This is a genomic window from Vibrio bivalvicida, from assembly GCF_001399455.2.
Classification (GTDB): domain Bacteria; phylum Pseudomonadota; class Gammaproteobacteria; order Enterobacterales; family Vibrionaceae; genus Vibrio; species Vibrio bivalvicida.
Genome location: NZ_LLEI02000043.1, coordinates 1 through 57,671, shown reverse-complemented (window position 1 = coordinate 57,671; position 57,671 = coordinate 1). Strand labels below are relative to the sequence as shown.

Here is a 57,671-nt window from a genome sequence, read left to right as displayed (position 1 = left end):
TGTTCAACCTCTAAGTACCAGACTTGGTGAATAAGCCACTCGTAATCGGCTAAGTGCTGCTTCCAAGCGATCATGGTTGTCCTTGCTTACCGGGAAATAAGCAATAAGTGTGACTCAATTGCTCAGTGTGTGCTACGCATTTATCAAAACTCCATTTTTAAATTGAACTTACTTACTGTACGCTTATACAGTCATTTTAAAGCAAGGGTGAGCTCAGTAATGCGCGTTGATTATCAAAAGCGACTGATTCCAGTGATTCGTTATCTGGAAAAGAACTTCAACCAACCACTAAATTTGCCAGAAGTCGCAGCCCTAGCGAATCTGTCTCCTTATCACTTCCATCGCACCTTCAAAGCCGTGCAAGGAGAAACCCTCGCTGATTTTGTCAGACGTTTGCGGTTGCAGTCAGCAGCCGACGATTTGTTTAAATCAAAACAACCCGTGTTAAACATTGCATTGGAGTACGGTTTTTCCTCTTCACAGAGCCTAGCTAAAGCGTTTCAGCAACATTATGGGGTAACGCCAAGCGCTTTTCGTGATTGCGAAAACTACCAGCAATTTTCTGAATTATCGCGAAACAGCAAGATTGGACACACGCTGCGCAAGAATGGAAACGCAGACAAACCTAGCGATTCATATACTGGCTCTGAACTAACAACGTGGAGCAACAAAATGGAAACGCAAAACTTTACAGCGACAAAACTGGCTTATGTACGAGTGACAGGCCCTTACGGTGAAGGCTACAAAGAAGCAGCAGATCGACTCTACCAATGGGCAGGAATGAAAGGGTTAGCGGAGAATACTTGTATCTTCATCTATCACGACAACCCTGAGGTTACTCCAAGTGACAAATGTCGTACCGATATCTGTTTGATGGTGCCTGAGGAAACAGACGTAATCAATGGCATAGAACTACAAGATTTTCCCGGTGGCGAATACGCAGTGATGCGCCAGAACATCACACAGCACAGCCAATATGCGCTCGCTTGGGATGATTTGATGAGTAAAGTGATCGAAACAGGGCTAGAAAACGATGACAGACCTTGCTTCGAGCTCTACCACAGCTACGACCCACAAACCCAGCATGCTGACGTCAGTTTTTGTACTGCGATTAAGTAACTGAAGACTGTAGTGATCAGTCCCCCCAATAGTGACTAACTATCGGGGGGAATATTAACTCCGATTACAATAATCTAGGCTGTTTCGGCTCACAACCTTATTGTTGTCCGCTAGGATGATTGAAGCTCCCGAAGCAATGGAAAAGCGGCTTTGGAGTGCTGACCTGTGACGACAAATCCAACCAACTGGTTTTCATCGTTATAAGCTTTAGCTTTAATTCCATCAGCCAGAAACTCTGCTTCCCAACGACAGGCTGTATCGACATCGCGCCCAGCAAGCTGAATAGGATAACTAGGCGTTTTTACCTTGGTCATGATATGTGGCAACACTAAACTGCCTTCACCCGTGGTCAACTGCTTTGCCAAAACATTCGCTGCCAGTATAGCAGGCTGAAGATACGCGAGTATGCGTCCTTCGATCTCAGCGCAATCGCCAATTGCATACACATCCTTTGCACTTGTTGCCATTGCAGAATCCACCACAATGCCACGATTCGTTTTGAGCCCCGCTTGTTCGGCTAACGCTATGTTAGGTAGAATACCTGCCGCCGCTATCACTTCATCCACTTCAATGTATCTTGGCGCTGAAGTCTGAAGCAGTAAGCCATCGTCCACCTTTGACACTTTTGCGATGCTAGAACTCGTCTCAACGCCAATCCCTGAATCAATCAGTTCACGTTCTAGCTCAATGGAGACGAACGGCGGGATCAGATTGCCAAGCAAGTAAGGTGCAGGTTCTATGATTGTCACCTGTTTGCCTGCAATACGCAGATCGAGTGCTAACTCAACCCCGATTAAACCTCCGCCTACTACAGCGATTCGCTGAGCAGCATCGACCTGCGATTTGCATTTCTTGAACTCTTTCAGGCTATTGAGAGTTAATACATCGTCACGTTGCAATCCCTTGGTAGGGGGAATGAAGGTACTCGCACCAGTAGCCAAGACCAACTTCGAATAGAGATACCTATTTCCTTCGGCATAAACACTATGCTCTTCAACATCAATGTGATTGACCAAGGTGTTGGTACGGATGGTCACATTGTATTGTTCTGCCAGTGCCTGTGCTGTATTCAGCACCAACTCATCAGGCTGTTGCTCTTTACTAAACACATGAGACAGGCTTGGCTTGTTGTACTCAATCCCTTCATCGGCAGTGATTAACTCGATGGCAATCTGCTCATCCGTTTTTCGCAGCATCTTGATTGTTTGCAGGGCAGCGAAACCGCCGCCCACAATAATGATTGGATTCATCACTTCACCTCGACGAAGACTTCTTTGCCTAACTGACACTCAGGGCATAGGAACCAGTCTGGTAGATCTTCGAATGAAGTACCCGGGTCAATATCTTGATTCGGTTCACCGAGTTGTGGGTCATAAATCCACTCACAAACAGTACAACGCCAGCATGTGCAGTTTGAGTCATGTTCATCTCTGGCATCAGTGGCTTGAGTTTGCACTTCTTGAGCGACTTGAGGTTCATCTTCCAATCTCTCAACTGTACGCTCTACTTGTTTAGGTTGGTTTAAATTTTCACTTCCAACACGCCATACATGTGCCAATGTAGAACCATAATCCATACACTCGCGTAGTGCACCAGTATCCGGTTTCCAGTGAATGTGTTGCGGTTGGCTAACGTCAAAGCCAGCCTCACGTAGTCGGGTATCAATACGTTTAACCGCGCCACCAGTCCAACCTGAGGAGCCAAACGCAGCCGCTTTCTTACCAGAGAAACGTAGTCCGTGAATCTCTTCTAACAGAGCTGCGATTTGCGGCATCATCACGTTGTTCATCGTTGACGAACCGACCAGCACACCTTTTGAACGAAAAACGTTGGCGAGAATTTCATTCTTATCATGGATAGAGATGTTAAAGACTTTAATCGCGGTCTCAGGGCTACCTTTACGAATACCTTTCGCAATCGCATCAGCCATCATGCGCGTGTTGTTAGACATAGTGTCGTACACGATGGTAATGCGGTCTTCCTTATAGGATTGTGCCCACTCATAATATTGCTCAACAATCTGTGTCGCATTCTCTCGCCAAATACAGCCATGTGACGTCGCAATCACATCAATAGGAACACCAAGGCTCAACACTTCCTCTATCTTGGCTTTAACCAATGGGGCAAATGGGGTCAGAATGTTAGAGAAATAACGCAGGCATTGTTCGTGTAGCTCAACTTGGTCAAGCTGATCATTAAATAGGTTCTCATCACAGTAATGCTGACCAAATGCATCATTACTGAATAGAACATTATCTTCAGTTAAGTAGCTCGCCATAGAATCCGGCCAATGCAGCATTTTCATTTCAACGAAAACGAGTGACTTACCGTTACCCACATCGAGAGTGTCACCCGTTTTAACCGTTCTAAAGTTCCAGTTTGGGTTATGGTGATGACCGACAATTGAAGTTACGCCCGCTTCAGTACAGTAAATTGGCGTATTTGGAATCTTAGCCATAAGTGCGGATAGCGCACCTGCATGGTCCTCTTCGGCATGTTGACAAATAATGTAGTCTATTTCGTTAAGGTCGATTTCCATTTCCAAGTTTGCAATGAATTGCTCACTAAAGCGGTGATCCACCGTATCAACCAAGACAGTCTTCTCTTCACGAATCAAGTACGAGTTATAACTCGTTCCTTTGTTCAAATGGTATTCCTTACCATGAAAATGTTCTGTTTCCCAATCATGGATACCGACCCAGTGGACATTTGATTTAACGTGAATAGTCATAATGTATATACCTTGTGCTAGTTACTAACCTCTCTATTGCACTCCTTGTGCCAAATTATTAAATAATTGTATTTAAAGGAATTTATCAAAATTCATTCATCGAAAACAAGTCAATATGACACCATATACGAATTGTCTTATTGACACTAAAAGTTAAAATGACTCTATATATTTTTCAATGTAAATTAAGTGTTATTAGAATATGAATAAATGTTGCTTAATGATGATTTTGAAACACTTCGCCCCCCACTAGAGCGTTCTAGTCATCACCAACGTATCGACTAAATCCGTATCAATTCACCTTATTCATCATTTTTATCAATAACATAGAGGAGCCACTCTGTGATCTTCCTTCGTATTTTTGAACCACTAACAACTCAATCAATATAAAGTGCGAGTTAATTCACGGTTTATCTGAGAGGTAATTTTACACTGCAAAAAATCCGTCGACTTAGATCGACACATAACAACACTAGGATCCCCTAATGAAGAAGAACATCATTGCCCTCGCCCTAGGTAGCGTTATCGCTTTAACTGCTGCGCCTTACTCTTTTGCCGCTAACGACTCTACAGTACAAGCCACAACGGATTACGCCCAACTCGTCACCAAAAGACAGGTGGTTGATCAGCTTCTGAGCGATGCTGTAAAAGCATTTAAATCACCGGCTCGAATCTCTCATGCTGGGTTCACTGCGAAAATGCCAAGCAATATGGAGATCGTTACCGATCGCTTACTAGAGGCATACGAGCTAGAACCATACCGAACTGATCTTCTTATCTCTGCGGCTAACGCTCAGATTTATAACAAGAATGTTGATCTTGCGATTGAGCTATTTGAGCAAGCGCTGACTGTGGCACCGGATGATGTCGATCTACATGCCTACCTCGCTGTATGGCAACGCTTTAAAGGCAACCAAGCTGAATCAAGCAAACACATGGATGCTTTATCTAAACTCAATGCAGGTAAAGCGGCTGACATGAAGCGAATTTTCTCGACAGTGGATCGCGTGCTAGAGACGCCACTAAAAGAGAAAGCAGCGAAAGGTAAGTTAGAAGATAAGGGAGCGATTGTTACTCTGGGTTACGCATTAAACCCAGATGGCTCAATGCACCAGATCTTAGTTGAGCGTCTTGAAACCACTTTGGCAATGGCAAAAGCGAACCCAGATGCGCTTATCGTGCTAACGGGTGGCGTACCAAAAAACCACAAAACCGAAGGCAAGTTGATGGCTGACTGGCTGATCGCGAAAGGCGTCAGCAAAGACAGAATCATTGAAGAAAACTACGCCACCAGCACCGTTGGCAACGCACTATTTAGTAGCTATGCCCTTGCCCGCCACAACATCAAACATGCAACCATCATTAGCTCTGCAAGCCATGTTCGTCGTGGTCAGACACTGTTTGAAATTGCAAGCTGGCAAACAGGCCCACAAGGCATCACGTTCGATACAGTCAGCTACCCAGATAAGCCGCTAAAAGAACTCACCAAAGCGAGCGACAGTGAGCTACTAGGAATCTACCGCGATGCCCTTCGAACCTACGGCATGTGGAGCTACCGCTCATACCCGTTAGAGTCTCGCTAAGATAACAAACAAGAAGGTCGCGTGATGCGACCTTTTTATTTTCTGGATCAGGGTTCGGTGAGAACTGTTGGTTTCTATTGAGGTGAAGGCAACATTGACTGTGCTAATGACTTTGGGTACTAGAGTTATTTTTGGACAAAGATGAGTCAGTTACTTAGCCAAGTTGCATTAGATGAGGTATTGCAAACCTTGTTGCTCTCTAAAACTAACGGTTTTCGCTTAACTAAAGGTTGATTGTTCTCAAAGCAATATTTAGGGCACCTAATTTCCTTGATCTGGGTTACACATGATACTCACCAATCTGCACATCTATATTTACAGTGCATTGTAAGAAAATGATACAATTCCTCATCTTACATATATTGATAGGGTGACAGAGTGCCAGAGTGGATTCTAAAGCTTGTAACAGCAGTAACTTCGGTTAAGACAGCCTTAAAGCTATTTGTGTTTGTGCTGCTTCTAGTATTCTTTTGGAGCTTCACAAGTGCTTTCATGGCTTCGAAGAGGCTACCAAATGAATACATCCCCTACATACTTATGCTGACCGCTTACAGCCTTTCCCACTTATCCATAGAGCTTTTGTATTGGCTGAAATCTTGGAACAAGCGTAGACAAGACAAAAATGAAGAGTCACTTCAACAAAAGCAAGCACTAGAGGCTGCAAGGAAAAAGGTAAAGTCTAAGGTATCGGCATTTAGACGAGAAGTTGAATCAACGCTACCTCACCTCGATAGAACAGAGTTTTCACTATTAAAAAGAATGCTATCCGAAAGCGTATCTTTAGAGCGAAATAGAGACCCTGCTCTTCACTTTCATAACATTGGTTACATCAGAGCCATAGGGCGCAAGAGCTTCTCTGAAAACGTCTACGAGTTGCATCCAATTGTTCGAGATTGTTTAACGAACTACCTCGCAGAAGAACGTAAAAAGACCTTGATAGCCTTTTCTAACGACTTAAAAGATGAAGAAAAAGAGTTTTTGCGAATCTTCTTTGAACAGGAAATCCCTTTTGGAGTACCAGAGCAAGAAGAGAAGATGCCTTCTAACGTGTTTAACGCAAAATACAATATGGTGAGGAGTGAAATTATCACCGAAGAAGGTTACTCGTTTACCTTACCCGAAGATACGAAAGAGAGACTTATCGAAGATAATCACTTTGAAGTGTGCTATCGAAACCTTGCTGAACTGGATGGGCATTACATTCTAGCAGTCCAAGCTAGAGGTTCAGGAGCTATAGGTTCAATGAGAAGGTAGAACCAATGTCAGATAACAAAAAACTATCTCAAACAAAGCTATTCAAAGCAGCAATAGGAGTACCGATTTTAGGCTCATTTGCATTGGGTTACGTGCTCCACACCTATGAAGATGCACCCAAGCTACTAGCTGACTTCTGGACGACCTTCAAAATACCTATGACTATCGCCTCTTTGAGCATTCCTTTAGTTGCTTGGGTTACTGCTAACCACCGTTCAGAGCAGACTATGAAGGGTTTAGAGCTACAAAAGGACAAGCGTCTTTATGAAATGTATTACGAGCAACAAAAGCATTTTGAAAAAGTCATGGGAAGACGGGTAAAGAATGCGAAGTTCAAGTATATAACAGAGGAAGATTTACCTGTAATTTTCTCAGAATTGTACGAGTTCAACCGCATTCAAGAAAAAGGCGAAGTCACCTTAAAGCCGACTGCTGTAACGGAAGTGAATAGGTTTGTTATTCAGACAGGTGAAATCCTTTATAGCTTTTACGAGCATTTCTCGGAGCACAAAGAAAAGAACCCCGACCAAAAACGAGCTCTAGATGGTTTCATTCACCAGTTGTATACACATCTCCAAAACAACCTGCATAAGCTTAGTGATGACATAGGGGTTAGGTTCATAGACTTGTCAGATTCTAGTGTAGAGATATTCAGCAGAGCCTATTCAGAAGTCATTCATCTAGCGTATTACATGGGTGACGACTTTAAAGAGGTATGGGATGTGTCACCAGAAGAAGATGGAAATTCTAGAGACCAGAACATATTAAATACCTTTAGTGCTATCGAAGAGGTTATACGTGGTCATATGGGTGTAGTTGGTGAGGCAAGCTTTAGCAACCTAGAACATGACGTAGCATCTAGAGAAGTCATCAAGATGGCTAATGCGTCACCTTTACAGAACCTAGTAAAAAATTCGTGTCAGAAGTTATTGGAAGACCTAACCAATCGCTTTGAATTTGAAGATATAGCCGTAATTGAAGGTAAATACGAAAAATTCCAGTTCCCTACGAGGGAAGAACTACCAACACTTAAACTATGGTTCGATGAAATCTCAGATAGTGAGGGTGATTTAGTGCTAACTACCCCAGACAGCGAGCATAGAGCTAGATTCACTATCCTAGATGAAAAGGTTGAAGTTGATGGAAAAGAACAGACTAAATACACCATTGATGACGATATGGGTGAGAAGTTCATAAAGCTATCTTTACAATCTCTTAGTTCTGTTTTTTGTAGTTCGGCAGACTAACTTTGACAAAACCTACAAACTTGTAGATGTTCTAGGGTTAGAAAAAGTAAGTTATTGCACCACTTTATCTGCACTATTAATAGATTTAACTAAAACGTTTTGGGGCAAAAGTGTTTCAGCCAAAAGTGGCTGAAACTAATAAAGGCTATTTAAATAATGCCTCAAAAGATTGCTCTCTTTTAATTGAAGCCAAGCTAGAAGATAAAGAGGCAAGCATTGCCTCATGTACAAAATTGCCCATGCTTATGCGTTTTACACCTAGTTTTTTAAGTTCTGAAAAACTAGGTAATCCCGGAAGGCACATTACATTTATCGGCAGTGAGGTGCTATCGACAACTGATTTGATATCATCTTTTTTATTGATACATGGTAGGAAAATGCCATCAGCGCCCGCCTGTTGGTATCGATTAATTCTCTCGATGCTAGTTACAAGAGGCTCTTCAACATTAAGTAGGAACGCGTCACTTCTGACATTAATAAAAATTTCAAGGCCTGCTTCGCGAATACATTCTCTAACTTTTTCTAAAGTTTTGCTGAACAGAGCGCTGTCACACAAGCACCTTTCACCGTCTACCACGACACTGTCTTCTATGTTGACTCCAACAACACCAATTTTAACTAACTCAATCATATTCTTTGCTATGATTTCGGGTGTCTCTCCGTAGCCGGACTCAAGATCTACGGTCAAAGGCAGTTCTGTTGACTTCACAATTGCTTTTACAATCGACAAAAGGTCTTCGAAACGGATATTTTCTCCATCTTCCTTTCCAAGATTTTTAGCAATAGCTGCGCTAGAAGTACCAATAACAGAAAACCCGACACTTTCGGCGATTTTCGCGCTTGGTACATCCCATACATTACCAATAACTAGTGGTTCTTCCATTTCATGCATATTCTTGAACATACCTTTTACTCCAGTTTGCTTTTATATTAAATACTTTCAACTAGATACTAACAACAGAAGATAAATAAGATGCGCCATTTTCGGAACTGAATAATAGATATTTGCAAGGCCTATATTCATTTGGCTCTCTGCTGCATTAGATCAAATAGGTCAATAGCCAACGTAATGGCATCTGTCCTTCTATCTAAAGACACCTAGCACAAATCTCGCAATTGATAACTGTTTATTCTCTGTACTATTGTACATTCGCAAGGCAAAAAATTTTTAGTTCATGTCGAAAATGGCAAAGCGAAAACGTCCTTGAGTAGGAAACAACAAACCAGAAGGAAATCCAAGATGAAATATATGCTTTTGCTTTATGCCGCACCAGATAAAGAGCCAGTATTTGGCACGCCTGAATTTGACAAGATGATGGCAGATTTTGCCCTTACCTCTGAGACATTCGAAAAAGATGGCGTGCTTGTTGGTGGCGAGGGATTGGAGGGGGTAGAAACGGCAACTTCACTGAGAATCCACTCCGGTAAGGTGGAAACCATGGACGGTCCCTTTGCAGAAACACGCGAAAACTTGGGGGGATACTACATCGTTGACGTGCCCGACTTGGACGCCGCATTGAAATGTGCAGCAATCATTCCCGTGGCTAAGTTCGGCACCATCGAGGTCCGCCCTTTGCTGAATTACAACGAAGCTGATTAACGTATGAATAACGCCTCTTCAAAAGCGATCCCGGTCAGTCGTATTATTCATGATCTCTTGCATCAAGACAGAGGGCTGCTTTTGGCGGGGCTTATTTCGCGCCTTAATGATTTTCAGTTAGCCGAGGATGCCCTACAGGAAGCAACAATATCGGCCTTGAAACACTGGACTCGGTCCGGGCCACCTCATAACCCTATGGCTTGGCTAATGAGAGTCGGCTTAAATAAGGGAATTGACCAGATTCGTCGGGTGCAACGAGAGCAACGTAAGACGGTGGATCTAGCTGACCATTTTACCGCAGACTTAGAGTATGACGTTCATGAAACCATTCCGGATGAGCGTTTACGGCTCATCTTTACCTGCTGTCATCCAGCCTTGGAAGAAAAATCGCGTATCGCGTTGACCCTACGTACGGTCTGCAATTTAACGACCAAGGAAATCGCCGCCGCTTTCCTAGATAACGAAAAAGCCATGGGACAACGACTGTATCGCGCGAAAACATCGATTAAAGCCAAAGGCATTCCGTTCTCTACCCCAGAAACAGACAAATGGGGTGACAGATTGGAAACGGTGCTTAAAACCATCTATTTGATATTCACCACTGGCTATGTAACAGAAGACGAGAGCCCACGTTCCCTATGCCAAGAGGGCATCTTTTTGGCCAGACTTCTGATGACACTGCGACCCAATGAACCAGAAGTAGAAGGTATACTGGCATTAATGTTATTTACCGATGCGAGAAGCGCGGCTCGAATCAATGTTAGTGGTGCCATAGTGCCAGTTGAAGAACAAGACAGCACATTATGGCAGCAAATCAATATTGATGAAGCTCAATGCATCCTTTCCAAGGCTATCGAAAAAAGGCGACCTGGCCCTTTTCAGATCAAGGCAGCAATTGCAGACTGTCATATGATGAAACCCAAGCCCGATTGGATTCAGATGTCTTTGCTTTATCAATCACTATGGCGCTTCGAACCTACTCCAGTTGTCACCTTGAACTGGGCAGTAGTGCTTGCAGAAACAGAACGCGCAGAACTTGCGCTCAAGAAGTTGGACGAGTTAAAAGAAGACCTTAAAGATTACCAACCTTGGTACGCGGCACGTGCGCATATTCTCAGCAAATTAGGGCAAAAAACAGAAGCTAGCATTTTTTATAAACTGGCAATTGAGAAGGCGCCAAGTACCGCGACGCGTGTTTTTTTGCAGTTGAGATTACGAGAATTAACACATTGATTTGGTCTTGCTTAACATGGCTTTGGACAGCGATGAGTCAGTTACAACTATAGTCATAAATTAGCAAAAGCTAAATTAATGCTAGTATGGAGAACTCAGATAGGCAAAATGCAAGACCTAGCCCCGATATTCGCATTCAGATATTAAAACTCCCAGGATTAAATCAATAACGCTCTCGGGCAGTAATATATAAACAGAACCTGATTCCCGTTTAGAAAAAAGTCACCCCCGGAAACTCAACAATAGGCATTGCATTAAATTGCATAGAATTATTTGAACACAATCTATTTACTGTTAGTATCTCGATCTCAGCAAATTATGAATTCACTTCAAACTATAAAACACATTTTCGACTATTTTTTGGACTAGGGCATATGAATATAAGAAGGCGAGATTTCCTTAAATCCGGCCTGATAGGCGGTTCAGGCTTACTTGTAAGCACCTCTCTTCCGGCTCTGCCGAAATTCTCACTGACTGAGAAAACAGGTGTAATGACGGTATCTTTCTCTGGTACAGCCTGTACCCGTGACGAAGGGGAAGTATCACGTGAAGCAAGTGATAAGAATATATACCTTCCTTCAACAGGCTATATACCTGTCAGAATCATAAACGAGCTGAAAGGTGTTGGAATAACAGTAAGGGGAGCCGGTGAGAATGACTGGGCACACACCAGAGACACCAGTGAGCCATTAATGGTCAACGGACCGCTCAATGCACCAGATGACCTGCTGTCAGATATTTCTAACTATATAAGCGGAAATCAGTACAGAAAATATAAAGAATCTCTTATGGGCTGGACTATGCCAGCTTTAGCACTACACGGCGCAAACCTAGCGGCCGCAACTAAAGCGAACGTAATTAATTTCATTGGCCATAGCCGGGGAGCTTGCGAAGCCATCATGGCGGCTTGGTTCTTGTATGCGTATGGCGATGAAAAGACACGTACCACCCCAGTAAATATTTTTGCCATTGATCCTGTTCCAGGGCCTGGTACATGGTGGAGTATCCTCACTCAACTGCCACCGAATGTTGTCAACTACGTGGGCGTTTATTCCTGGGATCAGTCATACAACTTAAATGTACAGGATCATGCTTTCCAGGCACTGGTGCCGCGGCCAAACGGAAGAATGAGAAACGAAAACAATGAAATAGTTATCCATAACCAGTCTTGGTGGGACTGGATCATGAGATACCCCGGCTGGGCAAGTATGGCAAATCAGGCACAGCAAGCCGATCCCCTCGCCCCTGACAGCAACCGCCCTCAGCCGATTGGTTATGAACTCTATGCATGTCGGGGCCGACACAGCACAGTAGCTGGAAATACTACCAGTGACAGTTACTACTCGGCTGACAAAGCAAGTGATTCGGTAGCTCCCGTTCCAGAGCTGGTCTACAAAATGGCCAGAGGCTATTTAACCAAATGGGGGACGAATTTCGACGTCCCTTGCGCAGTTGAGAAAAGTGTTTTAGAGCTAAGAAAAGAAATTCATACCTTCCATCGTGAATTCGACATTATGGGAGGAGGAGAAACTCGAAACAGTAACACTCTTCCCGGAAGACCATATGTCCGCCGAGTCTCTTCTATATGGGGTCGTAACCCGAACGATACCTATTATATGGACGACGTAGTAGGCGATCCTCCGTATAAGTTGGCTTACCCAGTAACCACTGAGAGAAGAAACAAGGGCTGGGTTGACTGGAAGTTTTTATAACTCTTAGACCAACCGTTGACTAAATTAAGTAAAAGTCCACTTACCGATTGCCGAGCTGTTTATAAACAGCAAGTTAGAGTGAAGATGAGTAAAATAGAATCAATCAAAGCAGAACTATCAAAGAAAGAACTTTTCTATCATGACAGTGATGTGAACTATGTAAGACTACTTGATACCCCTAGTATCTGGGGAATGCCATTTGGCCCAGAAATAATGCCTAGAGCAATTGCGCGCCAAGGGGAATTTGAACGGGCTATTGTTGAGATAGTGCAGAAGACACGTTATCGATGCGATATCTCATCGCTCAATAGTCCCGACCCTGACTGGGCAAGAGCAATACTGGGGGCGATAGATACCGCACTTACCAACCCTATGGATCGAAACGAACCTCCACAATTCAGGTTCATATTTGGTCAGACGCCACTTTACCCTATCAATGAGCCTGACAACCTTATTGATTTTAAAGCCGCTTTGATCCGCTTAATCAGAACACGCTCAGAGTACTGGGAGATCATGCCTGAGTTTGTCGTAGGCAGATTCTATCAGCGGGTCTCTGGCTCTTGGATGTCAGCACAGAAGAAATTTCTTCCCGAATCATTAATTTCTGATTCAGATACGAAGATGACCTGGAACCACACCAAGATCATTGCCTGTGATGGTGTTGAATCCCTAGTTGGAGGCCACAACCTAAATATGGACCTGTTCCGAAGCTATCCGCCTGTTCATGACGTATCAGTCGTAGTCCACGGTGCAGCTAGTTTAGGTGCTCAGCTATTCCTTAACGAGTTATGGACGGCAGATACATTTCTGCTAACCAAAGAGTCATTAGATACCGACAACCTAGTCTGGAACAACAGGGATAACGAGCCTAGTTATCCAAATGACCCTTTCGAGCTTAGTTATGTACAGGACTACATACAGGAAAAGCAGAACAATATTCTCGAGACCCATCGAACTGGCATCCAACCCGGCACTGACTCTGAGATCCCTGTTTTACCTCCTTTGCCTGCCGTCGATGAAATCGAAAAGTTTGACTTACGCTCGGTTTCAGATCTCGATGCCAATGTTTTTGAAGAACGTCTTGTATACAACTCTTACGACAAGCTGGAGAACTATAAAAAAACAGACCGGATTCTGACCGTGGGCAAATACTGGACCGGCCCTAACCGGGATACCGATTTTAAGATAGGCTCAGAGATAATGAAAAAGAGCCTTATCCTGAATGCTAAACATACTATCCGTATGTCACAACAGGATATAATTAGTGCCTGGAAAAAGAACTGGAAAGATCATGTTGTATGCCACTGGATTATAGAGGCATTGCTGAAAAACGAGGAGTTGACTGTTCAGATAGTTGTCTCTCCGTTAGACGCCGGAGCAGGTGCAGAAGGTGATCAATACTCTTTTGGCTCCGGGGCCATACGAACATTTGGGTTGATGGAGTATTACATGACCCATGATGCAAAGACTGATCAACTATTTGACGACAGTGATGGCAAACGTAAAAACGCGCTGTCACGTCTTTTCATCGCACCGTTCTTCTTCACAGACAAAGTACCGGCAGACAAACTAACCGAAGGTGAAACATACAAGTGGCCAAACCTTCCTGAAGAAGGAAAAACAGCGACATTGAAAACCCAGCCACTATCAGAGAGACCACCTAGCCAAGGCATCATCGGACACCCATTCTGGACTACTGTCAGTGCCAGCGGGTACTTCTATGGGCCTGTCAACTCTGCCCCCGGTAATCACGCAAAAGTTATGATTGTAGACGACGAAGTCTGTATCGTTGGTTCAGACAACCTTTACCCAGGCAATTTGGCGGAGGTCAATTACCTTATCGAAGGTGAACCAGTTGACGACTTGCTTGAATCTTACTGGAACCCCCTGTGGAAATACTCAAGTCCGCACGCATACTCAGGTTAATTCTTTCGAACAATGAGGGCGCGTTTAACGCCCTCTTGATGGCCCCATCAAAACAATAAAAATAAAATATTTCACCTACTACATCTATTTGTCATCCATGGTTTCGAATACCCCCGGGGCACACTATTCAAATATGTACAGAGTTGTACGGGCAGACACCTTAGTAACTAGAACTGTACTCATGCATAACTGTCGCGATAAATTACACCAAAAATTTCCACTACTTATTATTTTGAGCTTCATGAATGAATCAAGTGATGGCGAATGGGCTTGGTTTCTTCTTGCAACTGCCGAACGAGCCGAGCATTCACACTGCTAAGCTATGTAGCGAGCGCTTTTTTCGATTAAAAAACACCTCATGCAGTGCGCATATCGAAGGCTGATACTCATTGTCATCAACAACAAACTGCACATTCACATTTCTCATCGATGAATGAACGGCGATAGGAGTAATACTTTGCTCCATTAACGCTAACACACCTTTTGCGAGTGCTTGGTTGGTGTCAAATTGAGATCCTATTGCAGAAATGAGGGCAACCATTCGGCCTTTTATGTTTGCGTTAGGGAATCGCTTCTCTGTTTTGTACAGAACTTTGTTCAATGCATCGCTGCTGCCAGTGAGGTAATGTGTCATTGAGTTAGCATTCATCTCTTTACCCACCAATTTCACTCGTGCGTCTGTGATGATTTGCATTAAGTCGTAGCTGACATTGTCTACACAACCAACCATAGTTTGATCGAACAGATGTAAGGCAAAGACTTTCTCTTTACCAGCAATGATTTCAACCTTGTCCACCGTTGGTCGAAAAGCCCCGGAGATCAGTGTCCCTGGGTGCCGCGGTTCAAAGGTGTTTTTGATCTGCAACTCGATACCACTTTCACGTAGGCCTGCTGCTGCATTAGGGTGAATCGCTTCCATACCCAAATTGGCAAGTTGATCTGCTACGTCATAGTTGGTCTTTCCCAATGGCAGAACTTTATCAGAGCCAACAACGCGAGGGTCAGCCGAGCTAAGGTGGTACTCTTTATGAATGATCGCCAAATCAGCATTGGTTAATGAGGCGATACGACTAAATGTCATTTCACTATAGCCGCGATCATAAGTGGACATTAACCCTTCTTTGCAAGACGCGTATCCGGTGACGATAGGTAACTCTTTGCTTATGTCGATATCTGCAAACGCTTTTAGAATGCAATCATCTAAGCTACTAGGAACCTGTGTATCCCAGCCTGACAAGTCAACAAACCTTGAGTTTGTGCCGATATTTTTGAGTTTGAGTGCAGTGTTATACGCACTGTGCGCTTCACCTATAGAGGAAAGAAACTCTCTAACTTGGGGTAGGTAGTGTCGCAGCGAAAACTGACCATATTGGCAAGTTTCCATGATGTTAGAGATACAGACTTTCGCTTCTGAAATCCGAGAGCGAATAAATTTGTCTGCACGAAGGCGGTTCATTGGGTCGGCAAAGATATTGTCGTTTATGAGTAACATTCTTTGTTCTACGTAGTCTAGCGCCTGTTGCCAACTCGCATCTCGCTGAGCGACTAACTGATACACACCCGGCTTACTGGTTTTTTTACATTCAAGCAAAGCATCAGTGATTCCACTGTAAGCGGAAACCACAAATACTCGGTTGTAAGTTTCTTCATTTCCTTTTTTGATCAGTATGTTATCTAGTACAGCATCGAATGCTGTCATCGAAGTACCGCCGATTTTCTCTACGGTATAAGTCATGATACGGCCTTTGGTTGGTAGGGTTCGTGGCGAAAGAAAGGCTAGCCCTATTGACTAGCCAGAAAGGGCAATCAGTCAATAAGCGGGTAAACACCGTTCTCATCATGGGTTTCTTTACCCGTGATTGGTGGATTAAATACACAAGCCATCACCATCTCTTTCCCTTCGTATGCACGGAGATAATGCTCATCATGCTGATCTAGGATGTAGAGCGTCCCCGGCTTGATTGGGTAGGTTGTTCCACCGACAACTTCTATCTCTCCCTCGCCACTCATACAGTAGACGGACTCCAAATGATTTTGGTAATGGATATGCGTTTCTGTATTCTCAAAAATGGTGGTGATATGGAATGAAAAACCCATATTGTCATCTTTGAGTAACATACGAACGCTTTCCCATGTTTCTGAGGCAACTCTGCGCTCGCTATCGCGGCATTCTTCTAAAGTGCGAACAATCATTATTTTCTTCCTATTTACGATGCTTTCTTAAACTGTTGTTGGATCACGACTTCGACGGCATGTTTAAATATGTCCAAGCCTGTTTCTAACTCAGATTCAGTAATCGTAAGTGGTGCGAAAAACTTCAACACTTCGTCATTTGGTCCAGCTGTCTCAATAATTAAGCCATTGTCAAAGCAAGCTTTCGCGATCTCGCCAGCCAGTTGTCCGTTGCTGCACTCAATGCCGATCATCATCCCACGCCCCTTTTGTTTAACGAACATGCCTGGGTGGCGGGCCAAAATAGAGGCAATCACCTCGGAAACCATGGCTGAGCAGTTCGAAATGTGCTGTTCGAATGGTTTGTTGTCAGCCCAATACATTTCGATTGCTTGAGTGGCAGTAACAAAAGCGTGGTTGTTGCCACGAAAGGTACCGTTATGTTCGCCAGGTTTCCAAATATCAAGTTCAGGCTTGAGTAGCACGATTGCCATAGGCAAACCGTATCCACCAATTGATTTAGATAAGGTCACCATATCAGGCTTAATACCTGCAGGTTCAAAGCTAAAGAACGTACCCGTGCGCCCACATCCGGCTTGAATATCATCGACAATCACTAAAATATCATTCTGTTTGCAGATTTTGCTTAGGCGTTGCAACCACGCGTTTGAAGCAACGTTGAGCCCACCTTCGCCCTGTACAGTTTCAACAAGCACAGCCGCAGGTTTATCGACCCCAGCTGAGTTGTCACTTAACATTGTTTCAAATAGTGTCAGCCCATCAATGCCCGCATAGCCCTCAAAAGGTATACGAGTGACATTGTTTAAACTTACCCCTGCTCCTTGTCGATGGTGCTGATTGCCTGTTGCCGCCAAGGCACCGGATGTACAGCCATGAAAGCCATTGGTGAAGGCGACGATAGAGCTGCGCCCCTTAGCTTTTCTGGCTAACTTAAGTGCCGCTTCAACGGCGTTGGTGCCTGTAGGCCCTGTAAACTGAACTTTGTAGTTAAGGCCTCTTGGTTCTAGTACATGACTCTGCAACGCGTTGAGGAATTCAGCCTTAGCACCAGAATGCATGTCGAGTCCATGCGTAATACCATCAGCTTCGATGTAATTGAGCAGTGCTTGTTTAAATATCGGGTTGTTATGACCGTAATTGAGTGACCCCGCCCCAGCAAGAAAATCTAGGTACTTTTCACCGGATTCAGTCTCTAGCCAACACCCTTTTGCTTTCGTAAAAACAACCGGGAAGCTGTTGCAGTAAGAGCGAACTTGCGATTCTTGCTTGTCAAAAATATCCATGATTAGACCGTTTATCTATCCTGTGATGTGAGTGGGATGCGATACAAATACTCCGTATCGTGTTTACCCTTGAAATGTGTCGTTTGATCGAGAAATGTTGAAACGCTACCTTGTTGACCATTTTGCGCATCGAGCTTTTTGAATAGCGCCCAAGACGCCCCGTTTTCACGGGTAATCGTCGTTTCAATCGCATCAATGCCTTGCAGAGAGTCTTTAGTCAAAAGTACTTGAAGCATCTGATATGCAAGGCCTTTACCTCGGTGCTTGGGGGCAACCGCGACCTGCCAAATAAAAAGCGTACTCGGTTCTTCTGGTTTGCGATAACCGGAAATAAAGCCGGAGATCTCTCCTTCGTAGCGGGCTAAGAGGCATGTTTGGCGAAAGTGAGTGGATTGCAAAAAATTGCAGTAAGAGGAGTTGGTATCTAGTGGTGGACACTGGGCAATAAGATTAAAAATGTCATCTCCATCTTCCGCGTTAGGTTCACTAAATGATCCATACTGCGTGGACTCCTCAACGATTTCTGGGTAAGCCACCCAAGGTGCTGATACGATCATAGGAATGTGCATTTACTTTGTACTCTAAACAAATATACCTCTTATTATCACGCAAATAGTGACCTAAAAAGCAAATTAACCCTCAATAAATGCGCATAAATATGACTCAAGTCACAATTATGACCATATTAATCAAAATGTAATTATATTTGAAGACTAATGTTTTGTACTTAAATGTTTTACTATGACAAAACATGGGGGAGATTTGGTAAATCTATTTCATGATCTGGGCAGTGAAATAAAGACACCAACAGACAAAGAAATAAGCACATAATAAACAATGAGTTACAGTGGCGGCAGTTAGATTCCCTCAAAGTAAGTGTAATGACACCTAGATATCACAGAGTTCACTCGATTAAAAATCAGACAAATAGTATTTTGAACACTAACAATTGACACTATGAATGAACACTATTAGTAATTGCTCATTTGGTGTTTTAAGCCTTAACACTCTGTTTTATTGGCTATTGTAAGAAAAAGGGGAGCGGGGTCAGCTCTTGCGTTTTACCACACAATAATTTCTGTATATCAAAGCTAGCTGACTCACTGTAACGTTTTTAGAAACGGAACAAACTTTGGGGCATAACTGAGCCATATCAGATAGCTCAGTGTGGACCATTTCATGCAATGACTCTGGCTTAGGGCTAAGCGCTACTACTTTGGTGTTGCAACCATCTTAAAATTGCTTGGTTGGTTTCTTGCGGCTTTTCTTGCTGAATCCAATGGCCGCAATCTAAGTTAACTACGTCTACATTAGGAACAAACACAGTTAGCCTTTCGGACTTAGGGATCACATCTCGGTCACCATAGATCATGAGCGTCGGCACTTGGATGATGGGATTTACGTCTGCTAATAAATGCCAATTACGGTCAAGGTTTCTGTACCAATTTATACTGCTAGTGAAGCCTGTTGATTTAAAAGCGGATTCGAAAACTACCAGCTCACTGTCGCTCATTAACGGCTCTCCGAGCGGTGTATCGCCCTTGGCGATATTGATCATCGCCATGCCCGGTTCTGGTTCTCTTAGTGGCTCATTTTTCCGATACAGATTACGCAGAAATCGAGACGTGTTCTCATCCAATACCGCGTCTGCAACACCTTGTTGCCGATTAAAATGGACAAAATAGTGGTCACTGCCGAGTACTTGTTCCATGAATTCGATCCAAGGAGTGTCTCCGCGTTCCTGATAAGGCAAGCTTAGGTTTATGACTTTGTTGACACGATTTGGATACAATAAAGCCAGCCCCCAAACCACCATCGCTCCCCAATCATGACCGACAAAAGTGGCGTCTTCGTATCCGTAGTGATCAAGAAGCGCGATCAAATCACCCGACAAGTGCTCTATATCATAGGCTGTGACTTCTGTCGGACAGGACGAATTGCCGTACCCGCGCTGGTTTGGAACAATGACATGGTATCCCGCCTCTACGAGAGCTGGTATCTGATAACGCCAAGAAAAGGCATGCTCCGGCCAGCCATGACAAAGCACAATGGGGTTTCCAGCATTTTGCGAACCCGCTTCGAAGACTTCAAGTTTCACGTCATTGACTGAAACAAAAATGGGTTTGGGAAAATCGGTTGGATTAAACATTACATTTCTCCTTTATCTGGATGGAATCGTCAGACTACGCCTCCTACCTAGGGTGACGCTTTAGTCCATAAGCATTTACGAGTGTGCGTGGCAACCTCGAAACCTTCTTGCTGACGAGGACAGAGAAACTGTATATGGTAATGGTGCCAAATACTGACACCATTGAATGGTAAGCTTTAGAGATGAATATTCGCCTAAGACAAGACTCTATAGTACGTATCCTTCGCCGCAACGGTACTTCAACCGTCGCTGACCTTGCTCAAGAGGTTGGCGCATCTAGGCGGACAATATTGCGTGATATTAGCGCACTTCGTGATGAGGGTGTTGTCATCCATTCTGAACCAGGTCGCGGAGGTGGTTTACAACTTGATTCACGATCAATTCAAACCACCGTGCGCTTGTCAGTTTCTGAAGTTTTTGCGCTTCTCATCAGCGTTGAATCAATGCGCGCGGCCGGAAACCTACCTTTCTCTGGTCTCGCGGACGTAGGTCTTGCGAAGATAGAGAAAGCACTCCCCTCAGACCAAGTACGCGATCTGCGTCGTTTTCTAGGTTGCTTGTATATCGGAAAGCTTGCTCCGCAGGTGGACATATCTGATATGGGAACGATGGATTCCGAACTGCTTCCCGCATTCGAGCAAGCTTTTCTACAACGGCTACACCTGCGTTTTCAATACCGTGACGCTAAACGAACCATAACCCAACGATATGTTGAGCCACAAGCCATGCTGATTTTACCACCGTTATGGTATTTGGTTGCCTGGGATCCGACACGCAAAGACTTTCGTCATTTTCGAATGGATCGGATCAGCACCCCTGAGCTCGTTGAAGGTACAACATTTCTTCGGCGACAAGTGCCGTTCGAAGATCACGTTTCTCCCATTCGTAATCTAGCTCGCTGACTTTTGCCCAGTTGATGTTTAGTTGCTTGCCTAGCCAGCTAAAAGCGCGTGCTAGCAAAAGAAAGTCAACTCAACACCAACGTACCTAAGCAAGTAAGTACGGCTAAGCCTAGTTATAAGCTCGGCTGACTAACCATAAACATCACGACAAGTACTAAACTGGCACCAAAGCCTCGATTTATCCAGACCATTTTTTGCGGAGATTGGATAAAGCGATTAAGCATCGAACCAAAATACGCCCATAGCAGCATACCAATGACACCAGTAAACACCATCACGCTAATAATGATCACCACTTGAGTTAGGTAATCGCTAGTTGGGGAAATGAACTGAGAGAACACGGTCAATGAAGCGACCCAGCTTTTCGGGTTGAGTATTTGAACCAAAATACCGGACATAAAACCAGATTTCTTGATGCTTGAGTTACCGTCCATCTCCATGTTGGCAATGCCCCAAGCCATGTAGAGCAAATAGCCCGCCCCTAGCCATTTCAAGATATTGTAAAGATCGGGGTAAAGAGTAAATAAGCTCACCAAGCCAATACTCGCACCACCCAAAATCGCGACCACACCGACCGCGTTACCGAGAATAAACGGTAGTGTTGCCCCAATGCCATAGCGGCTCGACAACCCTACTAAAGCAATATTTCCCGCCCCTGGCGTCAATGAAATCGATATTGCAAACAACATGAAAGCTGTCATCAGTTGAGCACTCATTGCTCTCTCCCATAAAGTGATAATTTCAATATGAGATCCAGTCTAACGATTTGCTCAGGAATAAAATTGCTATTTGGGTTAACATTAAAGCAATTTAAGGCAGGCTATTTCCATTTAAGATATGAAAAAGAAAGAATCCACCAATTTTGAGCTAGATAGTACAGATTTATCCATCTTAGAACATATACAGAAAGATGGCAGAATGAGTAACTCCAAATTGGCAGAGACAGTGAACCTAAGCGAAACACCTTGCTGGAGACGCTGGAAAAAAATGGAGGAAGAGGGCTATATCGAGGGGTATGCCGCTCGATTGAATCGTAAGAAACTCGGCTTTCAAGTGTCGGGTTTTACACTGGTGACCTTGGGCAGCCATGAGGTTGAAAACACCCAACCATTTGAAGATTATGTCGCAGAGTCCGATTGGATACTCATGTGTCATTGTATTGCTGGCGGAGCAGATTACATTGTGCAGGTGGTCGCGAAAGATCTGGATGAATACTTTGAACGAATCAGTTCGATCAGACGCGTCAAAGGGGTCAGCGCTATTCAATCAAATGTGTCGGTAAAAGAGATCAAGAGTACCTTCCAGCTACCTTTAGATTAACGGGTTTGATGACGGAACTGCTGAGGAGTCACATCAAAATACGCCTTAAACGCTTTGATATATGAGGAGTCATTTTGATACCCGACGCGATCGGCGATGGTTTGAATCGAATGCGTTTCATCCAGCAATGAGAGCGAATAGATTAGGCGGATCTGCTGACGCCATAACTGAAATGAGGTATTAAACTCCTTGGCAAACAAGCGCGATAATGTCCGCTCTGACGCGCCAACTTTCTCTCCCCACTCTTTGAGTGAAATTGCCGATGCAGGCGTTTCTGTAAGTTGTTCGAAGATAAGCTTTAAGCGCCGATCTTTGGGCAACAGTAGCTGATAAGTCTGTACGTTATCTCGCAATACTTGGTCATGCAGCACCGCTAACAAACGCACTAACTCATCGTCCTCTACATGACGCTCACACTGGCGACGAATCTCTTGCAATAGCTCATTGAGAAATGGCGTAAGAGAAATTGTGCGCACATCAGACTCGTAAGGCACACCAAACGCAGGATTGAGATAGATACCAATAAAAGTAGTATGACTTAAGGCGATGGACTCATGCTGGACACCCGCAGGGACAAACAAAACCGATGTATGAGGCACAAGGTGCTGGTACTGCTCTGTTTGAGTTTGTAGCAAGCCCTTTAACGGAAAAATAATCTGGTGCCAAGTATGTTGGTGCAGATGGTCAATATAGCCTTTCGGCATATCTATCGTTTTCACTAAAGCAGGTAAATGAGGGTTTGCAGCCATCATCTCATTGGAAGTGGCCACCCCTGAGTTAGACTCTATTTGGCAAGTTGGCATGGTTAACTGTCTTTACATCCCTATTCCGTCACTACTGAGCTAGGCTATCATGCCAATTAGATTGATTGAAGAGAGTTTGAGAGGAAGCATGAAAAAGCTCGGTGTTGTAAACGCGGTTCTGACAGGAACAACAAAGCCCTTCGCGCATGGCGCACAAAGTGCTATCAACAAACAGGTTCGCACAGAGCGACAACACGCCAATAAAGTTGGCTTTACCAACGATGAACAAGGCGATCCGCGCTTTCATGGTGGCATTCAAAAAGCCCTTCACATATACCCAAGCGAGCACTACCCACTTTGGCAAAAAGATCTCGGTGATAAAGCCATTTTGCAGTCCGTGGGCGCTTTTGGCGAAAACCTAAGTTCATCCGGTGTGACAGAAGCCAACATCTGCCTTAAAGATAAAATACGTATTGGTTCAACTCTGCTCGAAGTGTCGCAAGGACGCATGCCGTGTTGGAAGCTCAATGTCCGACTCGATCAACATGATATGGCGAAAAGAGTTCAAGATACGCTAAGAACCGGGTGGTACTTCCGTGTCTTAGAAGAAGGTGACATTGGCGCAGGAGACGAAATTACTCTGTGTGAGAGACCTTATCCAGATTGGTCACTAGCGCGTGTCATGGGTGCCGTTTTTGAAGGTTGCTTAGAGCCGACACTTCTACAAGAGATGTCTACCTTACCCTTGGTTGAATCATGGGGAGCTTTGATTCAACGTCGTTTAGACACAGGTATACTCGAAGACTGGCAGCAAAGACTCGTCGGGCCAACCGCAGGCTGAGCCCAGAAACAACCCAATCAGATAACCAGCCACGTTTATCAATTTATTAGGTGCGTGGCTTTTTTGTTTTTTCTATGTTGTTGAATTACTGAAACAAGCCACCTGCGCGTTTTTCTAAAGTTCTATCCTTTGAGCTTACTAACATAATCAACAATAAATAATCGCTACACTCTGCCCCGTTTCGACTCCCTTTATACCCACCTTGGAGAAAATGAGTGGCAACCATGAAAGAGGTCGCGAGCCTAGCTGGCGTTTCGACAGCAACCGTCTCCCGCGTCATCAACCGAACCAGTTATGTCGAACCTGTGACGCAAGAGCGAGTCGAGCGTGCAATCAAACAGCTCAACTACCGAAGAGATGCACGCGCCACTGCACTGGCAAAGCGCAGCAACAACACGTTAGGCTTACTGACAGGAAATTTGGCCGATCCTTTCTTTGCCCTCATCGCTAAAAGCGTTGAAGAAGTTGCACGAGCTAATGGCTGCCAGTTGGTCGTTGTCAGTGGCGGGCACAATGCTCAGCGAGAAAAAGAGGGGCTCGACTTTCTCATCAGCCAAGGTTGTGAAGCTATGGTCGTCCACTCCAAGATGCTCGATGATGCTACGCTAATGCAATACGCAGCTCAGCTTCCGGCAATGGTATTGCTCAACCGCACCATTGCACAAATCTCCAATCGCTCTGTCTGGGTAGACAATCGAGCAGGCGCACGAAAATCAGTCGAATATTTGATTCAGCAAGGTCACCGCAAAATTGCATGTGTCACCAGTGACCTACCGATTGAAGACCGCACCGATCGCCTTGAAGGCTATCGAGATGCGATGAATGCAGCTAACTTAGCCATTCCAACGGGTTGGGTCATCAACCAAAACTTCAGTGAATCTGGTGGTGAAGAAGCGGGGCGTCAGCTTCTTCAATCGTGCCCAGGCGTCACTGCTGTAGTGACATTTAACGATGTGATGGCTGCTGGCTTAATGGCGAGTTTGCATGAGCAAGGACTGTCGGTCCCGGAAGACATTTCCATTGTTGGGTTTGATGATGTGTTGCTAGCGCGATACCTCTACCCACGATTAACCACTATGCATAACCCAATTGATAAAATGTCAACATATGCAGCGAAACTGGCGCTAAATTTAAGTAAAGATGGCTATTCTCCACCGAATCAGCATCAATTCGAAGCGAGCTTAGTTAGCCGTCAAACCGTCAATGCAATACAAAAGATTGGATAAAACTGTGATGAATCTTACATTCGCGCACCTCATGTATGCGCTTACATGAAAACAACACACCGCTCTCATTTTGCCTATTATATGACCGTTACTATCCACTGCGAACAAACCCTACATCGATCCTGAGGATAAATAACATGACAAATTCTAAGCCTCTGCCGTCGTTCGGAATCGCACTCGCCCCTATCGCGGTGATGTTTGCACTTCTGGTTGTCGGATACGGAATACTCGGACTTCGCATTGAAGTTCTATTGCTGATTTCAGCTGCCTTTACTGGCCTTATCGCGTGGAAAATTGGTTACAGCTGGGATGACATTATCAATGCCATCGTAGAAAAACTGGCAAAAGCGATGCCTGTCATTCTGATTTTGGTCTCCGTTGGTGGCCTTATTGGTAGCTGGATGGTCAGCGGCACAATCCCTTACATGGTGTACTGGGGACTTAAAGTCATCAGCCCTGAATACATTCTTATTGCCGCTTTCTTTGTCACAAGTGTCGTTTCCGTGTGTACGGGTACGTCTTGGGGCTCTGCGGGGACGGTTGGCGTCGCACTAATGGGCGTTGCAGCAGGGCTAGACGTCTCGCTCGCTGCAGCGGCTGGTGCTGTCGTATCTGGTGCCTATTTTGGTGATAAAATCTCACCACTATCAGATTCAACCAACTTTGCACCTATCGTTTCTGGCACTACCTTGTACGAACACATTCAACATATGCTTTACACCACTCTTCCGGGATTTGTAATTGCATCTGTGGTGTTCTTCTTCGCTGGTCAAAGTGCTGATATTTCCAACATTCACGAACCAGAGAAAGTCGTTCAAATCATCTCGGGTTTAGATAATCTCTACAACTTCAACATCCTACTTCTTATTCCACCAGTCATGATCCTGTGGGGCGCGTTGACGAAAAAGCCTGTCCTGCCATTGATGCTTGGCGCTTCAGCTATCGCAATTGTTTTAGGTATGGCTTTCCAAGACTTTAGCCTAAATCAAGGCTTCCAAGCTTACGTCGATGGCTTCAACCTAGCGATGTTTGAGGCCAACGGTCACAGCGTAAATGGCTTGGTTCCTGATATCGCGAAACTGCTTAACCGAGGTGGCCTATTCTCGATGATGAGCACAATTCTATTGGTGTTCTGTGCCTTTGCCTTCGCGGGTATCTTGAGCCTGACAGGTGCACTAAACGTGGTGCTAGGTAAGTTCCTGCATGCAATTCACACTACAGGTCAGCTGATTGCTTCGACTGTAGTGGCAACTATCACCGTGGTTTTCACCACTTCTGATGGCAAACTGGCACTGTTGATTCCGGGTGAATTGTTTCAAAACGCTTACCGCAAGATGGGCTTAGACACCAAGAACTTGTCTCGCACCATCGAAGATGCAGGCACCATCATTGAACCGTTAGTCCCTTGGACTGCCGCTGGTATCTACATGGCAGGTACATTAGGCGTGGCGACATTAGATTACCTACCATGGGCGATTCAATGTTACACCGGTGTGATCTTCGCTCTGATTTACGGCTTCACTGGCTTTGGTATCGCAAAAGCAAAGCCACAGCAAAACGAGCAACAGATTTCTGACGAGCATTCAAATACACCAGCAGTAGAAACAAAATAAGGTAAATCATTGATGAACGCTTTCGACCAAATTCTGAACCGCAAGGAAAGTGGCTCTGTTAAATGGGACTTTATGCAGCAAAAGCTGGGATTAACAGGAACGGATTTGCTCCCAATGTGGGTATCTGACTATGATTTTAAGGCGCCACAAGTGGTGTTGGACGCACTACACCAACGTGTTGAGCATGGGATCTTTGGTTACGCGGAACGCGATAACGCGTATTACCAAGCGACAATCGATTGGTACCAGAACCAACATGATACTCATATTCAACGCGAGTGGATTACCACAGTGCATGGTGTACTTCCTGGGCTTGCGATGGCACTGCAAATGCTCACCGAAAAAGGTGACAGTATTGTGGTGCAGAATCCGGGCTATGGTTCTTTCCGTAAGACCATCGAACTCAACGATCGTGTTGTCGTTGAGAACCCATTGACGGAAACTAAAAGCGAATATCAACTCGACTTTGACCATCTTGAAACCTGTTTCTCCAATGGAGCAAAAGCGATGATCTTTTGTAACCCACACAATCCAACAGGGCGAGTTTGGTCAGAAAGTGAAATCACAAAGGTAGCCGAGCTGTGTGAGCAGTACCAAGTGTGGCTGCTAAGTGATGAAATATGGGGCGATTTAGTGGTTGGCGATGCGCAGTATTACTCTGCTTTGCGCTTGCCACAAGCGCTCACTAAACGCCTGATTGTGGCAACCGCTGCAAGTAAGACATTTGGTTTGTCTTCACTGCGTATCTCTAATTTTATGATTCCAGATGAGTCACTTCGAACTCAGTTTATTCGTAGGCTAGACGCACATGGCATGGACGTTTTCAACAGTCTCTCTATGAGTGCCGCGACTATTGCTTATCAAGAATGTTCTGGTTGGTTAACCGAGCTAAAAGACTATCTTCGCGCAAACATTGCTAAGCTTGAGCAGTTTTTGCAGGCGGAACTGCCTGTGGTGAAATTTACTACGCCGCAAGCCGGGTATTTGGCTTGGCTAGATTGCCGCGCCCTCAACCTGACAGACACCGAGTTGGAGCAAAAGTTTGTCGCGGCGGGGCTTGTCCCAAGTATGGGGATTGCCTTTGGCAAAGAAGGTTCCGGTTTTGTCAGACTTAACCTCGGCTGCCCAGTTAGTACATTAGAACAAGCAATGCAACGCTTGAAGCAAGCACTGAGTTAACTCCAAATAAAAGAGGTCGCAGTTCGCGACCTCTCTTGCATCCAAGAATCGTACTATCGACTTGCTAGCTCTTCAAAGATTGCTTCAGCATCAACGATACCACCAGAGATAGACAAAGTACTGAATGGGACTAAGTCTTCCGGAGACGATGGCTTCTTCACCAACAACTCTGGATAAGTACGTGATTTACTCATTAGCAGTTCTTTCAACTCTTTCGCTGATAGCTCTGGGTAATGAGACCACACTAACGCAGCAACACCAGAAACCACTGGCGCAGCCATACTTGTGCCACTGTATGCTGCATAGTTGTTGTCAGGTGTTGACGACAATACTCGATAACCAGGAGCGAAAACATCTACCGTTTCCTGACCAAAGTTACTAAAGCTGGCGACCATAGAGTCATCTGCGTATTTTGCCGATGCACCGACATCCATCCAAGTCGAAATTGGACGAGACCATTTATGCTTAGCGAAACGGTTAGGGAAGCTAGGCTTAATATCGTTATCCGTTTTGCTGTTACCGGCAGAGTGAACAATTAGTACACCTTTACGCGCTGCATAGCGGAATGCGTGGTCAACAATATGCTTACGTGGTGAATAGCTCTTACCAAAGCTCATATTGATGATTTTTGCCCCGTTATCAACCGCATAGCGGACTGCATTCGCGATATCTTTATCACGCTCATCCCCATTTGGTACCATACGTACAGCCATGATCTGCGCGTGATCGGCAATACCATCAATACCCAAGCCATTGCGGCGTTCTGCTGCAATGATACCCGCGACGTGAGTACCATGTGCACCAACTGGTCCCTTGACATCGTTATTGCCGTAGCCTTTCTCCCAAGGGTTGGTGATATCATCCATAACGATATCTCTGCGGGTATCGAAGTCTAGGTTGTAGTGATAATCCAAAGACTCCTTATAACGGCTTGTACGTGACTCTAGAAATTCAAATGAATACCAAGAATCAAACACACCAAGTAACCCTTGAGCCGCTGCAACTACATCAGCATTCGAGTGAGAAAGCAGAACTTGCAGTCCATCAACGGTAAAGTCTTTATGCTCTACTAGAGCAAGAATCTGAGCCTTGAATTGGTTCGCTTCTTCTGTAGCGGCTGTTACTTGTTCTAGAGCAGAAGTGTAATATTCAACATTCTCTAAATAATCCGCTTCAACACCTTGATAGTATTTACGTTTCTTCGGTGGAATCCAATGATGGTTTTCTTTTAGCTCTAGATACTTTTTGTACTCACGGGTCACTTCTAACGTATCTTGATCAACGTTAATGCCTAGTGAATTACCTAGGTAGTTCCAGCCATGTACATCATCAATGTAGCCGTTACCGTCGTCATCGATACCGTTGTCAGGGATCTCATCTTCATTGGTCCAAAGTTTGTTTTTTAGATCTTCGTGGTCAATGTCTACACCCGAATCTAAAACCGCAACAATGATAGGCTGTGGCTTAAGTGGCGGCCTCAAAAAGTCATACACAATATCTGCACCCACACCTTGGAAGTTCGAGTAGTTTGCAGACATATTGAACCAATCACCTCGTTGATCAGATGGTTCACTCAACATACGCATTGAGAAAAATGCTGGTTGAGCTGGCTTGGGCGAATAGTCTTCTACAATGTTGCCTTTGACGTCTGTGATGAAAGGAGAGTTAGCTGGAGTTGGATCAGCACTGACGTTGGCTGAAACCGACGCTGAAGCCAAAATAGCCACAGCAAGAGCGGAAAGTTTATATCCGTTATTCATTATGTTACATCCTATATTATTTTTATGCTTAAAAAGCGCGCAAAAGATAAAATGCAATACTACGAATATCATTCATGAAATTGATTAATTGAGTTTAAGATCTCATTGTGAGTGTTATTTTTCCTCCAAAGTTTGAGCTACATTCTATTGATACTTTTAATACAAACTAATAACAAAAATCTTAATTATCATACATTTAGTATGACAACCCATAAATTAGCATAACGAAACGTTGCGGGTTTCTTCATTACGAATACAGACCAATGTCATTCATCCTTAAATAGAGCCGTTGACACCAATTTATGACTGCTTATCTCAATCCAACAACTATTCGAAATCGACATAGTATTGTTTCTCGACGATTCAAACAGGAGAAAAGTAATGAACGGACAATTGGTACGATTAGTTTTAAGATGGACACATATCTTATGCGCTCTTTTAGTTGGGGCAGCCCTATACTCCCCCTTAAAAGCCAATGAAAGTTTTATGTGGGTCATTCTGTTCGCTCTTTTACCTTTGGTCGCATTAACGGGGGTATTGATGTGGAAACAAGGTAAAGTCATGCAAATGCTCAAACGAGTAAGTTAATCAGATAGCAACTGATCGCAAACCGTGCTTTATTGCTCTCGCGGCTGAAAACTCAGATTAGAGACTTTATAGTCTTTAACGGTATAGGAACGTTTCACGTAACGGCTTAACTGCGCGTTTGAACCCCACAGCCCTTGATAATAAGCTGAGTGATGAATTGAGCAGCTTGGTGGTAATCGTCGCTATCGAGTTGCTCCTTGTTCATCACATTACAAATTTGCCAACCAAAATCGGCATACGTTTGGGTGGCGGCCCAGATGGTAAACATCAAGTGATGAGCTGGAACGTCATCCATAAGCCCCTGCTGTGACCAGGTTGAGAATTTATCGATGATCATTTGTGACTGTTTAAACAGCTCTTGAGCGATGTCTTCTGGTAAGGCCTTCGCCCCAGACATCACTTCATTAGCAAATACCTTTGACGCATGAGGATGGTCACGTGAAATTCGCAGTTTTGCCTCGATATATTCAGTTAAAGCTTGAACTGGATCGCTAAGCTCTTCAATCGGTTTAGATGCCTCTAACAGCGGTTGGGTAACGGTCTTTAATACCGCGTAATAGAGCTTATCTTTGGAGCTAAAGTAGTAAAATACATTCGCTTTAGGAATATCAGCCGATTTAGCAATATCTACCATTTTTGTCGCGGCGTAACCATGAGTCGCAAACTGTTCACTTGCAACTTCAATGATGAGTTGCTGATTTTTCTGCCTAATACGACTCATTCGATATCCCTATACTTCTCAAGCGACTCCAGTGTAAACAATATGTTAGTGAAGGCAAGGTTTGAAACCGTACTGCATAGTCTGTGTCACAGTCATGGGTAATATGCCCTAGCAACCAGGACACACTACATCTTAAACAATTAAAATGGCGACCTACTTGTCGCCACTTGGTGCAGTCCTCTCAATTTACAATGTAAACTAACGCCAAACACCCCACTCGCCAGTGGTTCCAGGCTCTTCACCTTTGGTCCACCATTGTGCTGTCCACTCTTTACCGTCATGGGTTACCACATCGCCGCTATTGTAGACTTTTTCTTGGTCCCACAAGTTAGTAGGTTCAACTGGGGGAGGAGTATCGGCTTTGATTAACGAAAGCGCATAGCTGAAGGTATTGTTCGGTGCCAGTACCTGATTGGCATATATGTTATTGGCATCAAACATATAGTGGTTCATCTCTTGGTGCCAAATCCCCACATACCAATCACCTGTTTGCTGAGAGTTAAACTGATCAGCAATTTCAGCCGCCCAAGTCGTGGTATTGTTGGCACTAATAGCTAAAGACACATCAGCAATTTCTGCACCAGTGGCATCAAAAGTACGAAAACGGATCGTATCTCCAGATTCTACCGGACCAAACCCTTGTGGCACAAAGTAGCCTAAGGCCGTCAGATTGTTATTGGGATCCGTTGGGTCAGTAGGATCGGTTGGAGGATTGGTTCCACTGCCTCGCAAGGTGATATCACTACAGTTGTAGAAACCCTCGCCAGCGACATCAATTCGTTGCCAGCGAGTATAAAGAATTGCGTCTCCAGAGCGATCAGCGGGGAACGTCACTTTCATCCGATAACGCTTCTGATCATCCACTGCAACATCACCTGCGGTATCAATTAGCTCAAGGTCATCCCACGTTAAAGGTAACGTAGAGTCGTAACTTGGCCTGGTTAAGTAAAACTCCCAATAAGAAGGGTTATGTGGAGCTTGGCCGTAGAAAACAAAATCAATCTGGTTGTTTGCGTCTAAAGCAACATCCGTACGCTGCCAATGGGGCGACGTGACGTTGAGCCCTTTCTTGGCAGAATCTCCCGCCGAGCACAGTTCTCCATCAGGCACTATGGCTTTAACATGGGCCATATCTCGATAGTTTGCTACATTCGCTGCGACCTCACTTCGCTGTACAAATGGGTATGCACCAGATTGGTCGTAAGCTGCCTGACACGCCTGATTAGGGATTTCATCGGTCCAAAATCCACCATCTTGATAACAAGTGTTCTGACGAGCGCTTGGAAATTCCGCCCAGCCATGAGCACTGACATTCAATGAACAAAGTGCAGCAAGAGCACTCATATTCATTAGGGTTAGATTTGCTTTCATTTTTTGATCCTTTTTAATTGCCAACTGACTGTGCAAACAAAGAACAATCACTGTGTTTGCATCACAAAGCTAGCAGGATGAATGCATTCTATCGGTTTGATTGGGAAGATGAATTGTTAGAGTTTTGCCTGCTTTCCAAGATTTTTGTCGATTGGCTCAAGTGTTGAATCACTCTTTCGAGTCACTTCAAACTCTTAATAAAATGCGGCTCTTCTTCAAAACTGAAGCTCTCACATGTCTTTTTACTCTCTAATCTTAATAACTGTATTATTCTTAAAGATAAAGATGGGCGGGTATTCTATAAAGCTTACTGGGGACTGTCGTACATGCAAAACATCGTCAAAATCATCACTTTTATCGGTCTCACTTTTTTACTCAGTTGCTCCGAGCCTGTTACACCGATCAAAATCGGCGTTGTTCTGCCTTTAAGCGGAACGTATAGCGTGTATGGAGAACAAGCACTAAAAGGGGCTCAATTGGCGGTTGAACAAATCAATACCCAAGGAGGGGTAAAGCGTCGCCATATAGAACTTATCGTCCGCGACAATAATACTGATCCCGCTAAAACCGTCTCTTACACCCGTGAGCTTATTCAGCAACACAATGTTCATGCTTTGATGGGGCCTGTAAGCAGCTCCTCTCGATATGCGATGAGTGATATCGCCAGTAAGTACAAAATCCCTATGTTATACGGCATTGACTATGAAGGGGGGCACTACGATGATTATCTCGTTTGTTACAGCACCATTCCAGAACACTACGTTGATCCAGTCATTCCCTATTTCATCGCTACGAATAAAACTAAGTTTTACATCTTTGGTTACGACTATATCTGGCCACACCGTATGTCACAGCGAGTCAAAAAGTCGGTCAACGACAATAAAGGCCAAATCACTGGAGTGGAGTTCACTGCCTTTGGCGTTCGTGATTTTCGGCCTGTTTTAGAACGCCTAGAGGCTTCAGGAAGCGATATGTTGATGTTGATTCTTCCAGGTACAGATGGATTCGAATTTATTAAACAATTTCGTCGTTTTCCATTTAGTAAGCCAATAGATATCGTTGCTTTTGCGGCTGATGAAACTTATCTCATGGAGTTAGATGCGGAGCATCTAGAAGGGATCTACACTCCTCTTCATTTCTTTAGTCAACTGTCGTCAGATTTCACCAAAGCATTCATCAAACAATTTAAACAATTTCATGGCAAAGCATCCTTGGTCACCTACTCGTCTAAGGCTCATTATGACCTCATCTATTTGCTTAAAGAAGCCATAGAAAAGTCTGACATCGCAACTCATCAACAGGTAATGGAGAATTTACACGGTTTTTCTCGATATGCTGGTGCAGAAAAAATCACTCTTAGAGATGACAATCATTTTGATTTGCCAATGTATCTAGGCCAGTTTCAGCAAGGGCGACTTGAGGTCATCAAACATTTTGGAGTTATCACTCCCCCAGATCAAAGACTAGGGGTCCAATGAGCAGACTAAGCTACAAGATTTTTCTGTTATTTGTCCCTTTGATCACCTGCATCTTTTTGTTTGGTCATGGCTATTATGTCGCCCGGAAAAACCTCATGTTGGAGCATATTAACCAGACAAGTCGTCTAGCCACTGCTCAAGTCGCTGCAGATATAGGCTATTTTGCAGAAAGACGTTTAGGTGAGTTTGACGAGATCAGTGATTTGTTACAGCAATGCCACCAACTAGAGTTGACAACATCGCCACGTTCCATTGCCAATGCTCTCAGTTATTCAATGGGGTTTTCCGCTGTTATTGTTTCAGATACCAATGGCCATGTTACGCAGTTTACACTCTCCTCGAATCTAAGTAATCGCTATGTCCTCAGAAAGAACCTTAGCGGAGACACATTACTCGATAACCACACCTTGTCTCTGTTAAGCAAATCATTGGCCCAATGGCAAACTAACGGCCCTATCCGCGAACAGCAAATGAAACGATTGGTTAAACAACTCTCAGAGCTAAATAGCCGTGGAGAAGAGAACTCATATACCAGTAGGAACCTCACCCAAGAGCTAATCAAACTTCGAAGGGTTAAACACTTACCAACCACTGTCGTGACACTTATCGATGCACCGGTTATCAGTAAACTCGGACTAATCTATGACTCATCGACATATTTTTTTTCTCGCCCCCTTGTCGACTGTAAGCAAGAATTGGCAGGCTATTATACCGTAGTGGTCGATAGAACCATTTTAGAAGACCACCTATTCACGGTAAAACAAAGCTTCCTTGAACAAGGGTTGCACGCTGTAGATCTTGCTCTGGTGCGGAACAAAGATGCGCACATCATTACTGGCTATCGTTATCTTAATCAAGACTTGCTCAAACGCCACAAGTTAAACTCCAGCGCACTTCCCATTATGCGTGATGATCTAGGTGGTATGCTGACAAATCAAGCAGTGCTAATCAATCCGACATTAGCCTCTTCCCTGTTGTTAGATAAAGATGTTCGCGATAACGCAAACGTGACAGGTGTCAGCGTCGTTCTTTTCGTAGATCAAGATGAAATAAATAGGGTAACCCAAACTATTAGGCAAGAGGTCACTCTCTACATTGTTACTGCTATTTCACTTTTCTTGATTCTATTTTGGTTTGTCTCCCGTTATGTTGCTATGCCAATTATCGGACTACGTAAGCAAGTACGTTTGTTAGCAAGTGGAGGATATCCAAAATTAGAGCGAACTCAACGAAAGGACGAAATTGGAGAATTACTCAATGCATTTGAAAAAATGACTCAAACTATTCGCCACAAAGAGCAGCAATTAACCAAGCTAGCTCAATATGATCCTCTTACTGGTATTTACAATCGTAGGGCGCTTATAGAGGCAGTGGAGGATATAGAGATACTCCCCCACCATACCACTGTCATTTTAATGCTGGACTTGGACCACTTTAAGCGTGTCAACGATAAATATGGTCATGCTGTGGGTGACACGGTTCTGCGCTACGTGGCCTCTTTGATTAAGCAGGAAATTCGTAAAAGCGACATTTTTGGCCGAATGGGTGGAGAAGAGTTTATCGTGATTCTTCCTGAAGCTCAGCTCGATAAAGGATTACAAATCGCCGAAAGAGTTCGTAAGACGATAGAAATATTCTTAAAAGATTCGCTACCGGATGCACCTTCAAGCCCTCTAACTGTCAGCATAGGTGTCAGTGCGTGGCAAGGCGGCAGCTTTTCAAAGGCCCTTGCCAAAGCAGATAGGTGTTTGTATCGCGCTAAAGAACAAGGGCGTAACCGTGTGGTTTATGAAGACAGATGAGAATCTAAGTAAGCTTGTGCGTGTTCTTTACCCATGTATTTGCCTAACGTTCGCACGGGTACCGTCGTTAGGTCTACAACGATCAAACCGTCTAGTGCAAAGTTGAATGCTGGGTCTACATTAAAGCACACCAGTTTGCCGTTCATCCCTAAGTACTGCCTTAACAACACAGGCAACCCCATACCTTGCTCTAGACGACTCAACACCTTAGACAACAGTGGTAACTTAGACAATGAACTGAGCATATCCGGACGCCAGAATTCCTGGCCACTTTTTTCTAGCGGAGTTGTCGGTGCCACCAGCTTAGCTTTTTCATCATCGTAATAGTGGACTGACATTACCGATGCGATCAACTGCCTAGCAACTGGGCTGTAGTCATTGCTAATACTCACCGGTCCAAACAAATGAGTGTACCTCGGGTTACGCTGGACAAAGCCTGCGATGCCTTTCCATAAAAGTAATAAGGAGTGCATATTGCGCTGATACTGCTTGGCCACCACAGATCGCCCGAGTTCAATAGACAGACCTAAGCTCTCGACAAAAGCTTCGTCGTATTTGAACAAGCTCGTTGAATACAGCGAACTAATGCCCCCCTTAGCCATTAACTCATCAACTAAACCCAAGCGATAAGCGCCAACTAAGTCACGACTGGCTCGATTCCAGACAAAAAGCTGATGATAGTGCAGATCAAACTGGTCAATATCGCAACTTCGACCGCTCCCTTCGCCGACTTCCCTAAAGCTCTCTTCACGTACACGACCTATCTCACGCATCATGCTCGGCATTTTGGGCGTGGGTGCACAGTAGACTTCGAAGTCACCTTGCTCCAACAGTTTGTACTGCTCGAGCCTCGACAGCTCATCTTCTAATGACTCCACAGATACTGGAGCAATGATAGGCTCAGCATTCTCATCTTGCAGGGTTGGCGCTTGGTCATTGTCCATACTTCCCATCAGATAAGTGTTTAAGCGAAAGTACTGAGTAATATCCTCTTCGTTATCAAAATCTTTAATTTCACTGTAAGGGATGGGATTTCCCACAGAGACAGAGATGGTTTCTCCAGACTTATTGAGTAACTCGCGCCCTAGCAATGCCGTTCTAAGCAATGGATGAACTCTTCCAGCCTGATAAAACAGTTTACTGTTCATTCCATTGATAAATAAAGGTACAGTGGTCGCCTGAGCGTGTTTAACAAACTTGGCTACCGACTTACTCCAAGCTTTATCTGTAATCCTGTTCTCATTCGCTTGCCACGAAGACACCTCTCCAGCAGGAAAAAGAATCAGCACTCCCCCTTGCTTTAGATGATGATTCGCCTCTTTAATGGCTCGTCGATTGGTTTGTTTAGCTTTCTCACCACCAAATACATCAACACCTATGAATAGCTCATCGAGTTCAGGGATACGTTTTAGCAACTCGTTGGCGAGCACTTTGACATCTTTACGCACTTTAGAAATCAATGAAGCGAGAATAATCCCTTCGATACCACCAAATGGGTGATTGGCAACAATCAAAACCGAGCCTTCAGTTGGTATATTGTCAAGGCTGCCATGATTAACCTGATACTGAGTTCCGATTCGAGCCAACGCCTCATGCATAAACTCAAAACTGTCTTCAGGTAAAGCATCTTGCTTGTAAAGCGAATCAAGCGTAGAAAGGCCCGTCGCCCACTCTACAACAGACTCGCCAATACCAAATGGCGTTTTACGTGGTAATCGAAAAGGACTATCAATCATACTAAGCTCCTTTTACCAAAAGGCTGTTAGTGAACGTACCTTGGGTTTTAACGTCGCGAATAAATAGGAATACCCCACAACTCCAAACGATACATGCCATGCCAAACAATAAGCCTCCATCATTGCCAACCACTTCACCCATCGAGTTAAACTCTGGCATCACGATACCGAGCGGTGTAAATAAGTGGAAGAAAATCGCGCCCGTCATAATGCCAGCACTCATCGCAGCCCCCACACCATGTAAGCGAGTAAACAGCATGATTGAGGCTATTAACTCAGCAAAACCAATCAAGTAACCACCATAGACTCCGAACCACTCTATGCCCGACCACTCACCCAAGGTGCCAAAAATATGATCGGTTTCGTATGAGCCAGAAAACTTAAAAAACAGTGATTGAACAAACACAAAAGCGATAAATGCCGATGGAATATGCTTTAGCGGAGAAAACTTCATGGAATAGATCCTTATTATTATTGAATGAGCGTTGGCCAGTTTTTATCAGCAGCGGAAATATGACCGGCGCGGTCGTCATCCCACCAGCTTTTAACATCTGCGTCATAGTTCAGGTAAAGCTTGCCATCGACGATTGCCCACTGCTTTGGATCTGCTGAAGCAAAATCATTCTTGGCAGAAACCGCCCATGCACAGTAACCACCATATTGCGGCGCATAGGCTTCTGGATCAGCTTTGAATTTGTCGAGGTTTTGTTGTGAAGAGAAGTACCAGTCGGCACCTTTGTATTCAGTTTGCCATTTGCTGTCCCCCTTCACTGGCTTACCCTCGGAAAAATAGGCAACCGTGTCATAACCACTGACAGCTTTATTGCTGAAGATTCCGGTATAAATTTCGTCGGCGGCAAAGGAAGGAACGCTAACCAACATGATCAGCAGGGCAAATAACTTTTTCATTTAAAAACTCCTTGTTCAGCAATGTCGTTTTTCATGCAACTTAAACGAGTAAGAAAATCAACATTGCGATGATTGTCGATAGATTGGTATTTCATTTCTTGTCTAGTAGAAGACACGACAACCGAGGTAAAACTTACAGTGCGCGCATCATTTCTTGCCATTAATGGTGAAAGGTGCGGATAACTAGCGTCATAGGTTTGATGAAACAGTCGCCCGACTTCATGATCAGGCAAGGTGGTAACCAGTTCATTAAACAGCTTTAGGCGATACTGGCATGCTTCGTCAAAATGCATAGCAGCAGAAACGATTGGGGCAAACGCATGAGTTCGGCTAAGTTGTTCCCCATCCCAAGTCCAAAGTACGGTTTCGTTGGCGGTACGTCTGGTGTCAAAAGAGACGACAGTAAAAGGGGCAAACGAGCTTAAATCCATCTCCAGTAGACGACTATCTGCAGTCTGACTCGAACAACTGCTTGCGAGGCGTTTTATGATAACACCTCGGCTAGTTAACTCTCCATTTGGCGTCATGCCTTGATAAAAGTTGAGCAGGCAGACCGTGACACCATGTTCATTGGTTGAAATCCAGCTTCCACCACCAACAGGATCTATCGGCATCAGACAATGAACACCGTCAATCAAAACACTTTGAGGCTCAAGTGCAGGTAAGCGAGAGCGTTGCTCATCTCGATTGAAGTAAACTTCATAGTGATTATTGCCATGATAAACCCAAGATAAAGTGCACATTCCTATTGAGCCCTCTGGTAAGTTGCCGTTGTTGGTGCGACACCAAAGTGGCTGTCAGAGTCGATACCACGCAAAGATGCAACGACTTTAGCCATCGCAAAATGATGGGTAGCATGCAGTGCAGCGAATGTTAGCTCACGAACGAATGTTGAAGAGACTTCCTCAACATGGGTTTGCGACAATAAGACTTCCGTTTCAACACTGACGGATTGGTGAAGCTCATTGGATGGCAATTCAAACAACCACTCGACCAACTCTCTGATTTCCTGTTTGGCGACGTCTAAACTTCTTTCTACCGCATGTCCGCGACGACGAACGTTGTAGTCGATTTTGAGCGAATCAAGTTTGATGGCGTGAAATAAGTCGAGCCAGTGACGAAAGTGCTCACCTATCGAGCTACTCACATGCGGTTGAGCAATAAAGACATAATCTTCCTGACTGAGTGTTTCTAAAAACTCATAACCTTGATTGAGTGTTTCAATGCATCCCACCACAGCTTGGGAAGGGCGCGTCTGAGCGTTTGTAGCTAAGCGTGTCATTACGTTTTTCATGGTTTCTTCCTAAGCGCGGCGGTTAGTCAGTCATCGGATAAAGCTGAGTTAAGAGTTTCTCTTCCCGCCAAGCCTGCAGCAATGCACCAAGTGTCGGGGTTTTGTGGCCTTGTTTTTTATGCTTAGAGCCAATCTGGTAAAGCAAGCGATATTGTTTTAAAAGCGTAGTAAAGATATCGCTTAGCGGAGTATCGCTGTCCCAAATATGTGCGGCTTCGCTGCTCGCCCCATTGATTTCCAAGATATCGAAACACTCACCATTCATTAGGGTTTGGATATCTTGGAACTTAATATCGAGACGACCATAGTGGAAACCTTCAAAATCGCCGAGAATCTGATCTAACTTTTCTTCCAGAGCTTGTGTGATGAAATGGTTACCATCGCGGAAAATAGCACCGCGAGAATGGCTACCTGCAAACGCCAACTGAAACTCGTCCTTATCAGCGACAACCAAATCGAGATGCTCACTATGGCGAGGAAGATAAAGATGCTGAAGCTTGCCTGCCCTTGGACACTTTTCGATTAGGTCTTTCAGGGTAGAATAACCATCCCCAATCACTCTTGGGGAATACTTCAAAGTTATCGAGATTATTTTTCCCCGTGATTCTCCGGGCTGTCTGACATAGAACACCCCCGCTTCTGCACTGTATTGCGACTTCTCTTGCAGCAAGAAACGACCTGATACTGGAAACGTTTCAATATAATTTTGTAACTGTTGATCAGAATGAATAAGTTTCACTCCAACCCCCCGGCAACCCAAATCAGGTTTCGCCACTAACGGGTATGTCAGATCGGCTTTCTCAAGCTGGGTCTTAGCCTCACTGAGTAAGCTTTGAGTGTATTGTTCGGTTTTAGTCAAAGTAATAAATGGCAAAATCCATTCTTTGGTTTGTTTGCCGGCAGAAGTGAAAATATCGTGCTTTGACTCTCCGACCATGCCACTCAATTTTATAGCTGGATTGGCGATCAATGGTAGTGCCCAATCACGATGGACGACACTTAACGCCGCACTTTGCAGAACAACAGGTGTGTAGAAAAACCAAGCAGGCAAGAATTCAAACGGAGAAATTACTCGTTTCGGTTCTTGGAGTACAGGCATACCCGCATTGACCATTCCCTGTGGAATCATTTCAACGTTAGCGAGCTGTGTCATACGCATCCCTTAAAAGTGTTTTAGTAATCAGTTTGTTTAGAAGCAACATCAGGCACAAACCCAGTGGAATAAGTAGCCAGCTCACTTGGCTATCTTGAAGCCATTGCGCGTTGCCAAGTTGGAAGAAGGAACCAAAAACCAGCGCTGTCCACAGGCCCGTCGCCGTCAAGACGGCAACAAAGAATTTGATTTTTGGCACATCTAGAAAGCCACTCAATGTAAAACCTATCGTTCGAAGGCCGGGAATAAAGCGAACGATGAACAAGGTCATAAACGCTTGTTGATGAAGCTTACGCTGCATACTCCTTGCTCGCTGATAACGGAACAAACGATAACGAAGAAAACGTACTTTTTGCGCAGCCTTGCCCATCAAATAAAGGCCAAGATCACCAGTGCTGATACCAACGAATATCGCCATCAAGGCAACAGAGGTTGGCATCAATTGCTCGACAGCTAACGTTGCAGCGGTCACTATCGCAAGGTCTTCTAATAAATAAGAAAGTAAAATAATGCCAAAAAACAACATCGAAAGGGGTACATTGTCTTGCAACAGCCAAGCTTCTATTGTCGCCGCTAACTCTGTCATAATTTGCCCCAAACTACCTTTATCTAAAAAAACAACACGCAAATGGCGCGTTAACTGAGTGTTACATTCTGCAGCAACGACTGGGTTAGTAAGTTTATGATTAACACCCATTTCATACGCCACATTGATAAAGATAGGATAGTCCGCAGAAAAATTTCACTGTGAGACGATTTTTACTGTTATGAGAGGGTGGGTATATCAAAATTGGCCCACAAAATGTTAAAACAAGAAACAAACAGGAAAAGGCATCACAGCATGAAATCACTCTCTTTGCCTCAAGCGCAAAAACTCGCATTATTGGCACAAGGGCTACCAATAGGCACATCAAAAGGTAGCGCCTACAGCAAAACACTCAGTGCTTTCGAGCAGCTAGGATATGTGCAGATAGATACGATTTCCGTTGTGCAAAGAGCCCATCACCATACACTTTGGAGTCGTAACCCAAGCTATCAACCGAAGCACCTTGATCAGCTTGTCGCCGACCGTAAAGTATTTGAGTATTGGTCCCATGCCGCCGCTTATCTACCCATGAGCAACTTTCGCTACAGTTTACCGCGAAAGGCAGCTATCAAGTCCGGTCAGCAAAAACACTGGTACTGCAATGATCGTAAATTGATGAACGACGTTTTTAAGCGTATCGAGTCCGAAGGCCCACTGATGGCAAAAGACTTTGAATCGAAGCCGCATAAAACGGATGGGTGGCATACTAAACCGACTAAGCAGGCGCTGGAAAACCTCTATATGCAGGGCGATCTGATGATTGCTCAGCGAAGAGGTTTCCATAAGGTCTACGACTTAACTTCACGCGTGTTACCCAGCAGCGTCGATACTTCCATGCCAACACCTCCGGAACATGCACGATTTCTTGTCATGAGCTACCTTAAAGCTCATAGCTTTGGCACCCTCGCAGAGATGACCTATCAGCTTAAAGACGTCAAACAGCATGTGAAACAAGCGATACATGATTTAATTGAGAGTGGAGAAATTGAGCAGATAAAGATAGGTGGGGGCGAGTATGTGGTGGAAAGCGAGGCACTTCGCCTGCTCGACAAACGCATCAATCGTAAACGGGCCAAGATACTTTCTCCGTTTGATAATCTGCTTATTCAAAGAAAGCGCGCCAATGCCGTCTTCAATTTTGACTATCTGATTGAATGCTACGTTCCACAGGCTAAAAGGCAATTTGGTTACTTCTGTTTACCCATTCTTTGGGATGGGAAGTTAGTCGCACGCGCAGACTGCAAGGTTGATAAGAATAAGTCTGTGCTAAACGTACTTCACCTATTCACCGAGCCTTCAATAAAGGATAAAGCAGCATTTTTAACAGCGTTAGAAGAAGAGCTTCAAGCATTTGCCAAGTTCAACCAATGTGAACACTTTACGATTTTGAAGCTCTCCGAAAACGCTAATTAGTCAAGATAACTTTACCCACTTCCAACTCAAATCTATACTAGCTCGCCTCTCTCTACATACCGATGCGCGAAAGATTGAGTTCTCACTCGCCCACTCATTAGGATTATCTATGTCATCTGCCAATTCAGTTATTGTCCTCGATTTTGAGACCACAGGCTTATCTCCAAATATGGGCGATCGCGCCATTGAAATAGGTGCAGTAAAACTCGTTAACGGCGAAGTAGTTGATACCTTTCAGCAACTGATGAACCCAGGCTTTCGAGTCAGTTCCTTTATCGAAGGTTATACGGGCATTACCAACAAGATGTTGGCAGATGCTCCAAGCTGTGAAGATGTGATGGCGGAATTCTGTGACTTTATCGCTGACGACAACCTCGTCGCGCACAATGCTTCGTTCGATAAACGTTTTTTGGACGGAGAACTAGAGCGTATTGATCTTTCCTATCAAGGTCATTTTGCTTGTTCACTATTGGTTTCTCGTAGACTGAATCAGGAAGCACCAAGCCATAAACTGGGTGACTTAGTGCGTTTCAAAAATATTGACAATGATGGCGTGTTTCACCGCGCTTTAGCCGACTCGCAAATGACAGCAAAATTGTGGCTAATGATGATTGATGAAATGGAACAACAAGGTATTCACCAACCTTCCTTTGAGCTGATGCAGAAAATAAGTAAGACCAGCAAACATGCGGTGGGTAAGCTCCTCGAGCAGCATCGATAAACTCAATGCCACTAATGAGTCGCTAGGGAGCAAGCAGCTCCCTAATATGAAAACACAGATCCATTTGGCTAATTGTATACTCGAGCAAGGGTTCCCATACCTTGGTAATGATACATTATGGAGTCATGGGGGATAAAAGCAGACTCACCTGGTTCTAATCTTATCTGTGTGTCGTCGGTAGAAAGTGTCATTTCCCCTTCTACACAAAATACGATCTCGGCGCTGCGAACGTACTGACAGCTTGGCGTTTGTTCTGAATACAGAATATCAAAACAAAAATCATCCACTGCGATAGGATAGGTAATCTTACCTTGCTTCTTAACAGGGGTTAACTTGACCTCTTCAGGCTTGATCGATTCAAATTTGGTATTGTCGATCAGCTCAGCGATATCAATGTGTTTTTGAGTTAGCCCTGCGCGTAAAACATTGTCTGAGTTTGCCATTACCTCAAGCCCTGTACCTTCCACGTAAGCATGAGGAGTCTCCGCATCAAGAAACATAGCCTCACCTGGTTCTAGCTCGACCGTATTGAGCATTAGCGGAGCAAATAAACCAATATCTCCGTCATAGTAAGTTCTGAAATCCGCACAGTATGATAACGCCTCTCGGCACATAGCGGTTCTAGTAGGGCGCTCAATCGCACGGTACAATTCGCTGAGCGCATTCGCTTTACGTTTATCACTCACCGACATCACCGAGGTAAAAAACGCCCTCAAACCTTGGCTCGTCTGATTACTTTCCAGTAGTAAAACTTCATCATTAAAGGTAGCTATCGCGGCTTGCTGAAACAGTTCTACTATATGTTCAATCGGACGAAAGCCATTGATTGCTTTATAGAAAGTGAGCGCGTACACAAGCTCTGGTTTATGGTTGGGATCTTTATAGTTTCGATTTACCGCACCTAGCGCAATACCTTGGGCATTTTCTCGAGCAAAGCCTATTTCAGATTTACGCTTATTGGGATGCACCTGAATAGAGAGCGGGGTTTCTGCCGCAAGCACTTTAAATAGATATGGAAGCTCTCCAAATCTAACCGAGGTATAATTGCCAAGAGCGACTTTTCTATTTTTCTCAATGAAATCAGACAAAAGGTGGCCTGACTCGGCAATTTTCGAACAGCCTCCCGGGTGCGCCCCCATCCAAACCTCGGCCTGCGGATCATTGTTGGGGTTTTCCATACTAAATAACTCTCGAAGCGACTTTTTACTGCCCCAAGCATAGTTCTGTATGACGTTTTCCAGTTTATACAAAGGCATTACAGACCTCACTCAATATCATCCAGTTACGCCACTTAAGACAGAATCAGTAGTGTTTCAAACTTAAACATGTTGTCGAAGCGACAAAACTCGACAGCTCCATGTCGAAGACGCCCAAACGCTTGCTTAAAGCGCTCTTCAATACGCTCCGAAGTCTGCTGCAACTCCTGTTTCTCACCCTCGTCAAGTTCCAGAATTCGATAACTCAATGTGATATGAAAATGATAAGAATCGAACTCTGGCATGTTAATGCCTGTCGATGTTCTCAATCTCTCTCTGCAATTAACTAGTGCTAGTCGCGACGATTCTGTCGCTGGCTTCAATCGAATTGAAGTACCACCAGTTGGGCAGTTGTATACATAGTCAAACTCCATTTCGAAACCTGAATGCGCACCAATCTGGCTAACTTCAGTGGCAAATAGATCGGTCGCATGAGCCAGAGGTGTATCCAACGGCAGTTTAGTAGTCCATTTTTCTGGCGACCTCACTTGATCACAAATCCCTTCAAATACCGTCATGTGCATTGAAGATATCGGCAAGAATGAAAATTTAGCCCCACACTGCATTTGCTTAAGTTCGTTTTGGGCCCATTCAAGCAAAATGATGAGTTCAGAAGATTGGTCGACATGGCAAATAAAGGTATTACCCGGAAATTGCCTTACCGTGCCATCTTGGTTGAATTTTATTCCTACTGCTGGTGCATAGTTCATGATTAGCTCTCCACATAATTTTCGATATATACTACCCCTAATAAATTAATTTAGTTAAGTTAATTTATTAAAATGTGAAATTGTGAGCTTTACAGGGAACTGGTTCCCTTTATTGGTGACAAACCATTACCCGGAAAAGCCCACCAACCTGTCAAACAGACCGTAAAGCTAATCAATAACGCAACAATACATAAGGGTAATGAATGAAAAAGCTAACATGCTTTAAGGCTTATGATATTCGAGGAAAACTCGAGCATGAGCTCAACTACGACGTGGTTTATCGTATCGGCCGGGCATTTGGTCAATATCTGAATGCAAAGAAAGTCGTGATCGGCGGTGACGCCAGAGCCACCTCCGAACCACTTAAACTGGCACTGGCCGATGGCTTGATTGATGCAGGTACTGATGTCATCGACCTTGGCATGACAGGCACCGAAGAAATATATTACGCTGCACAAGTTATGGATGTTAACGGTGGTATTGAAATTACCGCCAGTCATAATCCTATAGATTACAACGGGTTAAAGCTAGTTCGAGAGAATGCCAAACCCATCAGTGGCGACACAGGTCTGAAAGACATTCAGGCTTTGGCAGAAAAAGCTGAGTTTATTGAGCCCCCACAAAAAGGTCGCTATCAACAATCCACTCACCTAAATGAGTACACAGAACACCTGCTCAGCTATATCGATGCCGATAATATCACCCCCCTGAAACTGGTCGTGAACTCCGGCAATGGGGCAGCAGGGCACGTGGTCGATGCCTTGGAACAGCGCTTTAACCAACTGCAGGTTCCTATTGAGTTCATTAAGATTTTCCACGAGCCGGACAGCAACTTCCCCAATGGAATTCCTAACCCTCTGCTCCCTGAAAACCGCCACGCCACCTCATCCGCAGTACTTGAGCACCAGGCTGATATGGGTATTGCTTGGGATGGTGACTTTGACCGCTGCTTCTTGTTCGATGAAAACGGGCAGTTTATAGAAGGCTATTACATCGTCGGCTTATTGGCTGATGCATACCTAGCCAAGCATCCTGGTGCAAAGGTGATTCACGACCCACGCCTTACCTGGAATAGTATTGATATTATCGACCAAGCTGGTGGTGAGGCTATCATGTCCAAGACAGGGCACGCCTTTATTAAAGAAAGAATGCGCAGTGAAGATGCGGTCTATGGTGGAGAGATGAGTGCTCATCACTACTTTCGCGACTTTGGTTACTGCGATAGCGGTATGATTCCTTGGTTGTTGGTCAGCGAGTTATTGTGTTTGAAAGGCCAAACACTGTCGAACTTGGTGGCTAAACGTATTGCAGCTTTCCCTTCCTCCGGTGAAATTAACTGCAAGTTAGTCGCTCCAGAATCGACTCTTCAGCGCATTAAATCTATCTTTGAGGCGGATGCATTAACGGTTGATCACACCGATGGTGTTAGTATGGAATTTGCCAACTGGCGGTTCAATTTAAGAGCTTCTAATACCGAGCCTATAGTACGCTTAAATGTCGAAACAAGGGCATGCACTCAATTATTGAAAGACAAAACCGAGCAGCTTTTAGCACTTCTGAGCTCGAACTAATCCCTTTCCCAGAGCTGCCGATTTGGCAGCTCTATCTTATTTGTTACTTAAATTATCGACCTTAATAAAACCCCATCATTTCTATAAACAAGATCACAGTTTGATTATCTTTTATCAATGAACCCTCTAACAAAGCTCAAGCCGTGAACACTTTCACAAAAACATTAAATTAACCAAGTTAATATAATTGTCATGTTAGTGCCCTACTCTACGCTTTGAAAAAAGACAAACTTCGACAATAAAAGGCAATCGAATGTCACGACTAGAACTTAAAAATATCTGTAAAAACTTTGGCGACTTTGTTGCTTCAAAAGACATCAGTTTTGTTGCAGAAGAAGGGGAAATGGTCACCCTTCTGGGTCCATCCGGTTGTGGCAAAACAACGCTGCTGAAGATGATCGGTGGTTTCCATACGCCAGATTCTGGAGAAATCGTGATTGGTGATGAAGTGGTCAACACTGTTTCACCCGAAAAGCGCAACACCTCTATGTGTTTCCAGTCTTATGCTCTTTTCCCTCACTTGAGTGTTGATCACAATATCGCTTTTGGTCTGCAACAGAAAAAAGTTAGCAAACAGGATCAAATAACGCGTGTAGAAGAAGCCGTCACTCAGGTTGATCTAGATGAGCACGCACATAAGATGCCTAGCGAGCTATCTGGTGGACAGCAGCAACGTGTCGCACTCGCCCTGCGGTGATCTTATTCGATGAGCCTCTGTCTAACCTAGACGCCAAACTGCGTGAATCAGTACGTTTTGAGATCCGTGAACTGCAAAAGCGCTTTAACCTTACTGCCATCTACGTCACCCATGATCAAGCCGAAGCATTAGCCATGTCCGATAAGATTGTCGTGTTGAACAAAGGTCGTATCGAACAGATTGGCACGCCAGAAGACATCTACTACCGCCCAGCTAACCGCTTTGTCGCAGATTTCATTGGTGCGGCCAACATTATGCCTGCACAGGTCAAATTGCTGGGGCAGGATAATACCTATCAAATCAAGACTGAACTTGGTGATTTTATTGTCGAATCTGATGAGCACCCAAAAAGCGAATACATCTATGTTAGCTGGCGTCCAGAAGATGCCGAAATCGCCACCAGCAAATGTGAAAACAGTTTTGCTGCTAACGTGCAGAAAATGGCGTTCATGGGGAATGTCACTGATTTGGTTTTGCAGCCTGTCGAAGGTTCAACCATGGAAGTGCGTGTTCAGCTACCGAAGAAACCTGTATTTGACAACCAGTCACTAAACTTTTCAATCCCAAGAACAGGTATCCGCTTCTTAGAAGAGGTCACAGCATGAACAACAATCTCACCAGCTGGAAAGTTTGGCTGATGCTGCTTCCCGGTGTCGGCACTATCATGCTTTTGATGGGGTCAACCTTCTATATGGTGATCTCTCAAAGCTTGGGATTTCACAATATGATGGGAGAAAGTGGCTTTTCACTCACTTTCTGGCAAGAAGCGCTCAGCGATGCAAAACTACATAAATCTCTGATTTATTCGATTAAAGTCTCAGTGATCGGTGCACTTGGCGCCGTTGCAATGGCCTATCCGTTAGTACTTTGGCTGCGTAGACCGTTTCCAGGGTCAACGACTATTACTGGTGTTCTTAGAGCACCAATGTTTATCCCTGGTCTGGTTGCAGCGTTTCTCTTAGTTAACGTGATTTCTTACCACGGTATCGTAAACCAAATTCTGCTGGGACTAGGGATCACTGATAAACCAATCCGAATGCAAAACGACGACTTTGGCTGGGGCGTGATCATGCTGCAAATTTGGAAACAGCTACCATTTGCCATGATCTTACTGGCAGGTGCGGTGAACTCTATCCGAAATGATGTGTTGGATGCAGCTTCAGACCTCGGTGCATCTGCGTGGAACAGATTTAAAGGCATCATCTTTCCCATTTCGATTCCATCACTTCAGGTTTCGTTGATCCTAATCTTCATTGGCGCCTTAGGAGACTACTCATTTTACTCTATCGCCGGGCCGAAAAACACTTACTCATTGTCAATGCTCATGCACATTACCTCTACAGAGTTTATGGAATGGAACAAAGGTGCAGTTATCGCCGTGATCATTATGATAACAGCAGTTGTTGCCGCCCTAGCTATCTCTCTGTTAACCGCGCCACTCGCTTATAAGAAAGGGAGATTGAAATAATGACTTCTTTGGTATCGAAAGCTCTACCAAGTGGGAACACGCCAAAAGTGAAAACCAAAAATGGCAAGCTGATCAACAAAATCGCTATAGGTCTGTTTATCGCAGTGAACTTCTTTTGGCTTGGCGTGCCCTTCATCATGGCTTTGCTGTGGTCTTTGGTTGACCCAGAACATCCGTGGAGCTATCCAGATGTATTGCCTCAAGTATTGTCATTTGGCCGCTGGACAGACATGTGGGAAAACTCGGGGCTGGTCGAAGCACTACAAAACAGCTATACCATTGCACCTGCTGTGGCGATTCTTACCGTCCTATTGGCCTTACCTACTGCCTACGCTTTTGGCCGTATTGATTTCAGAGGCAAACGAATTGCCGAGGTAATCACGCTGCTACCTCTTGTGATGCCAGGTATGATCATTGGTGTGTTCTTCAGTTCGATGTTGATTGCTCTAGATTTCTCCAACGCATACATAGGTATCGTCGTTGGTCATACTGTCCTAGCGTTGCCTTATGCTATTCGTATTTTGTCGGCGAGCTTTAAGGGCGTGCCTCAAGACTTGATCGACGCGAGCCGAGATTTGGGTGGGAATTCATGGGCTACGTTCAAAAATGCCTACCTGCCGATGCTAAAGCCTGGATTACTGGCATCACTGATCTTCTGCTTAGTCATCAGTATTGAAGAATTCAACATTGCATTTGTGCTTGGTTCACCAGATTACGTCACTGTACCAACCATTCTCTACTCTTATCTGGGCTACTCATTTATTCGTCCGAATGCCGCGGTGGTTTCCCTGATACTGGTGATTCCAAACGTCATTCTAATGCTGATTATTGAGCGTCTGCTTAAAGGTAACTACCTCGCAGAATCAACAGGCAAAGCCTAAATCATAACAAGCTGTACCCCTATAAACAGAAAATTATAAAGAGACACAACAATGAAAAAACTCCTTCTTACCGCTGCTATAGCAACAACTGCCAGTCTATCGGCTAACACTTTTGCTTATGACCTAAACACTATGACTTGGGATCAAATCGTCAAGCAAGCAAAAAAAGAAAAAATGGTCAACGCCTACATTTGGTACCTTCAACCAGAATTCCGTAAGTTTTTCCGTTCATTCGAGAAAGAGTATGGCATTAAGGTGCGTGTACCTGAGGGAAATGAAGCAGGTAACCGCAACAAACTACTCGCTGAAGCACGCAAAGATCAGGGAACCATTGACGTGATGGCATTGGACACCGTCAAACTGCCAATGATGATTCAAAGCAACGTTGTCTATGGCCCGCTTACTGATATTATTCCTGGAAGTGACAAGTTGCGCACCAACTTAGTCGGAGTCAATACCCAAGGGTATGCTTACGCGTTTTGGGGTAACCAGACCGGTTTTGCTTATGACCCAATGCGTGTTGATGAGAAAGCGCTACCGCAATCTTTTGATCAGTTAACTCAATGGATTGAAAAACATCCCGAGCAATTTGGTGTCAACGACCCGAACAAAGGTGGTGCAGGTAATGCGTTCATTCAGCGCGCTATCTACCACGTGTCAGGCAATAGCGAGGCTTACTTCCAAAGCACCATGGACAAGACAGCGATGACGCAATGGTCTAAGACGTGGCACTGGTTTGAAGAGCAAAAAGACAACATTATCATCACCGCCTCTAACGCTGACAGCCTGACCCGCATCAACGATGGTGAAATTGCGATGGCTCCTGCATGGGAAGATCATTTAGCAGGTTTACAGAAAGATGGAGCGATCACGCAACGAATTAAATTCTACATTCCAGAGTTTGGCATGCCAGGTGGCGGTAATATTATCATGATTCCAAAGAACGCTAAAAACAAAGCGGCCGCCGCTGTCTTCATTCATTGGATTACCTCAGCGCAGGCTCAGACAGGACTAAACACTGTCTTCGGTGCAGCACCTCAACACCCAGATGCGGATGACTCCAACGCACTGGTCGATAGCACGCAACGTTCATACAGCTCTGAGTTCTTTACATCAGAGTACGCAACTGAGGCGAAAAAAGCGTTTGTAGAGAATGTATTAATGTAATAATTCAGGCTCGATTTCGATCGAGCCTATTTGATTAGCCACTTGAATCTTAATGCTCAGGTGATTAATCAAATAGTAGTGTCCATTGGCAGTATCACCAACAAAATACGTAGAGTTTGTTTGGTTAACCAGCGGATGAATAATAAGAAATTAGACCCAAACGGTTAAGGATTGAATGTGATTGATTTTGGCTCCGGTACACAGCGTCAAATACTATCGATAATTCATCGCAATGCACCAACAACACGTGCCGCTATCGCAGAAAAAAGTGGCCTGACACCAGCAGCGATAACAAAAATCACTAAGAAGATGCTGGATGACGAGCTGATTAAAGTCACTGGTAAGCAGAAAGGCTCACGTGGTCAGCCAGGGATTGAGTTAGGGATAAACCCAAACGCTGCATACAGCCTAGGTATCAATATTGAACTTGAGAAGATCAGTATCGAGCTAGTCGACTTCACAGGTGAAAGCGTCTTCTCACGTGCTATTCGCGGTATTTTTTCTGACCCTGAATCCGCCATTGAGGAGCTGTCTGACTTGCTCAAAGTCACTTCGAAAGCATTCGAAGAAGAGTTTGCCAAGCTGATCGGAATTGGAATGACCACCAGCTGTAACTTTGTTCAAGGCAGCAATAACATCACAATGCCGCCACATTTAAAAAAATGGGAAGAGATCGATATTCCAAAACGTATTGGTGATCAATTTAATTGCCCATGCTGGATAGACAACGATGGTAACGCAGCAGCGCTTGGCGAATCTGTACGCTCAAAACGTGCTCGTCATGCCAACTTTTTCTATCTCTACCTAGGTTATGGTATTGGAGGTGGTCACTTCTTTAATGGCCAAACCTATCGTGGTGCAGGCGGGAACGCCGGTCGTATCGGTAAATTGTTTCCCGATCGCAATAATCGTCCATCTTTGTCTTGTTTATATGACTATCTGGGTATGTCAGATCCAAGCCCACACCGTGAAGAAATTCTATCAACCTTGCTAGCCAAGAACCCAGAAAAAGTCACCGAATGGAAGAAAAACGCTCAACAACAGTTGGTTTCTGCACTGCAAGCCATTCGCGCCATCTGTGACCCGGAAGAGATCATTGTCGGCGGGCTCCTTCCCTCTCAATTAGTCAAAGATCTACATAGTGCAAGCATCAATTCGCTACAGCACTACCTCGAAGATGAAGAAGTTATGCCCAACATTACACCAGCGACACTCTCTGGCGACAAAATGGCCGCAACAGGTGCCGCCATGATACCTCTATACCAGTTGGCCTATTCTACATCATAAACTCATATGGGTGCGGTTAGCCGCACCCTTCTAAAAAACCTGTTCCCAATCGTGTAAATCGCCCATGAAAAATCAGACACATAGCCCGAAAACTAAGCAAAATTCGTTAAAACATTACCAGAAGCTTGCGAAACAGCATTGGAAACCACAATCCATCGCTGCCGGCGCTTACTTTAATTCAGAGCCAATAACTGGATTCAAGATGGCTCGAGGACCACTTGGTAATCCACTTCACCCTAATACTGAAACGACTTTCGAAACCGATTTAAAAGCAAGGTTTGGTGCAACCGAAAGATCACAGCCTGAAATTGAATTAAAACGCATCCATTTTGAAATGCCACATTTTGATCCAAACTCACTTCCAAGCACGGATGGTTATACCCCTATTGAGTTGCCCAAACCGCTAGCAAGTACGTCAGTCACTCTTGCGTGGATAAAACAACGGAACCTGAAAAAGACTCATGTCGGCTATCATTTCTCTGGCAATCAACTGGCGAATTTAAGAGATAGGCTCAATGTTGGTCCTTCATTTCGCGGTTTAGTCGGTAATCTAGGTTACTTCATGACCCGAGACCTTAACATTGGTACTCATAGATGGTCACACCAGAATCGCTATTCTAATCCTGACTATCAGCTGCCAGAAATACTTTCCTATTTGGGTTTTTACTGCTTTACCGACGCACAAGGCAATATTGAAACGGCAGGATTTGACAGTGCACATAGTGCTGCAATTGGCATTAAACATAGCGGTGAAGTCAAGGTTCTACCTAATATTCGTAACTACGCCTACGACATTACCATCGCGGGCCACACCATCACGGCAGAGAACATTAACCCACCGATGGACCAGGTTGGACAACTTGACGTTGCCCTATTTAATGCCAGCTATCCCTTTGAATACCAGGGCTCCTTAGGCACCTTCGCCCCTATGCTGGACGTGAACGATCGCGTCAATATTTTCATTAGCAATCAGGGAGAGGGGCAAAAGCCGTATGAGCAAGTAGTTAAGGTTTGGTATGGCGAATGTCCGTTGCCTTCTTTTGGTGCCGTGCTGTCACTTAAAACTGAGCAGTTTAACCAGCTCTACCCCAACGGATTGCCAGCCCAAACTCCTGTTTCTGTGAGGCCATATTCGCACAATTGTGATTTCTCCGAGTATACCCAGATACTAGGTGGGTTGGTGCCGTCGGTTATAGACGGACAAAGTATCGTTCCAACCGGAGCTCAATTTAGTGCCCAGCAAGCAGAAAAGGCCCTAGATGAAGTCGCAAAAACTGACGCTGCTCTGTCACGTACGGGGAAAGAAACCAATAACTTTGACGCTATTATCCGCGAACCTGGTGGTTTATTCATTGAAACTGACAACCATGTAGGGTATCTGCTGTTTGATGGGCGGCACGAAATGAGCGTCGGGGTAAATATTGTCGACGTCGCGAACCTTGTGAATCGCTTAGCGCAATCAGACATAGACTTCTTCGACGGTGAGACAATACGAAATGCCATCTCAATCGATGGTGGCTCGGCGATGAAAGCATACGCGGTAGAGGTACAAGACGGCGATGTTTCAATGGATATTTTAAATCGCGTTGCTGCTGGAAGCCGAAATGCTCCGGGTAACGATGAACAAGGATTAAACCTTTACTCTACAGTTGTTATGGAACTATAAGTTATGAGAATTTTGTTAACTCACTATCGTGTCGGAGAAACAGATGGCGTTTCACTTGAGATGGATAAATGGAAATGGGCGCTTGAGCAACAAGGGCATCAAGTCTTTTATATGGCGGGGAGTTCAGGCAGTGTTGAAGCAGAATGCATCAAGGCTCTGCGCTATGAAGACGAACTCAATGCCAAGATTACTCAAGATGCGTTCATTGCACCTCAGTACTTTGAAACTGAACAGTCTCTGCTTGAAGCCATTTACTCTCAAGCTGAAGAGATCGCGTCTCAAGCCACGGCAATCATAGAAAAACTCAATATCGATGTGATTGTACCCAACAATATCTTCGCTGTTGGGCACAGCTTACCCGCCGCAATTGGTCTAGAAAAAGCAATCGAGAACACTGGGGTTAAAGTGGTCAATCACCACCACGATTTTCACTGGGAACGTGAGAAGTTTAGTCAGCCTTGCTACCCAAGCATTCAGCAGATACTCGACAAGCACTTTCCTCCACAACGCCCGCAAGACAAGCACTGCGTCATCAACAAGTTAGCTAAGGAATCATTAAAAAATGCGACAGGCTATGAGTCGACTGTTGTACCCAATGTATTCGACTTTGACCATTCTGACTGGAAGATCGATGACTATAATCAAGATCTTAGAAGTGAATTTGGCATTCGAGATCAGGACATTGTTATCCTGCAAGCCACGCGAATTGTGGCACGTAAAGGCATAGAGCTCGCCATTGATCTCATTGCTGCACTAAACAAAAAGCTCCCTGACTGGGCCGGTAGGACTCTCTATAGTGGGCAACAAATTCAGCCCGATAGCCAAATCATCCTTGTTCTTGCAGGTATGAATGAAGAGGATGAATACTACGATAAACTCAAAGCGAAAGCACACCAGATGAATGTGACTTTGCTTGATATTAACCATCGTATCGAGCACTCGCGTGGTAACAAAAGCGGCATCAAAACCTACTCATTGTGGGATGCGTATGTCCACGCTGATATTGTAACCTATCCAAGCTGGCTTGAAGGTTGGGGGAACCAATTCCTTGAAGGCTTGATCGCCAATGTTCCGCAGGTCGTTTATCGCTACCCAGTATACAAGACAGATATTGAACACTTTGGCTTTCACATCATTGATCTAGGAGAAGAGCTAAGCTGGGATGCCAATAATCTAGCTCAAGTGTCTCCAGAACGTATCGACAGTGCTGCAGAGCAGACCGAAAGCTATCTATTCGATAACACGCTACGTCAGCAGCATATGCTAGAAAACTACACCATTGGTCAGAGTTCGCTTTCTTACAAGGCGCTTGGCGATATACTCAGCACAGTATTCTGATCGCAAAGTCAATATTGGCTCACAAATGGTAATAGCTAAGACGAATTAATTAGTACCTAAGTTCATTGTCAGGCGTGAGCCTACTGTTAAAACAAATACACCCGCAGTTATCTCGCGGGTGTATTTTTTGACAGAGAAGGTAATATCCGAATCCCATTGCCCTCGAGCTAAAAATAAAGCAACGTTCTACGAGTAGAAGTGGCAAAATAGAAACCGAAGAATATTCCTCACAGCAAGCGATTTGTATACAAACCCTTAGGTAAGTTTCTGCTGAAATTTTATTGCTGACTCTCTGACAACCTGATTGTCTATTAAAAGAGTAGGTATATCCATATCTAGCACAAGTCCATCTCCATCAGAGTAGATTTTAATTTTTTTTAACTTTACTTGAGAGGATATGTTCGCTCCTTTACGTATTGAAGCAATAGAAACCGTAATATAAGTCGAAAAAAACTTCAAATAATACCCATTATAATCGATATACATCAATGAATCATAACCCTGATAGAGAATATATCTCGATTTAACCTCTCCTCTTACAAAACTAAAACTAAACTCTTCAACCATTGAAGGATTCTGATCATCACCTTTTCCAATTTCTTTACTAAATACATAGGTATCATTGCAAAAAACTGCACTTACGACACCAAAAATTAAAAAAGAAAATCCCGAAAGTAAAAAACCACCGTAAATAAGCTTTACGTTATACAATAACTGCATTTTTACCACCAAAAATTAAAACTAACAGAAAAAAAATAGAGTAATCAATATGGTAGACAAAAGCCATGAAACCAAGATTATTAGGTATTCTCGATATTCATTAATAAACTCTGAGATAAGAAATCGACCCTCCCATTTATTATTTCCTTCATCTTCAAGCTTCAACATCTCACTTAATTCAATTGGCTTAATTATACTACTATCTTTCTCACAACAATTTTCTTCCAAAAATAGAGGCTCCACACCTAGCCTCTCTTCACTCGTCAAGTTTATTTGGTATCCGTGCCTAGGAACGGTAATAATGGCATCCCTTAAACCTATGTTCTTAAATCTTTCTCGAATTTTATTTATCGCAACACTCAGAGAGGTATTAGTAACAATACGCCCACTCCAGCATTTATCAAGTAAATAACGTCTTGATAATGCCTTCCCCCTAGCCAACACCAATTCTTTGATAATGGCTACTTCCGTACATGAAAATACAGCCTCGGATCCATTTCTACTATTCTTTACGGAGCGGCTCTCTTCAATCAAATAAACATCCCCACTCAGATGAAGCTTCTTTTCTCCTAAACAAACATCGTCTTTCATCAATATAACCCATTTATTCCAAACATAACATTAGGACAACAGCCCCAGCATACTACTAACAAAAATACTAACAATTCGTGTAACTTAAATGAATCACGATCACTATAGGCAATTAATTTACATTAATTTATATTAAAATTTAATTACTAACCGACCTTTACTTGTTGATTGGTCAATTGCACGCTTAAAATCAACGAAACTTATCTAGAAAGGGGTGATAAATATGGATCAAGATATCGACATAATAAAGCTAAATACATTTCTTCAAATAAAATATCGGTTTAATCCAAACGAACTAAGCTTGATTGAACATGACGGGTTTCTATATTGGTCTGGAAGCATTGGAAGCAAGTTTAAGATGCGATGCACATTCTTAAGTGTAAAAGAGAAGGGCTATGAGTACTTTGAAAGTGACCTAGATTGGAAGATAAAGCAAAATAAAATACACAGTTTTGTTGTGTGACAATCTGACTATATAAATGACAAGTTACAATTGTACATTTAAAACAATAACCGACTGTTCGGAAATTGATTATCATATTATGAAATTAATAACTGACAACCACATTGCTTTCCGAGTAGCAAATATAATTATCACATCAAACGCTTAGACAGTAAAATGATCGAACCAAATGTGATTATATCAAAACTAGATTTCTATTTGGTCATTCACAAAATAAAACAAGAATTGCATTGTAAATATGGCACCAAAGAGAGTGTAATCGAGGTAACGAATAAAATTAGCCCACTGATTAGGAGGGACACTATGAAGCTATTGCAATGACAAAAAGTTTGATGTCTCAAGAAGGCTTATTAGCTGGTATATCTTCAGGGGCAGCCGTCGTTGTTGCCAACAGACTCGCACTCGACCCTCAGAGGGCTTTGTTGCTTAATTAGGTGAGAATACATAATAGCCCAATACTGTTCAGTTCT

At 44.1% G+C, this 57,671-nt stretch carries 52 protein-coding genes and 1 pseudogene (1 of these 53 running past the window's edge); 28 read left to right on the top strand and 25 right to left on the bottom strand.

Annotated features, from left to right (window positions below):
- On the bottom strand, positions 1 to 74 hold the start of the coding sequence (locus tag APB76_RS14625) for a helix-turn-helix domain-containing protein (protein WP_054961721.1). Its footprint begins 778 nt before the window's first position; the window shows 74 of its 852 coding nt (coding positions 1-74); its start codon is at positions 72 to 74; its stop codon lies beyond the left edge, outside the window.
- Between the two features lie 145 nt (positions 75 to 219).
- Here APB76_RS14625 and APB76_RS14620 point away from each other — a divergent pair, with 145 nt between their 5' ends.
- Complete coding sequence (locus APB76_RS14620) at positions 220 to 1,119, top strand: AraC family transcriptional regulator (RefSeq protein ID WP_054961720.1); 900 nt, start codon at positions 220 to 222, stop codon at positions 1,117 to 1,119.
- Between the two features lie 110 nt (positions 1,120 to 1,229).
- Here APB76_RS14620 and norW read toward each other — a convergent pair whose 3' ends face one another.
- Both norW and norV read right to left on the bottom strand, forming a co-directional pair.
- Positions 1,230 to 2,369: an NADH:flavorubredoxin reductase NorW gene (gene norW, locus APB76_RS14615; RefSeq protein WP_054961719.1), complete on the bottom strand. Its 1,140-nt coding sequence runs from the start codon at positions 2,367 to 2,369 to the stop codon at positions 1,230 to 1,232.
- The gene (norV, locus tag APB76_RS14610) at positions 2,369 to 3,850 is read right to left on the bottom strand and encodes an anaerobic nitric oxide reductase flavorubredoxin (protein ID WP_054961718.1); all 1,482 of its coding nucleotides are present in this window, start codon (positions 3,848 to 3,850) and stop codon (positions 2,369 to 2,371) included. Before norV ends, norW begins: the two co-directional genes overlap by 1 nt.
- 485 nt (positions 3,851 to 4,335) lie before the next feature.
- Here norV and APB76_RS14605 point away from each other — a divergent pair, with 485 nt between their 5' ends.
- From APB76_RS14605 to APB76_RS14595, 3 genes are all read left to right on the top strand, one after another.
- The gene (locus APB76_RS14605; RefSeq protein ID WP_054961717.1) at positions 4,336 to 5,433 is read left to right on the top strand and encodes a YdcF family protein; all 1,098 of its coding nucleotides are present in this window, start codon (positions 4,336 to 4,338) and stop codon (positions 5,431 to 5,433) included.
- Positions 5,434 to 5,925: 492 nt separating this feature from the next.
- Entirely contained in the window at positions 5,926 to 6,687 is a 762-nt protein-coding gene (locus tag APB76_RS14600) for a hypothetical protein (RefSeq protein WP_237767913.1), read from the top strand.
- Positions 6,688 to 6,692: 5 nt separating this feature from the next.
- Positions 6,693 to 7,934: a hypothetical protein gene (locus APB76_RS14595; RefSeq protein WP_054961715.1), complete on the top strand. Its 1,242-nt coding sequence runs from the start codon at positions 6,693 to 6,695 to the stop codon at positions 7,932 to 7,934.
- 145 nt (positions 7,935 to 8,079) lie between these two features.
- Here the strand turns inward: APB76_RS14595 and APB76_RS14590 are convergent, their stop codons facing one another.
- Positions 8,080 to 8,838: an isocitrate lyase/PEP mutase family protein gene (locus tag APB76_RS14590; protein ID WP_054961714.1), complete on the bottom strand. Its 759-nt coding sequence runs from the start codon at positions 8,836 to 8,838 to the stop codon at positions 8,080 to 8,082.
- 336 nt (positions 8,839 to 9,174) lie between these two features.
- Here APB76_RS14590 and APB76_RS14585 point away from each other — a divergent pair, with 336 nt between their 5' ends.
- The 4 genes from APB76_RS14585 to APB76_RS14570 all read left to right on the top strand — a co-directional run bounded on the left by APB76_RS14585 (position 9,175) and on the right by APB76_RS14570 (position 14,405).
- Positions 9,175 to 9,534, top strand: coding sequence for a YciI family protein (locus APB76_RS14585; RefSeq protein ID WP_049845818.1), 360 nt, complete (start codon positions 9,175 to 9,177; stop codon positions 9,532 to 9,534).
- A gap of 3 nt (positions 9,535 to 9,537) precedes the next feature.
- Positions 9,538 to 10,767, top strand: a complete 1,230-nt coding sequence (locus APB76_RS14580) for an RNA polymerase sigma factor (protein ID WP_049845819.1) — start codon at positions 9,538 to 9,540, stop codon at positions 10,765 to 10,767.
- A 374-nt stretch (positions 10,768 to 11,141) separates the two neighbouring features.
- A complete protein-coding gene (locus APB76_RS14575; protein WP_054961713.1) occupies positions 11,142 to 12,479 on the top strand; it encodes a hypothetical protein in 1,338 nt (445 codons plus the stop codon).
- Positions 12,480 to 12,563: 84 nt separating this feature from the next.
- On the top strand, positions 12,564 to 14,405 hold the full coding sequence (locus APB76_RS14570) for a phospholipase D-like domain-containing protein (RefSeq protein WP_049845820.1): 1,842 nt from the start codon (positions 12,564 to 12,566) through the stop codon (positions 14,403 to 14,405).
- A gap of 307 nt (positions 14,406 to 14,712) precedes the next feature.
- On the opposite strand, the gene APB76_RS14565 is transcribed toward APB76_RS14570, so the two are convergent.
- From APB76_RS14565 to APB76_RS14545, 5 genes are all read right to left on the bottom strand, one after another.
- Positions 14,713 to 16,140 (bottom strand): aspartate kinase, encoded by a 1,428-nt coding sequence (locus APB76_RS14565; RefSeq protein ID WP_049845821.1) that lies wholly within the window; start codon positions 16,138 to 16,140, stop codon positions 14,713 to 14,715.
- Positions 16,141 to 16,211: 71 nt separating this feature from the next.
- Positions 16,212 to 16,598 carry an ectoine synthase gene (locus tag APB76_RS14560; protein ID WP_049845822.1) on the bottom strand — a complete coding sequence of 129 codons (387 nt, stop codon included), beginning with the start codon at positions 16,596 to 16,598 and terminating at the stop codon, positions 16,212 to 16,214.
- A 14-nt stretch (positions 16,599 to 16,612) separates the two neighbouring features.
- Positions 16,613 to 17,881, bottom strand: a complete 1,269-nt coding sequence (gene ectB / locus APB76_RS14555) for a diaminobutyrate--2-oxoglutarate transaminase (RefSeq protein WP_049845823.1) — start codon at positions 17,879 to 17,881, stop codon at positions 16,613 to 16,615.
- 11 nt (positions 17,882 to 17,892) lie between these two features.
- On the bottom strand, positions 17,893 to 18,438 hold the full coding sequence (gene ectA / locus APB76_RS14550; RefSeq protein WP_049845942.1) for a diaminobutyrate acetyltransferase: 546 nt from the start codon (positions 18,436 to 18,438) through the stop codon (positions 17,893 to 17,895).
- Between the two features lie 644 nt (positions 18,439 to 19,082).
- Positions 19,083 to 20,030 carry an alpha/beta fold hydrolase gene (locus APB76_RS14545; protein ID WP_054961712.1) on the bottom strand — a complete coding sequence of 316 codons (948 nt, stop codon included), beginning with the start codon at positions 20,028 to 20,030 and terminating at the stop codon, positions 19,083 to 19,085.
- 182 nt (positions 20,031 to 20,212) lie between these two features.
- Here APB76_RS14545 and APB76_RS14540 point away from each other — a divergent pair, with 182 nt between their 5' ends.
- A complete protein-coding gene (locus APB76_RS14540; protein ID WP_049845825.1) occupies positions 20,213 to 20,932 on the top strand; it encodes a helix-turn-helix transcriptional regulator in 720 nt (239 codons plus the stop codon).
- A gap of 113 nt (positions 20,933 to 21,045) precedes the next feature.
- Here APB76_RS14540 and APB76_RS14535 read toward each other — a convergent pair whose 3' ends face one another.
- The gene (locus APB76_RS14535; RefSeq protein ID WP_054961711.1) at positions 21,046 to 21,648 is read right to left on the bottom strand and encodes a LysE family translocator; all 603 of its coding nucleotides are present in this window, start codon (positions 21,646 to 21,648) and stop codon (positions 21,046 to 21,048) included.
- 121 nt (positions 21,649 to 21,769) lie between these two features.
- Here APB76_RS14535 and APB76_RS14530 point away from each other — a divergent pair, with 121 nt between their 5' ends.
- Positions 21,770 to 22,252 carry an Lrp/AsnC family transcriptional regulator gene (locus tag APB76_RS14530; RefSeq protein ID WP_004749350.1) on the top strand — a complete coding sequence of 161 codons (483 nt, stop codon included), beginning with the start codon at positions 21,770 to 21,772 and terminating at the stop codon, positions 22,250 to 22,252.
- Here the strand turns inward: APB76_RS14530 and APB76_RS14525 are convergent.
- Positions 22,249 to 23,055 (bottom strand): AraC family transcriptional regulator, encoded by an 807-nt coding sequence (locus APB76_RS14525; protein ID WP_054961710.1) that lies wholly within the window; start codon positions 23,053 to 23,055, stop codon positions 22,249 to 22,251. The genes APB76_RS14530 and APB76_RS14525 overlap by 4 nt on opposite strands.
- A gap of 88 nt (positions 23,056 to 23,143) precedes the next feature.
- Between APB76_RS14525 and APB76_RS14520 the strand changes: the two genes are divergently transcribed.
- The 4 genes from APB76_RS14520 (at position 23,144) to APB76_RS14505 (ending at position 27,854) form a co-directional block, all read left to right on the top strand.
- Positions 23,144 to 23,836 carry an MOSC domain-containing protein gene (locus tag APB76_RS14520; protein ID WP_054961709.1) on the top strand — a complete coding sequence of 231 codons (693 nt, stop codon included), beginning with the start codon at positions 23,144 to 23,146 and terminating at the stop codon, positions 23,834 to 23,836.
- A 215-nt stretch (positions 23,837 to 24,051) separates the two neighbouring features.
- Positions 24,052 to 25,062 carry a LacI family DNA-binding transcriptional regulator gene (locus APB76_RS14515; RefSeq protein WP_049845829.1) on the top strand — a complete coding sequence of 337 codons (1,011 nt, stop codon included), beginning with the start codon at positions 24,052 to 24,054 and terminating at the stop codon, positions 25,060 to 25,062.
- A 137-nt stretch (positions 25,063 to 25,199) separates the two neighbouring features.
- Positions 25,200 to 26,675 (top strand): Na+/H+ antiporter NhaC, encoded by a 1,476-nt coding sequence (gene nhaC, locus APB76_RS14510; RefSeq protein WP_054961708.1) that lies wholly within the window; start codon positions 25,200 to 25,202, stop codon positions 26,673 to 26,675.
- 12 nt (positions 26,676 to 26,687) lie between these two features.
- Positions 26,688 to 27,854 (top strand): MalY/PatB family protein, encoded by a 1,167-nt coding sequence (locus APB76_RS14505; RefSeq protein ID WP_049845831.1) that lies wholly within the window; start codon positions 26,688 to 26,690, stop codon positions 27,852 to 27,854.
- Positions 27,855 to 27,907: 53 nt separating this feature from the next.
- Here the strand turns inward: APB76_RS14505 and APB76_RS14500 are convergent, their stop codons facing one another.
- The 3 genes from APB76_RS14500 to APB76_RS14485 all read right to left on the bottom strand — a co-directional run bounded on the left by APB76_RS14500 (position 27,908) and on the right by APB76_RS14485 (position 32,294).
- Entirely contained in the window at positions 27,908 to 29,614 is a 1,707-nt protein-coding gene (locus APB76_RS14500) for a S8 family peptidase (protein ID WP_054961707.1), read from the bottom strand.
- Positions 29,615 to 30,308: 694 nt separating this feature from the next.
- A complete protein-coding gene (locus tag APB76_RS14490) occupies positions 30,309 to 30,923 on the bottom strand; it encodes a TetR/AcrR family transcriptional regulator (protein WP_049845834.1) in 615 nt (204 codons plus the stop codon).
- Positions 30,924 to 31,121: 198 nt separating this feature from the next.
- Entirely contained in the window at positions 31,122 to 32,294 is a 1,173-nt protein-coding gene (locus APB76_RS14485; RefSeq protein WP_049845835.1) for a lytic polysaccharide monooxygenase, read from the bottom strand.
- Positions 32,295 to 32,620: 326 nt separating this feature from the next.
- On the opposite strand from APB76_RS14485, the gene APB76_RS14480 reads away from it, so the two are divergent.
- Entirely contained in the window at positions 32,621 to 33,772 is a 1,152-nt protein-coding gene (locus APB76_RS14480; RefSeq protein WP_054961706.1) for a substrate-binding protein, read from the top strand.
- A 95-nt stretch (positions 33,773 to 33,867) separates the two neighbouring features.
- Positions 33,868 to 35,574 (top strand): sensor domain-containing diguanylate cyclase, encoded by a 1,707-nt coding sequence (locus tag APB76_RS14475; protein ID WP_237767912.1) that lies wholly within the window; start codon positions 33,868 to 33,870, stop codon positions 35,572 to 35,574.
- On the opposite strand, the gene APB76_RS14470 is transcribed toward APB76_RS14475, so the two are convergent.
- The 7 genes from APB76_RS14470 to APB76_RS14440 are packed head-to-tail and all read right to left on the bottom strand — an operon-like array spanning position 35,559 to position 41,252.
- Positions 35,559 to 37,310, bottom strand: coding sequence for a lysophospholipid acyltransferase family protein (locus tag APB76_RS14470; protein WP_054961704.1), 1,752 nt, complete (start codon positions 37,308 to 37,310; stop codon positions 35,559 to 35,561). The two genes, APB76_RS14475 and APB76_RS14470, sit on opposite strands and share 16 nt — an antisense overlap.
- Position 37,311: 1 nt before the next feature.
- Positions 37,312 to 37,764 (bottom strand): hypothetical protein, encoded by a 453-nt coding sequence (locus tag APB76_RS14465; RefSeq protein WP_054961703.1) that lies wholly within the window; start codon positions 37,762 to 37,764, stop codon positions 37,312 to 37,314.
- Between the two features lie 17 nt (positions 37,765 to 37,781).
- Entirely contained in the window at positions 37,782 to 38,219 is a 438-nt protein-coding gene (locus tag APB76_RS14460; RefSeq protein WP_049845840.1) for a YHS domain-containing (seleno)protein, read from the bottom strand.
- Positions 38,216 to 38,962 (bottom strand): NRDE family protein, encoded by a 747-nt coding sequence (locus tag APB76_RS14455; protein ID WP_049845841.1) that lies wholly within the window; start codon positions 38,960 to 38,962, stop codon positions 38,216 to 38,218. The genes APB76_RS14460 and APB76_RS14455 overlap by 4 nt, the downstream gene beginning before the upstream one ends.
- 2 nt (positions 38,963 to 38,964) lie before the next feature.
- The gene (locus tag APB76_RS14450) at positions 38,965 to 39,501 is read right to left on the bottom strand and encodes a hypothetical protein (protein WP_193395091.1); all 537 of its coding nucleotides are present in this window, start codon (positions 39,499 to 39,501) and stop codon (positions 38,965 to 38,967) included.
- Positions 39,502 to 39,535: 34 nt separating this feature from the next.
- Positions 39,536 to 40,666, bottom strand: coding sequence for a hypothetical protein (locus APB76_RS14445; protein WP_054961702.1), 1,131 nt, complete (start codon positions 40,664 to 40,666; stop codon positions 39,536 to 39,538).
- Positions 40,650 to 41,252 (bottom strand): DedA family protein, encoded by a 603-nt coding sequence (locus APB76_RS14440; protein ID WP_054961941.1) that lies wholly within the window; start codon positions 41,250 to 41,252, stop codon positions 40,650 to 40,652. The genes APB76_RS14445 and APB76_RS14440 overlap by 17 nt, the downstream gene beginning before the upstream one ends.
- 255 nt (positions 41,253 to 41,507) lie before the next feature.
- Between APB76_RS14440 and APB76_RS14435 the strand changes: the two genes are divergently transcribed.
- Entirely contained in the window at positions 41,508 to 42,665 is a 1,158-nt protein-coding gene (locus APB76_RS14435; protein ID WP_054961701.1) for a winged helix-turn-helix domain-containing protein, read from the top strand.
- A 109-nt stretch (positions 42,666 to 42,774) separates the two neighbouring features.
- Positions 42,775 to 43,386: a 3'-5' exonuclease gene (locus tag APB76_RS14430; RefSeq protein ID WP_054961700.1), complete on the top strand. Its 612-nt coding sequence runs from the start codon at positions 42,775 to 42,777 to the stop codon at positions 43,384 to 43,386.
- A gap of 68 nt (positions 43,387 to 43,454) precedes the next feature.
- Here the strand turns inward: APB76_RS14430 and manA are convergent, their stop codons facing one another.
- Positions 43,455 to 44,642 carry a mannose-6-phosphate isomerase, class I gene (gene manA, locus APB76_RS14425; RefSeq protein ID WP_054961699.1) on the bottom strand — a complete coding sequence of 396 codons (1,188 nt, stop codon included), beginning with the start codon at positions 44,640 to 44,642 and terminating at the stop codon, positions 43,455 to 43,457.
- A 35-nt stretch (positions 44,643 to 44,677) separates the two neighbouring features.
- Positions 44,678 to 45,352: a DUF1868 domain-containing protein gene (locus APB76_RS14420; protein ID WP_049845848.1), complete on the bottom strand. Its 675-nt coding sequence runs from the start codon at positions 45,350 to 45,352 to the stop codon at positions 44,678 to 44,680.
- A gap of 203 nt (positions 45,353 to 45,555) precedes the next feature.
- Between APB76_RS14420 and APB76_RS14415 the strand changes: the two genes are divergently transcribed.
- The 9 genes from APB76_RS14415 to APB76_RS14380 all read left to right on the top strand — a co-directional run bounded on the left by APB76_RS14415 (position 45,556) and on the right by APB76_RS14380 (position 55,427).
- Positions 45,556 to 46,923, top strand: a complete 1,368-nt coding sequence (locus APB76_RS14415) for a phosphohexomutase domain-containing protein (protein WP_054961698.1) — start codon at positions 45,556 to 45,558, stop codon at positions 46,921 to 46,923.
- Positions 46,924 to 47,176: 253 nt separating this feature from the next.
- Positions 47,177 to 47,620, top strand: a complete 444-nt coding sequence (locus APB76_RS23295) for an ABC transporter ATP-binding protein (protein ID WP_237767911.1) — start codon at positions 47,177 to 47,179, stop codon at positions 47,618 to 47,620.
- A complete protein-coding gene (locus tag APB76_RS23290) occupies positions 47,617 to 48,225 on the top strand; it encodes an ABC transporter ATP-binding protein (RefSeq protein ID WP_237767910.1) in 609 nt (202 codons plus the stop codon). The genes APB76_RS23295 and APB76_RS23290 overlap by 4 nt, the downstream gene beginning before the upstream one ends.
- A complete protein-coding gene (locus tag APB76_RS14405; protein ID WP_054961697.1) occupies positions 48,222 to 49,088 on the top strand; it encodes an ABC transporter permease in 867 nt (288 codons plus the stop codon). Before APB76_RS23290 ends, APB76_RS14405 begins: the two co-directional genes overlap by 4 nt.
- Positions 49,088 to 49,969 carry an ABC transporter permease gene (locus tag APB76_RS14400; protein WP_049845852.1) on the top strand — a complete coding sequence of 294 codons (882 nt, stop codon included), beginning with the start codon at positions 49,088 to 49,090 and terminating at the stop codon, positions 49,967 to 49,969. Before APB76_RS14405 ends, APB76_RS14400 begins: the two co-directional genes overlap by 1 nt.
- Before the next feature lie 51 nt (positions 49,970 to 50,020).
- A complete protein-coding gene (locus APB76_RS14395; RefSeq protein WP_054961696.1) occupies positions 50,021 to 51,136 on the top strand; it encodes an extracellular solute-binding protein in 1,116 nt (371 codons plus the stop codon).
- Positions 51,137 to 51,313: 177 nt separating this feature from the next.
- Positions 51,314 to 52,423 (top strand): ROK family transcriptional regulator, encoded by a 1,110-nt coding sequence (locus tag APB76_RS14390; protein WP_049845854.1) that lies wholly within the window; start codon positions 51,314 to 51,316, stop codon positions 52,421 to 52,423.
- 64 nt (positions 52,424 to 52,487) lie between these two features.
- Positions 52,488 to 54,089 carry a hypothetical protein gene (locus tag APB76_RS14385; RefSeq protein WP_064429708.1) on the top strand — a complete coding sequence of 534 codons (1,602 nt, stop codon included), beginning with the start codon at positions 52,488 to 52,490 and terminating at the stop codon, positions 54,087 to 54,089.
- 3 nt (positions 54,090 to 54,092) lie between these two features.
- Positions 54,093 to 55,427, top strand: a complete 1,335-nt coding sequence (locus APB76_RS14380; protein WP_054961695.1) for a glycosyltransferase family 4 protein — start codon at positions 54,093 to 54,095, stop codon at positions 55,425 to 55,427.
- 255 nt (positions 55,428 to 55,682) lie between these two features.
- Here the strand turns inward: APB76_RS14380 and APB76_RS14375 are convergent, their stop codons facing one another.
- Together APB76_RS14375 and APB76_RS14370 are read right to left on the bottom strand one after the other, a co-directional pair.
- Positions 55,683 to 56,147, bottom strand: coding sequence for a hypothetical protein (locus APB76_RS14375; protein WP_054961694.1), 465 nt, complete (start codon positions 56,145 to 56,147; stop codon positions 55,683 to 55,685).
- A 21-nt stretch (positions 56,148 to 56,168) separates the two neighbouring features.
- Entirely contained in the window at positions 56,169 to 56,738 is a 570-nt protein-coding gene (locus tag APB76_RS14370) for a winged helix-turn-helix domain-containing protein (protein WP_054961693.1), read from the bottom strand.
- Between the two features lie 768 nt (positions 56,739 to 57,506).
- Between APB76_RS14370 and APB76_RS23285 the strand changes: the two are divergent.
- Positions 57,507 to 57,620 (top strand): annotated as a pseudogene (locus APB76_RS23285) (cysteine synthase A); the annotation flags it as partial.
- Between the last annotated feature and the right edge of the window lie 51 nt (positions 57,621 to 57,671).

Bases quoted from the DNA above. Each gene is read 5' to 3' on its own strand.
- APB76_RS14620 (WP_054961720.1), top strand. From the start codon at position 220: ATGCGCGTTGATTATCAAAAGCGACTGATTCCAGTGATTCGTTATCTG.
- norW (WP_054961719.1), bottom strand. From the start codon at position 2,369: ATGAATCCAATCATTATTGTGGGCGGCGGTTTCGCTGCCCTGCAAACA.
- norV (WP_054961718.1), bottom strand. From the start codon at position 3,850: ATGACTATTCACGTTAAATCAAATGTCCACTGGGTCGGTATCCATGAT.
- APB76_RS14605 (WP_054961717.1), top strand. From the start codon at position 4,336: ATGAAGAAGAACATCATTGCCCTCGCCCTAGGTAGCGTTATCGCTTTA.
- APB76_RS14600 (WP_237767913.1), top strand. From the start codon at position 5,926: ATGGCTTCGAAGAGGCTACCAAATGAATACATCCCCTACATACTTATG.
- APB76_RS14595 (WP_054961715.1), top strand. From the start codon at position 6,693: ATGTCAGATAACAAAAAACTATCTCAAACAAAGCTATTCAAAGCAGCA.
- APB76_RS14590 (WP_054961714.1), bottom strand. From the start codon at position 8,838: ATGTTCAAGAATATGCATGAAATGGAAGAACCACTAGTTATTGGTAAT.
- APB76_RS14585 (WP_049845818.1), top strand. From the start codon at position 9,175: ATGAAATATATGCTTTTGCTTTATGCCGCACCAGATAAAGAGCCAGTA.
- APB76_RS14580 (WP_049845819.1), top strand. From the start codon at position 9,538: ATGAATAACGCCTCTTCAAAAGCGATCCCGGTCAGTCGTATTATTCAT.
- APB76_RS14575 (WP_054961713.1), top strand. From the start codon at position 11,142: ATGAATATAAGAAGGCGAGATTTCCTTAAATCCGGCCTGATAGGCGGT.
- APB76_RS14570 (WP_049845820.1), top strand. From the start codon at position 12,564: ATGAGTAAAATAGAATCAATCAAAGCAGAACTATCAAAGAAAGAACTT.
- APB76_RS14565 (WP_049845821.1), bottom strand. From the start codon at position 16,140: ATGACTTATACCGTAGAGAAAATCGGCGGTACTTCGATGACAGCATTC.
- APB76_RS14560 (WP_049845822.1), bottom strand. From the start codon at position 16,598: ATGATTGTTCGCACTTTAGAAGAATGCCGCGATAGCGAGCGCAGAGTT.
- ectB (WP_049845823.1), bottom strand. From the start codon at position 17,881: ATGGATATTTTTGACAAGCAAGAATCGCAAGTTCGCTCTTACTGCAAC.
- ectA (WP_049845942.1), bottom strand. From the start codon at position 18,438: ATGATCGTATCAGCACCTTGGGTGGCTTACCCAGAAATCGTTGAGGAG.
- APB76_RS14545 (WP_054961712.1), bottom strand. From the start codon at position 20,030: ATGTTTAATCCAACCGATTTTCCCAAACCCATTTTTGTTTCAGTCAAT.
- APB76_RS14540 (WP_049845825.1), top strand. From the start codon at position 20,213: ATGAATATTCGCCTAAGACAAGACTCTATAGTACGTATCCTTCGCCGC.
- APB76_RS14535 (WP_054961711.1), bottom strand. From the start codon at position 21,648: ATGAGTGCTCAACTGATGACAGCTTTCATGTTGTTTGCAATATCGATT.
- APB76_RS14530 (WP_004749350.1), top strand. From the start codon at position 21,770: ATGAAAAAGAAAGAATCCACCAATTTTGAGCTAGATAGTACAGATTTA.
- APB76_RS14525 (WP_054961710.1), bottom strand. From the start codon at position 23,055: ATGCCAACTTGCCAAATAGAGTCTAACTCAGGGGTGGCCACTTCCAAT.
- APB76_RS14520 (WP_054961709.1), top strand. From the start codon at position 23,144: ATGAAAAAGCTCGGTGTTGTAAACGCGGTTCTGACAGGAACAACAAAG.
- nhaC (WP_054961708.1), top strand. From the start codon at position 25,200: ATGACAAATTCTAAGCCTCTGCCGTCGTTCGGAATCGCACTCGCCCCT.
- APB76_RS14505 (WP_049845831.1), top strand. From the start codon at position 26,688: ATGAACGCTTTCGACCAAATTCTGAACCGCAAGGAAAGTGGCTCTGTT.
- APB76_RS14500 (WP_054961707.1), bottom strand. From the start codon at position 29,614: ATGAATAACGGATATAAACTTTCCGCTCTTGCTGTGGCTATTTTGGCT.
- APB76_RS14490 (WP_049845834.1), bottom strand. From the start codon at position 30,923: ATGAGTCGTATTAGGCAGAAAAATCAGCAACTCATCATTGAAGTTGCA.
- APB76_RS14485 (WP_049845835.1), bottom strand. From the start codon at position 32,294: ATGAAAGCAAATCTAACCCTAATGAATATGAGTGCTCTTGCTGCACTT.
- APB76_RS14480 (WP_054961706.1), top strand. From the start codon at position 32,621: ATGCAAAACATCGTCAAAATCATCACTTTTATCGGTCTCACTTTTTTA.
- APB76_RS14475 (WP_237767912.1), top strand. From the start codon at position 33,868: ATGTTGGAGCATATTAACCAGACAAGTCGTCTAGCCACTGCTCAAGTC.
- APB76_RS14470 (WP_054961704.1), bottom strand. From the start codon at position 37,310: ATGATTGATAGTCCTTTTCGATTACCACGTAAAACGCCATTTGGTATT.
- APB76_RS14465 (WP_054961703.1), bottom strand. From the start codon at position 37,764: ATGAAGTTTTCTCCGCTAAAGCATATTCCATCGGCATTTATCGCTTTT.
- APB76_RS14460 (WP_049845840.1), bottom strand. From the start codon at position 38,219: ATGAAAAAGTTATTTGCCCTGCTGATCATGTTGGTTAGCGTTCCTTCC.
- APB76_RS14455 (WP_049845841.1), bottom strand. From the start codon at position 38,962: ATGTGCACTTTATCTTGGGTTTATCATGGCAATAATCACTATGAAGTT.
- APB76_RS14450 (WP_193395091.1), bottom strand. From the start codon at position 39,501: ATGACACGCTTAGCTACAAACGCTCAGACGCGCCCTTCCCAAGCTGTG.
- APB76_RS14445 (WP_054961702.1), bottom strand. From the start codon at position 40,666: ATGACACAGCTCGCTAACGTTGAAATGATTCCACAGGGAATGGTCAAT.
- APB76_RS14440 (WP_054961941.1), bottom strand. From the start codon at position 41,252: ATGACAGAGTTAGCGGCGACAATAGAAGCTTGGCTGTTGCAAGACAAT.
- APB76_RS14435 (WP_054961701.1), top strand. From the start codon at position 41,508: ATGAAATCACTCTCTTTGCCTCAAGCGCAAAAACTCGCATTATTGGCA.
- APB76_RS14430 (WP_054961700.1), top strand. From the start codon at position 42,775: ATGTCATCTGCCAATTCAGTTATTGTCCTCGATTTTGAGACCACAGGC.
- manA (WP_054961699.1), bottom strand. From the start codon at position 44,642: ATGCCTTTGTATAAACTGGAAAACGTCATACAGAACTATGCTTGGGGC.
- APB76_RS14420 (WP_049845848.1), bottom strand. From the start codon at position 45,352: ATGAACTATGCACCAGCAGTAGGAATAAAATTCAACCAAGATGGCACG.
- APB76_RS14415 (WP_054961698.1), top strand. From the start codon at position 45,556: ATGAAAAAGCTAACATGCTTTAAGGCTTATGATATTCGAGGAAAACTC.
- APB76_RS23295 (WP_237767911.1), top strand. From the start codon at position 47,177: ATGTCACGACTAGAACTTAAAAATATCTGTAAAAACTTTGGCGACTTT.
- APB76_RS14405 (WP_054961697.1), top strand. From the start codon at position 48,222: ATGAACAACAATCTCACCAGCTGGAAAGTTTGGCTGATGCTGCTTCCC.
- APB76_RS14400 (WP_049845852.1), top strand. From the start codon at position 49,088: ATGACTTCTTTGGTATCGAAAGCTCTACCAAGTGGGAACACGCCAAAA.
- APB76_RS14395 (WP_054961696.1), top strand. From the start codon at position 50,021: ATGAAAAAACTCCTTCTTACCGCTGCTATAGCAACAACTGCCAGTCTA.
- APB76_RS14385 (WP_064429708.1), top strand. From the start codon at position 52,488: ATGAAAAATCAGACACATAGCCCGAAAACTAAGCAAAATTCGTTAAAA.
- APB76_RS14380 (WP_054961695.1), top strand. From the start codon at position 54,093: ATGAGAATTTTGTTAACTCACTATCGTGTCGGAGAAACAGATGGCGTT.
- APB76_RS14375 (WP_054961694.1), bottom strand. From the start codon at position 56,147: ATGCAGTTATTGTATAACGTAAAGCTTATTTACGGTGGTTTTTTACTT.
- APB76_RS14370 (WP_054961693.1), bottom strand. From the start codon at position 56,738: ATGAAAGACGATGTTTGTTTAGGAGAAAAGAAGCTTCATCTGAGTGGG.